The 57,671-nt window shown below is 59.1% G+C and carries 39 protein-coding genes and 1 pseudogene (2 of these 40 cut by a window edge); 17 read left to right on the top strand and 23 right to left on the bottom strand.

What is annotated here, in order from left to right:
- The 5 genes from PFEN_RS08005 to leuS all read right to left on the bottom strand — a co-directional run.
- Positions 1-596, bottom strand: partial view of a lytic murein transglycosylase gene (locus PFEN_RS08005; RefSeq protein WP_191486331.1) — the start only. It extends 715 nt beyond the left edge of the window; the window shows 596 of its 1,311 coding nt (coding positions 1-596); its start codon is at positions 594-596; its stop codon lies off the left edge, out of view.
- 72 nt (positions 597-668) lie between these two features.
- Positions 669-830, bottom strand: coding sequence for an alternative ribosome rescue factor ArfA (gene arfA / locus PFEN_RS08000; protein ID WP_100941520.1), 162 nt, complete (start codon positions 828-830; stop codon positions 669-671).
- A 229-nt stretch (positions 831-1,059) separates the two neighbouring features.
- A complete protein-coding gene (gene holA / locus PFEN_RS07995) occupies positions 1,060-2,097 on the bottom strand; it encodes a DNA polymerase III subunit delta (protein WP_191486330.1) in 1,038 nt (345 codons plus the stop codon).
- A 40-nt stretch (positions 2,098-2,137) separates the two neighbouring features.
- Entirely contained in the window at positions 2,138-2,743 is a 606-nt protein-coding gene (gene lptE, locus PFEN_RS07990; RefSeq protein WP_191486329.1) for an LPS assembly lipoprotein LptE, read from the bottom strand.
- Between the two features lie 88 nt (positions 2,744-2,831).
- Entirely contained in the window at positions 2,832-5,438 is a 2,607-nt protein-coding gene (gene leuS, locus PFEN_RS07985; RefSeq protein ID WP_191486328.1) for a leucine--tRNA ligase, read from the bottom strand.
- Between the two features lie 223 nt (positions 5,439-5,661).
- Here leuS and PFEN_RS07980 point away from each other — a divergent pair, with 223 nt between their 5' ends.
- Complete coding sequence (locus PFEN_RS07980; protein WP_191486327.1) at positions 5,662-5,979, top strand: hypothetical protein; 318 nt, start codon at positions 5,662-5,664, stop codon at positions 5,977-5,979.
- 121 nt (positions 5,980-6,100) lie between these two features.
- A complete protein-coding gene (locus tag PFEN_RS07975) occupies positions 6,101-6,862 on the top strand; it encodes a YdcF family protein (protein WP_191486326.1) in 762 nt (253 codons plus the stop codon).
- Between the two features lie 192 nt (positions 6,863-7,054).
- On the opposite strand, the gene lnt is transcribed toward PFEN_RS07975, so the two are convergent.
- The 5 genes from lnt to miaB form a co-directional block, all read right to left on the bottom strand.
- Positions 7,055-8,578: an apolipoprotein N-acyltransferase gene (lnt, locus tag PFEN_RS07970; protein ID WP_191486325.1), complete on the bottom strand. Its 1,524-nt coding sequence runs from the start codon at positions 8,576-8,578 to the stop codon at positions 7,055-7,057.
- A gap of 8 nt (positions 8,579-8,586) precedes the next feature.
- Entirely contained in the window at positions 8,587-9,426 is an 840-nt protein-coding gene (locus PFEN_RS07965) for an HlyC/CorC family transporter (RefSeq protein ID WP_191486324.1), read from the bottom strand.
- Positions 9,427-9,460: 34 nt separating this feature from the next.
- Positions 9,461-9,919: an rRNA maturation RNase YbeY gene (ybeY, locus tag PFEN_RS07960; RefSeq protein WP_191486323.1), complete on the bottom strand. Its 459-nt coding sequence runs from the start codon at positions 9,917-9,919 to the stop codon at positions 9,461-9,463.
- Complete coding sequence (locus tag PFEN_RS07955; RefSeq protein WP_191486322.1) at positions 9,912-10,910, bottom strand: PhoH family protein; 999 nt, start codon at positions 10,908-10,910, stop codon at positions 9,912-9,914. The genes ybeY and PFEN_RS07955 overlap by 8 nt, the downstream gene beginning before the upstream one ends.
- 258 nt (positions 10,911-11,168) lie before the next feature.
- On the bottom strand, positions 11,169-12,497 hold the full coding sequence (miaB, locus tag PFEN_RS07950; protein WP_191486321.1) for a tRNA (N6-isopentenyl adenosine(37)-C2)-methylthiotransferase MiaB: 1,329 nt from the start codon (positions 12,495-12,497) through the stop codon (positions 11,169-11,171).
- A gap of 133 nt (positions 12,498-12,630) precedes the next feature.
- On the opposite strand from miaB, the gene PFEN_RS07945 reads away from it, so the two are divergent.
- Positions 12,631-12,957, top strand: a complete 327-nt coding sequence (locus PFEN_RS07945) for a DUF1820 family protein (protein WP_103495828.1) — start codon at positions 12,631-12,633, stop codon at positions 12,955-12,957.
- Positions 12,958-13,053: 96 nt separating this feature from the next.
- Here the strand turns inward: PFEN_RS07945 and PFEN_RS07940 are convergent, their stop codons facing one another.
- The 4 genes from PFEN_RS07940 to PFEN_RS07925 all read right to left on the bottom strand — a co-directional run bounded on the left by PFEN_RS07940 (position 13,054) and on the right by PFEN_RS07925 (position 16,584).
- Positions 13,054-13,602, bottom strand: coding sequence for a tetratricopeptide repeat protein (locus PFEN_RS07940; protein ID WP_191486320.1), 549 nt, complete (start codon positions 13,600-13,602; stop codon positions 13,054-13,056).
- Positions 13,603-13,827: 225 nt separating this feature from the next.
- Positions 13,828-15,111 carry a glutamate-1-semialdehyde 2,1-aminomutase gene (hemL, locus tag PFEN_RS07935; protein WP_191486319.1) on the bottom strand — a complete coding sequence of 428 codons (1,284 nt, stop codon included), beginning with the start codon at positions 15,109-15,111 and terminating at the stop codon, positions 13,828-13,830.
- A gap of 17 nt (positions 15,112-15,128) precedes the next feature.
- Positions 15,129-15,752: a thiamine phosphate synthase gene (thiE, locus tag PFEN_RS07930; protein WP_191486318.1), complete on the bottom strand. Its 624-nt coding sequence runs from the start codon at positions 15,750-15,752 to the stop codon at positions 15,129-15,131.
- Positions 15,753-15,786: 34 nt separating this feature from the next.
- Positions 15,787-16,584 carry a hydroxymethylpyrimidine/phosphomethylpyrimidine kinase gene (locus PFEN_RS07925; protein WP_191486317.1) on the bottom strand — a complete coding sequence of 266 codons (798 nt, stop codon included), beginning with the start codon at positions 16,582-16,584 and terminating at the stop codon, positions 15,787-15,789.
- Between the two features lie 283 nt (positions 16,585-16,867).
- Between PFEN_RS07925 and PFEN_RS07920 the strand changes: the two genes are divergently transcribed.
- The 4 genes from PFEN_RS07920 to PFEN_RS07905 all read left to right on the top strand — a co-directional run bounded on the left by PFEN_RS07920 (position 16,868) and on the right by PFEN_RS07905 (position 23,586).
- Entirely contained in the window at positions 16,868-19,252 is a 2,385-nt protein-coding gene (locus tag PFEN_RS07920) for a hybrid sensor histidine kinase/response regulator (RefSeq protein ID WP_191486316.1), read from the top strand.
- Positions 19,253-19,342: 90 nt separating this feature from the next.
- Positions 19,343-20,992 (top strand): acyl-CoA dehydrogenase family protein, encoded by a 1,650-nt coding sequence (locus tag PFEN_RS07915; protein ID WP_191486315.1) that lies wholly within the window; start codon positions 19,343-19,345, stop codon positions 20,990-20,992.
- A gap of 251 nt (positions 20,993-21,243) precedes the next feature.
- Positions 21,244-22,716 carry an AMP nucleosidase gene (gene amn, locus PFEN_RS07910; protein ID WP_191486314.1) on the top strand — a complete coding sequence of 491 codons (1,473 nt, stop codon included), beginning with the start codon at positions 21,244-21,246 and terminating at the stop codon, positions 22,714-22,716.
- Positions 22,717-23,019: 303 nt separating this feature from the next.
- Positions 23,020-23,586, top strand: coding sequence for a pseudouridine synthase (locus PFEN_RS07905; protein WP_191486431.1), 567 nt, complete (start codon positions 23,020-23,022; stop codon positions 23,584-23,586).
- Between the two features lie 15 nt (positions 23,587-23,601).
- On the opposite strand, the gene PFEN_RS07900 is transcribed toward PFEN_RS07905, so the two are convergent.
- Positions 23,602-23,811, bottom strand: a complete 210-nt coding sequence (locus tag PFEN_RS07900; RefSeq protein ID WP_191486313.1) for a DUF2788 domain-containing protein — start codon at positions 23,809-23,811, stop codon at positions 23,602-23,604.
- A gap of 237 nt (positions 23,812-24,048) precedes the next feature.
- Positions 24,049-24,528 carry an Lrp/AsnC family transcriptional regulator gene (locus PFEN_RS07895; protein ID WP_191486312.1) on the bottom strand — a complete coding sequence of 160 codons (480 nt, stop codon included), beginning with the start codon at positions 24,526-24,528 and terminating at the stop codon, positions 24,049-24,051.
- A gap of 456 nt (positions 24,529-24,984) precedes the next feature.
- Here PFEN_RS07895 and PFEN_RS07890 point away from each other — a divergent pair, with 456 nt between their 5' ends.
- Positions 24,985-26,163: a DUF6515 family protein gene (locus PFEN_RS07890; RefSeq protein ID WP_191486311.1), complete on the top strand. Its 1,179-nt coding sequence runs from the start codon at positions 24,985-24,987 to the stop codon at positions 26,161-26,163.
- A 4-nt stretch (positions 26,164-26,167) separates the two neighbouring features.
- Here the strand turns inward: PFEN_RS07890 and PFEN_RS07885 are convergent, their stop codons facing one another.
- Positions 26,168-27,055: a cation diffusion facilitator family transporter gene (locus tag PFEN_RS07885; RefSeq protein WP_191486310.1), complete on the bottom strand. Its 888-nt coding sequence runs from the start codon at positions 27,053-27,055 to the stop codon at positions 26,168-26,170.
- Positions 27,056-27,088: 33 nt separating this feature from the next.
- Complete coding sequence (locus PFEN_RS07880) at positions 27,089-27,508, bottom strand: polyribonucleotide nucleotidyltransferase (RefSeq protein ID WP_191486309.1); 420 nt, start codon at positions 27,506-27,508, stop codon at positions 27,089-27,091.
- Between the two features lie 117 nt (positions 27,509-27,625).
- Between PFEN_RS07880 and PFEN_RS07875 the strand changes: the two are divergent.
- Positions 27,626-28,006: pseudogene (locus PFEN_RS07875) on the top strand (DEAD/DEAH box helicase); the annotation flags it as partial.
- Positions 28,007-28,134: 128 nt separating this feature from the next.
- Positions 28,135-30,657: an ATP-dependent helicase HrpB gene (gene hrpB / locus PFEN_RS07870; RefSeq protein ID WP_191486307.1), complete on the top strand. Its 2,523-nt coding sequence runs from the start codon at positions 28,135-28,137 to the stop codon at positions 30,655-30,657.
- 104 nt (positions 30,658-30,761) lie between these two features.
- On the opposite strand, the gene PFEN_RS07865 is transcribed toward hrpB, so the two are convergent.
- Positions 30,762-31,745 (bottom strand): IS5 family transposase, encoded by a 984-nt coding sequence (locus PFEN_RS07865; protein WP_191486430.1) that lies wholly within the window; start codon positions 31,743-31,745, stop codon positions 30,762-30,764.
- A 121-nt stretch (positions 31,746-31,866) separates the two neighbouring features.
- Between PFEN_RS07865 and PFEN_RS07860 the strand changes: the two genes are divergently transcribed.
- The 3 genes from PFEN_RS07860 to PFEN_RS07850 all read left to right on the top strand — a co-directional run bounded on the left by PFEN_RS07860 (position 31,867) and on the right by PFEN_RS07850 (position 35,280).
- A complete protein-coding gene (locus tag PFEN_RS07860; RefSeq protein WP_191486306.1) occupies positions 31,867-32,472 on the top strand; it encodes a hypothetical protein in 606 nt (201 codons plus the stop codon).
- Positions 32,473-32,766: 294 nt separating this feature from the next.
- Entirely contained in the window at positions 32,767-34,479 is a 1,713-nt protein-coding gene (locus PFEN_RS07855; protein WP_191486305.1) for a TolC family protein, read from the top strand.
- 432 nt (positions 34,480-34,911) lie between these two features.
- Positions 34,912-35,280, top strand: a complete 369-nt coding sequence (locus PFEN_RS07850) for a hypothetical protein (RefSeq protein WP_191486304.1) — start codon at positions 34,912-34,914, stop codon at positions 35,278-35,280.
- A 194-nt stretch (positions 35,281-35,474) separates the two neighbouring features.
- Here the strand turns inward: PFEN_RS07850 and PFEN_RS07845 are convergent, their stop codons facing one another.
- Positions 35,475-36,698 (bottom strand): glycosyltransferase family 4 protein, encoded by a 1,224-nt coding sequence (locus PFEN_RS07845; RefSeq protein WP_191486303.1) that lies wholly within the window; start codon positions 36,696-36,698, stop codon positions 35,475-35,477.
- A 1,424-nt stretch (positions 36,699-38,122) separates the two neighbouring features.
- Here PFEN_RS07845 and PFEN_RS30535 point away from each other — a divergent pair.
- The 3 genes from PFEN_RS30535 (at position 38,123) to PFEN_RS07705 (ending at position 53,546) form a co-directional block, all read left to right on the top strand.
- The gene (locus PFEN_RS30535) at positions 38,123-49,762 is read left to right on the top strand and encodes a calcium-binding protein (protein WP_224770915.1); all 11,640 of its coding nucleotides are present in this window, start codon (positions 38,123-38,125) and stop codon (positions 49,760-49,762) included.
- 85 nt (positions 49,763-49,847) lie between these two features.
- Positions 49,848-52,046 carry a type I secretion system permease/ATPase gene (locus PFEN_RS07710; protein ID WP_191486302.1) on the top strand — a complete coding sequence of 733 codons (2,199 nt, stop codon included), beginning with the start codon at positions 49,848-49,850 and terminating at the stop codon, positions 52,044-52,046.
- 15 nt (positions 52,047-52,061) lie between these two features.
- A complete protein-coding gene (locus PFEN_RS07705; protein WP_191486301.1) occupies positions 52,062-53,546 on the top strand; it encodes an HlyD family type I secretion periplasmic adaptor subunit in 1,485 nt (494 codons plus the stop codon).
- Between the two features lie 594 nt (positions 53,547-54,140).
- Here the strand turns inward: PFEN_RS07705 and PFEN_RS30530 are convergent.
- Positions 54,141-55,556 carry a tyrosine-type recombinase/integrase gene (locus PFEN_RS30530; RefSeq protein ID WP_224770914.1) on the bottom strand — a complete coding sequence of 472 codons (1,416 nt, stop codon included), beginning with the start codon at positions 55,554-55,556 and terminating at the stop codon, positions 54,141-54,143.
- 381 nt (positions 55,557-55,937) lie between these two features.
- Between PFEN_RS30530 and PFEN_RS07695 the strand changes: the two genes are divergently transcribed.
- On the top strand, positions 55,938-56,915 hold the full coding sequence (locus PFEN_RS07695) for an IS5 family transposase (RefSeq protein WP_191486049.1): 978 nt from the start codon (positions 55,938-55,940) through the stop codon (positions 56,913-56,915).
- 134 nt (positions 56,916-57,049) lie between these two features.
- Here the strand turns inward: PFEN_RS07695 and PFEN_RS07690 are convergent, their stop codons facing one another.
- On the bottom strand, positions 57,050-57,355 hold the full coding sequence (locus PFEN_RS07690; RefSeq protein ID WP_191486300.1) for a hypothetical protein: 306 nt from the start codon (positions 57,353-57,355) through the stop codon (positions 57,050-57,052).
- A protein-coding gene (locus tag PFEN_RS07685; RefSeq protein WP_191486299.1) for a site-specific integrase crosses the window boundary here: on the bottom strand, positions 57,352-57,671 show its 3' end. The gene runs 1,756 nt beyond the window's last position; only the last 320 of its 2,076 coding nucleotides appear in the window; its start codon lies beyond the right edge, outside the window; its stop codon occupies positions 57,352-57,354. Before PFEN_RS07685 ends, PFEN_RS07690 begins: the two co-directional genes overlap by 4 nt.

The following is a 57,671-nucleotide window of genomic DNA, read 5'->3' as shown; positions in this document are numbered from 1 at the left end:
ATCTGCAATGCCGCCAGCAACTGCGCCTGGGCGAACGCCGGGCGGCGGCCCTCGTAGGCCAGGGTCGCCAGCGAGCGGATCACCGATTTGTCGCCCTGGAACTGGCCGAAGTTGCTTTCCATGCCCCATACCGCCACCAGCGCCTCGCGGTCGACGCCATAACGTTGTTCGATGCTCGACAGCAGGGCGCTGTTCTGCGCCAGCAGGGCCTGGCCCTTGCGTACACGCACGGGAGACAGAGCACCGTCGAGGTATTCCCAGACCGGGCGGGTGAATTCCGGCTGGCTGCGGTCGGCCTTGATCACGCTCATGTCAGGGGTGATGCCGGCAAAGGCGCTATCGAATACGGCGGGCGTGATACCGGCTCCCAGAGCGCTGCCACGGAATGTGGCGATCCATTCGCCGAAGCTCTGCGCAGGCTGGATCGTCAGATCGTCGTTGACCTGTGGCAGGGAGGGGACAGGGGCTGCGGGAAGGGTTTGCAGCGGCTCGGCGTCGGCAGCGGTCGGTTTTTCCGCGCAGGCAACTAACAGGATAAAGCTGGTGGCGGCGAACAGTCGGCGTAACGGCCAACGAAGGGTAAGGCAAAAGGGCATGCGCGGGTCCGGATTATGCGAATCAGGTGCTGACCTTATCATGCTTGAGGGGGTGCAGTCGTGAGGGGGCTTTCAGGCCGCCAGAAAGTAAGAAGCCTCCCAGCTTTTAGACTGGAAGGCTTCGCGGCGGTAGCTGCCTTTGCCCTTCGCCGGTTGTTCCTGGCGGCTACGGAACAGTGGCTGGGCGATGATCGATTTGGCTTTGTTGGGACGATGCCGGGACGGCTTGCTCATGGGCGTGCACTCTTGGGGTGTGTTGGAGAAGTGCGAATCATCGGGCAGATCTTTGGCGCTGTCCAGTGGGGGCATTTGGCTATTGTACTGGGGCAAGCCTCAATGCTGCTGTAGGAGCGAGCTTGCTCGCGATGGACGTCAACGATAACGCGGGGTATCTGATACCGCGGTGTCTTGACCACCATCGCGAGCAAGCTCGCTCCTACAATTGCCTATGTCCGCTCAGGGGTTATTCCGCCGGCAGCGCCAGGCGTTGGCCGCACATCAGCAGGCTCAGCCGGCTCAGGCTGCTCCACGGCGAGCCCGCGGCCTGGCCCTTGATCTGGGCATCGACACGTTGTGCGTCCAGCAGCAGTTGGCTCCAGCGCTGCGCCGAGTGTCGTTGCAGGGCTTTGCTCATCAGCGGTTTGCGCTTGTCCCAGACTGGAGGCCTGGCCTGGCTGAAGGCCTTGTCCAGGGGGACGCCCTGGCTGTATTGCAACGACAGGTTGGCCAGCAGCCGCAGCTCCCGGGCCAGTGCCCAGAGAATCACCGGCGGCTCGACCCCTTCGCCCCGCAGTCCTTCGAGCATGCGCAGGGCATGGGCGGCTTCGCCATTGAGCACGGCGTCGACCAGGCCGAAGACATCGAAGCGGGCACTGTCGGCCACGGCGGCCTGCACCGTTTCCACGGTGATTTGCCCTCCCTCGGCCATCAATTTGAGTTTTTCGATTTCCTGGGCCGCCGCCAGCAGGTTGCCTTCGACCCGCGCGGCAATCAGTTCCACCGCGTCCTGTTGGGCCGAGAGGCCGGCCTGGGACAGGCGCTGGCGAATCCATTGTGGCAGCTGGGCCGCGTCCACTGGCCAGATCTGGATGAACTGGGTCGCCTGGCCTTCGACCAGGGCCTTGCCCCACTTGGTTTTCTGCGCGCTGCCGTCGAGCTTGGGCAGGCTGATCAGCAGCAGGGTGTCTTCGGCCGGACGCGAGCAGTACTCGATCAGTGCCGCGGCGCCCTTGTCCCCGGGTTTGCCCGAGGGCAGGCGCAGTTCCAGCAGGCGCTTTTCGGCGAACAGCGACATGCTGGCGCCGGCTTGCAGCAGCGTGCCCCAATCGAAGTTGGCATCGGCACTGAACACCTGGCGTTCGTCGAAGCCTTGCTGGCGGGCGGCGCCACGAATGGCGTCAGCCGCCTCCTGGCACAGCAGCGGATCGTCGCCGCTGATGACGTAGACCGGCGCAAGGCTGCCTTGCAGGTGTTTGGCGAGTTGGGCGGGGGCGAGTTTCATAGGCGGGCCAATGCGGGGCGCCGAGGGCGCCCCGCCAGGGTTACTGCTTCGGCAGTTGCAGCGGCGATTGCTGCGGCTGCGACGCTTCGTACTTGCGCGCGGCTTCCTCGGCATCGGCGTCGGCCTTGGCCTTGGCGTCGGCGGTCTGTTGCAGGGCATCCAGTTGCTCTGGCGTCAGCAATTGCAGGCGCAGGACCATCTGTTGAATCAGGTCGCGACGCATTTCCTTGCGCAGCTGACCTGCTTCGGCATCGCCGGCGGTGATGTTGTTGCCGTCGTGCACGTAGTACTTCTGCACCTGCAGCTTGCCGGTAAGCAGTTGCCGGTCGTGGTCGCCACGGACCTCGTAGTACAACGCGGTATTGAGTTCGTACTCGGCGTTGCGGCCAGAGCCCGAATAGGTCGCGTCGCGCTGGCTTTCCTGTTCGTCGGTCAGGATCAGCTTGTAAGGTGCGCCGTTGTAGACCTTGACACCGCTGTGCTCCAGCACCGAGGTCAATTGCTTGACGGTATCGCCATAGGCGTTACGGGCACTGACCGACAGTTCCTTGATGCTCAGTTGGTTGGTGCCGGTACCGCGCAGCTGGAAGCCGCAGGCGCTCAGCAGCACGGCGAGGCCCATTACCAGCAGATTGCGTTTGATCATCTTGTTGCTCCCCTTGAAACCCTGTGGATCGACGGTGCGACCTCGGAAGTCTTGCAAGGCGCCCGTGGTAACAGGCGCCCGATTCCATTTAGCTGGCGACGATATTGACCAGCTTGCCGGGCACGACGATCACTTTACGAATCGTCAGGCCATCGGTGAAGCGCAATACGTTTTCGTTGACCCGTGCCGCCGCTTCGATCTCTTCGCGACTGGCGCTGGCCGGCATGACGATATGACCACGCAGCTTGCCGTTGACCTGGATCACCAGTTGCAGGCTGTCCTGGACCAGTGCGCTGTGATCCAGCAGCGGCCAGCCGGCGTGGATAATGGCGCCGTCATGGCCCAGGCGCTGCCACAGCTCGTGGCTGATGTGCGGAGTGATCGGGGCCAGCAACAGGGCCACGGTTTCCAGGCCTTCCTGCAGCAGCGCGCGATCCTGTTCAGTGGCTTGCGCGGCTTTTTCCAGCACGTTCATCAGCGTCATCACCTGGGCGATGGCGGTATTGAATTTGTGATGCTGGCCGACATCCTGGCTGGCTTGCTTGATTGCCAGGTGGATCGAGCGACGAATGGCTTTCTGCTCATCGTTCAGCGTCGCCAGTTCCAGCTTGCCCGGCAACCCTTGGGTCACGTGGGCCTGGGCCAGGCGCCAGACGCGCTTGAGGAAGCGGTGCGAGCCTTCGACGCCGGAGTCGGACCATTCCAGGCTCATGTCGGGCGGCGCGGCGAACATCATGAACAGGCGGCAGGTGTCGGCGCCATACTGCTCGATCATCGACTGCGGATCGACACCGTTGTTCTTCGACTTGGACATCTTCTCGGTGCCGCCGATCTCCACCGGCAGGCCATCGCTGATCAGCTTGGCGCCGATGATCTTGGCCTTGCTGTCGCGCTCCAGCTCGACGTCCGCCGGGTTGAACCAGGTGTAGCCGCCGTTGGCTTCACGACGGTAGTAGGTTTCGGCGATCACCATGCCCTGGGTCAACAGGTTCTTGAACGGTTCGTTGGAACTGACCAGGCCTTCGTCGCGCATCAGCTTGTGGAAGAAGCGTGCATAGAGCAGGTGCAGGATCGCGTGTTCGATACCGCCGATGTATTGGTCCACCGGCAGCCAGTGATCGGCGGCTTTCGGGTCGACCATGCCACCCTCGTAACGTGGCGAGGCGTAGCGGGCGTAGTACCAGGACGACTCGACAAAGGTATCCATGGTGTCGGTTTCACGCTTGGCGGGCTTGCCACATTTCGGGCAGCTGCACTCGTAGAACTCAGGCATGCGCGCCAGCGGCGAACCGGCGCCGTCCGGCACCACGTCTTCCGGCAGCACGACAGGCAACTGGTCTTGCGGGACCGGAACGTCGCCACAGTGGTCACAGTGGATGATCGGGATCGGGCAACCCCAGTAGCGTTGGCGGCTGATGCCCCAGTCGCGCAGGCGGAACTGGGTACGCGAGGCACCGAGGTTTTTCTTGATCAGCGCGACTTCGATGGCGTCGAACGCGCCGGCGAAGTCCAGGCCGTCGAATGGGCCGGAGTTGATCAGGCTGCCGTGTTCGCTATAGGCGTCTTGCCACGGTGCCGGGGTGGTGTCGCCCGCGCTGGTCCGCACCACCGGTTTGACTGGCAGGTCGTATTTGTGGGCGAACTCGAAATCACGCTCGTCGTGGGCCGGCACCGCCATGACCGCGCCGTCACCGTAATGTATCAGCACATAGTTGGCGACCCACACCGGCAGTTGTTCGCCGGTCAGCGGGTGTTCGACGAACAAACCGGTCGACAGGCCTCTCTTCTCCTGGGTGGCGACGTCGGCTTCGGCGACGCTGCCGCCCTTGCATTCGGCGATGAATGCCTGCAGCTCGGGGTTGTTGCGCGCGGCGAGGGTCGCCAGCGGGTGCTCGGCGGCCACGGCGACGTAGGTCGCGCCCATCAGGGTATCGGGGCGGGTGGTGAAGACTTTCAGGCTGCCGGCTTCACCGATGGAGTCGACGTGATACGGAAACTGTACTTCCATGCCGCGGGACTTGCCGATCCAGTTGCGCTGCATGGTCTTGACCTGCTCGGGCCAGCCCGGCAGTTCGTCGAGACTTTCCAGCAGCTCATCGGCGTAGGCGGTGATCTTGAAATAGTACATCGGGATTTCGCGCTTTTCGATCAGCGCGCCGGAGCGCCAGCCGCGGCCGTCGATCACTTGCTCGTTGGCCAGTACGGTCTGGTCCACCGGGTCCCAGTTGACGGTGCCGTTCTTGCGGTAGATCACGCCTTTTTCGAACAGGCGGGTGAACAGCCATTGTTCCCAGCGGTAGTAGTCCGGCTTGCAGGTGGTCACTTCGCGGGACCAGTCCACCGCCAGGCCCAGGCTGCGCAGCTGGGTCTTCATGTAGGCGATGTTTTCGTAGGTCCACTTGGCCGGTGCGACGTTGTTCTTCATCGCGGCGTTTTCCGCCGGCATGCCGAAGGCGTCCCAACCCATGGGTTGCAGGACGTTCTTGCCTTGCATGCGCTGGTAGCGCGCGATCACGTCACCGATGGTGTAGTTGCGCACATGCCCCATGTGTAGCTTGCCGCTGGGGTAAGGGAACATCGACAGGCAGTAGTAGGTCTCCTTGCCTGGCTGTTCACTGACTTCAAAGGACTTTTGCGCGTCCCAGAACGATTGGGCGGCGTTTTCGATTTCACGGGGCTGATAGTGTTCGTGCATGGCTACTTGTACTGGAAAGGGTGGCCTAATCCTCTTCAATGCACCCGTAAGGCGGTGCTGGAAGTGGAGTTACAGGAAGCGCCGTAGCATACATGACGCCGCTCTATCGAGGGAAACCCTGATTGCACCGCCGCAGCCGTTGGTCGCGGCGGGAGGCTGGTTTGCCGGACACCGCTAAGCTTGGAAGAGGGGGAGTGATTCTTATCTTCAATGAGGTGAGCGGATGGTGGAGTCGCAGCGATATGTCATGAAACCCGAGTTGTACGAGCGTTTGATCACCCGTCTGGGGCATGCCCTGGACACAGCCAGCACGGCGGCTCGTTTGCGTGATGAGTGGCCTGCCGAGTTGGAGTTGCGTGGCTTGAGCCACGCCGAGTTCGAATTGATCAGGGCCTACCTGGATCTCAGTGGACGGGATATGCCTGTGCCGCCTTCGATTGTGGCGCACGAGGTGCCTCCCCATTCGGCCGAGATCATCTGGTTGAAAGATAAAATGCCCAATCCCGGTTCGGCGAAGTTCAAGTCGGTGGGGGTCAAGTAAGAGTCGCCCGGCGGCATGCTGTTGTCTGTCGCTAACCAGGCTTCGATTTGAAGCCATTGTTCCAGAGGTTGTTGATTGACCCCGATGCACTTAGGCTTCGGGCATCTTCTGGAGGTGCCCGATGCCTGTTCGTTACATCCTTAAACAATTGCTCCTGCCGCCCGGCCTGCTGTTGCTGTTGCTGCTGTTTGCCTGGTGGTTTCGGCGCACTCGGCCGCGTCTGGCGGGGTTGTGCTTTGCTCTTGGTCTGGGCGGGTTCTGGTTGATGAGCCTGCCGGTAATGGTGGAATGGGGCGCGCGGGCGCTGGAGCGCGTGCCACCGCTTGAACGCGGTGAATGGGCCGGGCTGGCGCAGCGGGCCGATGCGATTGTGGTGTTGGGCTCGGGGCGCGAGCGTGGTGATCCGGCGTGGGGCGACGATCAGCCGACGGGCATCGGCCTGGAGCGCCAGCGTTATGCGGCGCGTCTGGCCAAGGCTTCCGGGTTGCCGGTACTGACCAGTGGCGGTTTGCATTACGGCACGCCACCGAGTGAGGCGGCGTTGATGGCGGCGTCGATGCAGAGTGATTCCGGGGTGACGGTGCGCTGGCAGGAAGGGCGTAGCACCACCACTTGGGAAAATGCCCAATTCAGTTATGAGCTGCTCGCACCGCTGGGTATCAAACGGGTGGTCGTGGTGACCCATGCCGCCCATATGCCGCGCGCGCTGTGGAGCTTTGAGACGGCTGGTTTTACCGTGGTGCCGGCACCGGTGGGGTTTTACGGGCGGGACAATTCCAGCCCGCTGGGCGGTTGGCTGCCGGAGTTCAAGGCGATCTGGCGTAGTGGGCAGTTGATCAACGAGGCGGTGGGACAGGTGGGTTACCGGCTGTTCTACCGCTAGATCAGGACTGGACACCAATGTGTGTAGTTGGCGCTACTTTGTAGTGAGGGGGCTTGCCCCCGTTCGGCTGCGAAGCAGTCGTAAAACCGATCACCGTGTTCCAGCTGTTCCATCGCGATCACTGCTTTCAGGGCCGCTTCGCGACCCAGCGCGGGCAAGCCCGCTCGCCACAAGTGTGGACTACCTTTTAAGCTACACCGTCTTGGCGATCCGGCTGGCCAGCAAGGCCCAGCCGAACAGCAAGCCACACAGGATGATCAACGGCCACGAACGCCAGCGCAGGTAAGGCGTCAGGTTGTGCATTGGCACCACTTCGCCATACAGGATGCCCTGCTCGAATTGCGGGATCCGCGCGGTGATCTGGCCGAACGGATCGATCAAGCCGGTGACACCGTTGTTGGTGGCCCGAATCATCCAGCGTCCGGCCTCCAGTGCGCGCATCTGGGCCATTTGCAGGTGCTGCAAGGGGCCGATCGAGGTGCCGAACCAGGTGTCGTTGCTGATGGTCAGCAACAGCTCACTGCGCGCCGACAGGCTGGCGGCGAATTCCGGGTAGACCACTTCGTAGCAGATAAACGGGGCAATCTGGTAACCCTTGGCTTGCAGCAGTGCCTGGTCATCCGGGCCGCGGGCGAAGTCGGACATTGGCAGGTTAAAGAAGTCGATCAGCCCGCGCAGCAAGTCCTGCAGCGGCACATACTCGCCAAATGGCACCAGTTTCTGTTTCAGATAAGTGCCATCGCCTTCGCCGGTCACGGTGATGCCGTTGTAGTAGCGCTTCTCGTTGTGCACCACCTCGCGGATCGGTACCCCGGTGATCAGTGCCGAATGCCGGTCCGCGGCGAAGCGGCCCATCATCGCCAGGTAGCCCTCGGCCGACTCCTTCAGCACCGGCACGGCGGTTTCCGGCCAGATCAGCAGGTCCACGCGCTTGGAGCGAAAGCTCAGGTCGCGGTACAGCGCCAGCTGGGTATTGAGCTGCTCCGGGTCCCACTTCATGCTCTGTTCGATATTGCCCTGGATCGCCGCCACCGTCAGCGGTTCGCCCGCCGGGCTGGTCCAGGCGTGATGCTTGAGGGCGATCGCCATCACCCAGGGACCGACCAGCAGCACCGCGCCGAGGACGATAAAGGCCTGGCGCCCGCTCTTGAACAAACGGCGGGCGTTGTACAGCAGCGCGGCTGTCAGGGCCAGGGTGAAGGAGATCAGCCAGATCCCCCCCAGCGGTGCCAGGCCCGTCAGGGGGCCGTCGAGCTGGCTGTAGCCGGAATAGAGCCAGGGGAAACCGGTCAGGAACCAGCCACGAAAGGCTTCCTGGCCCACCCACAAGGCGGCGAAGGCCAGGGCGTCGGCCAGCGGCGCTTCATTGCGGCGTATCCAGCGCGCCCAGAGCCAGGCGGGCAGGGCAAAGAACCAGGCAATCGCCGAGATGAACAGCAGCATCAGGAAGCCGGCCAGCAGCATCGAAGCGCCGCCGTAGGTATGGATGCTGACGTAGATCCAGCTGGTGCCGGCGCCGAACAGGCCGAAACCGAAGCACCAGCCGCGCCCCAGGGCCTGGCGCGGAGTTAGTTCGCGCAGGCCGGCATAGAACACACCCAGCGCCAACAACGCCAATGGCCAGATATCGTAAGGCGCCAGGGCCAGGGTGGTCAGTGCGCCAGCCACCACGGCCAGCAGATTACCGGGCCAGCCGGGGCGGGTTAAGCGCAGCATGTCAGTCCTTAGCGGCTAATGGGGGTCAGGCGGATCAGGTGAATACGACGGCTGTCGGCATTCAGGATACGGAAACGATACGCGCCGATTTCGGTGATTTCATTACGCTTGGGCAGGTGCCCGAACGCACTCATCACCAGGCCGCCGACAGTGTCGAACTCGTCATCGGAGAATTCGCTGTCGAAGAACGCGTTGAAATTTTCGATCGGGGTCAGCGCCTTGATCAGGAAGTCGCCGCTGGGCAGGGGCTTGATGTAGCTGTCTTCCTCGACGTCATGCTCGTCCTCGATATCGCCGACGATCTGCTCCAGCACGTCCTCGATGGTCACCAGGCCCGCCACGCCGCCGTATTCGTCAATGACGATGGCCATGTGGTTATGGTTGGCGCGGAACTCGCGCAGCAGCACGTTGAGGCGCTTGGACTCGGGGACGAAGGTCGCCGGGCGCAGCAGGTCCTTGATGTTGAAGGTGTCGCCGTTTTCCTGCAGGACCAGCGGTAACAGGTCCTTGGCCAGCAACACGCCCATGACATCGTCATGGCTTTCGCCGATCACCGGGTAGCGCGAGTGCGCGGCGTTGATGACCGCCGGGAGGAATTCGCGGGGAGTCTGGGTCGCCTTGATGCTGATCATCTGCGAGCGCGGGACCATGATGTCGCGGACCTGCAGGTCGGCGACCTGGATGGCGCCTTCGACGATGGCCAGCGCTTCGCTGTCCAGCAATTTGTTCTGATGGGCTTCGCGCAGCAGCTCCAGCAGCTCCTGGCGGTTTTTCGGCTCATGGGCAAAAGCCTGGGTCAGTTTACCCAGCCAGGACTTCTGCCCGTTGCTCGATCGATCTTCGCTCATAGCGATTTACTCGTATCCCTTGGTGGTGGAGTGATCAGTGTTCGTCATCGATATAGGGGTCGGGATGACCCAATTCGGCAAGCAACGTTCGTTCCAGTGCTTCCATTTCCTCGGCTTCCTCGTCATCTATATGGTCGTAACCCAATAGATGCAGGCAGCCGTGAATGACCAGATGGGCCCAATGGGCCTCCAGCGTCTTGCCTTGTTCAGCCGCTTCGCGAGCGACCACCGGGATGCAGATCACCAGATCGCCCAGTAATGGGATGTCCAGCAGTTCGTCCGGCACGTCGGCGGGAAAGGACAGCACGTTGGTCGCGTAGTCCTTGTGCCGCCAGGTATGGTTGAGTTCGCGGCCTTCGGGCTCGTCCACCAGGCGGATGGTCAGCTCGGAATCGGCCGTGCGCTGGCGCAGGGCCAGTTCGCACCAGCGACGAAACTCGGCGTCACTGGGCGCGGGGGCCTCGCTGGCCCGCTGCAGATCGAGTTCAAGCATCGCGGCGGGCACCCGAGGTGTCTTCGTCGGCGTTTTCGAAGCGCTCGTAGGCTTCGACAATGCGTTGCACCAGTGGGTGGCGGACCACGTCCTTGGGCATGAAATGGGTGAAGCTGATGCCCGGCACGTCCTTGAGGACCTTGATCACGTGGGCCAGCCCGGATTTCGTGCCCTTGGGCAGGTCGACCTGGGTGATGTCGCCGGTGATCACCGCGGTGGAGCCGAAGCCGATGCGGGTCAGGAACATTTTCATCTGTTCGACGGTGGTGTTCTGGCTTTCGTCGAGGATGATGAAGCTGTTGTTCAGGGTCCGGCCGCGCATGTAGGCCAGCGGTGCGACCTCGATGACCTGGCGTTCGATCAGCTTGGCCACGTATTCGAAGCCGAGCATTTCATACAGGGCGTCGTAGAGTGGGCGCAGGTACGGGTCGATCTTCTGGGCCAGGTCGCCGGGCAGGAAGCCGAGCTTTTCACCGGCTTCGACCGCCGGGCGCACCAGCAGGATGCGGCGCACCTGCTCGCGCTCCAGCGCGTCCACGGCACAGGCCACGGCCAGGTAGGTCTTGCCGGTACCTGCCGGGCCGATCCCGAAGTTGATGTCGTTGCCGAGGATTTCCTTCACATAGCGCTGCTGATTCAGGCCGCGGGGGCGAATCATGCCTTTTTTGGTGCGCAGGGCCACGCTGGCTTCGGCCACCGGGTTGTTGTGCAGGTCTTCGATGCTCGATTCCTGCAGGAACAGGTGGACCATGTCCGGCGACAGCTCGGTACCCTTGGTTTCCCGGTACAGGCGGCGCAGCAGGTTTTCCGCGGAGGAGGTGAGCTTGGGTTCGCCGATCAGTTCGAACTGATTGCCGCGATTGCGGATCTCGATGGTCAGGCGCTGTTCGATCAAGCGCAAGTGCTCGTCGAACTGCCCGCACAGATTGGCGAAGCGGCGAGCCTCGAAAGGCTCGAGGATGAAACGATGAGGTTCGATGGGTGCGTTCAAGGTCGTTTTTAGCCGCCCGACGGCAATTGAGATGAAATCAAGGATAACGCTAGCAGCCCGGGGGCGAAAGCTCTTATGAGCGCTGAATGCCCCCTGTGGCGAGGGGGCTTGCCCCCGCTCGGCTGCGCAGCAGTCGTAAAGCCGGCTACCTCGGTCTACCTGATGCACCGGATTCGTCGGTTTTTGGGCCGCTTCGCAGCCCCGCGCGGCGATGCGGCGTCCCGACAGGCCCGCTCGCCACGGCAGCCCGCAAGGGCTTCATTGCAGTATCGAGCCACGCAGTGAATGGGGTTGCGCCGCGTCGATGTTCACGTCGATAAACTGGCCGATCAGTTGCGGATTGTCGCAGCGGAAGTTGACGATACGATTATTCTCGGTGCGGCCCTGCAATTCTCCAGGGTCTTTTTTCGAGTAATCGGTCACCAGGATGCGCTGGATCGTACCGACCATCTGTCGGCTGATCTCGAATCCTTGCTGGTTCAGGCGATGCTGCAGGGCGTTGAGGCGTTCTTTCTTCACTTCTTCCGGGGTCTCGTCCGGCAAATCCGCCGCTGGCGTGCCGGGACGCGGGCTGTAGACGAAGGAGTAGGAGAAGTCGAAACCGACGTCTTCGATCAGCTTCATGGTCTGCTCGAAGTCTTTCTCGGTTTCGCCGGGGAAGCCGACGATAAAGTCCGAACTGATGCAGATCCCCGGCACGGCGGCGCGCAACTTGCGCAGTTTGGACTTGTATTCCAGCGCCGTGTAGTTGCGTTTCATCGCCGCGAGGATCCGGTCCGAACCGGACTGCACCGGCAGGTGCAGGTGCTTGACCAGTTGCGGGACCTCGGCGTGGGCCTGGATCAGGCTGTCGGAGAACTCCAGCGGGTGCGAGGTGGTGTAGCGGATCCGCTCGATGCCGTCGACGGCGGCGACCACGCGGATCAGCTCCGCCAGGTCCGCCAGGCGGCCGTCATGGGTGGCGCCGCGATAGCCGTTGACGTTCTGCCCCAGCAGGGTCACTTCGCGCACGCCGTGTTCGGCCAGGTGGATGATCTCGGCGATCACGTCGTCGAACGGTCGGCTGACTTCTTCGCCACGGGTGTAGGGCACGACGCAGAAGGTGCAGTACTTGCTGCAGCCTTCCATCACCGAGACGTAGGCGCTCGGGCCATCGATACGCGGTTCGGGCAGGTGGTCGAACTTTTCGATTTCCGGGAACGACACGTCCACCTGTGGCAGCTTGGTCAGGCGCGCGGCATCGATCATTTCCGGCAGGCGGTGCAGGGTCTGCGGGCCGAAGACCACGTCGACATAGGGCGCGCGGTCGCGGATCGCCGCGCCTTCCTGGCTGGCGACACAGCCGCCGACGGCGATCACCATCTCCGGGTTTGCCAGTTTCAGTTCGCGCCAGCGGCCCAGTTGGGAGTAGACCCGGTCCTGGGCGCGCTCGCGGATCGAGCAGGTATTGAGCAGGATGACGTCCGCGTCTTCGGCGCGGGCGGTGACTTCCAGGGCCTGGTGTTCGCCCAGCAGGTCGACCATGCGCGAGCTGTCATACTCGTTCATCTGGCAACCGTGGGTTTCGATGTAAAGCTTCTTGGCCATGGACATTCATCAATGTGGTTCAAAGAACCGCGCATTATAGTGGTCATCGCGCTTGCTTCCTAGCGTTGTGCGTTCGGCGGCTATGCTATAGTTCGCGCCCTCTTTTTATCCCCCGATGTGTTGCCCGCCCACCATGACCAAACGTGAAGCCCCTATCTACAAGGTGATTTTCCTCAACCAGGGCCAGGTGTTCGAAATGTACGCCAAGCAGATCTATCAGAGCGATCTGTGGGGCTTCCTGGAAGTCGAAGAATTTGTCTTTGGCGAGCGTACGCAACTGGTGGTCGATCCCGGTGAGGAAAAGCTCAAGGCCCAGTTCGAAGGCGTGGTGCGCAGCTTCGTGCCGATGCATTCGATCGTGCGGATCGACGAGGTCGAGCGCCTGGGCACGCCGAAGATCAGCGAGGCGCGGGGCATGAGCAATGTGATGCCATTTCCGATGCCGATGCCCGACAAATAAAAAGCCCGGGAGTTTTGTGGTGCCCCTCAGGGCCTCTTCGCGGTGCTTGCCGGGACGCCGGACCGCCGCGAAGAGGCCGGTCCAGACGCTACAGATTCAGGGAAGAGGTGAAAACGGCGTTCGGCCGTCAACCGTCTGCAATTCCAGCAGGTATTTGCGGAAGATCTGTCCCAGCACCTGGGTCGCCATTTCCAACTGGTCACGAGGCATCTGCGCCGCGACCTCATCCGCCGTGTCCAGCGCCTCTTCGGCACCATTGACCGCCGCCATTTTCAGCACGATGTAGGCCTGGACGTTATTGGCCGGCACCCCTTCACCCTTGTAGAACATGGTGCCGAGCTGGAACTGCGCCTGGGCGTGGCCTTGCAGGGAGGCCTGTTCGAAATGGCTGAGGGCCTTGTTGAGGTCGTGTTGCGGGTTTTTTTCATCGTGATAGAACGCGCCCAACTCGTATTGCGCTTGCGCATCGCCGCCTTTTGCCGCTTCTTCGCAGGCGGCCAGGGCCTCGGCGAGGTCCTGTGGCTGAGTGTTGAGGGTGCAACGACCCATCGCCGGGATCAACAACGAATTACCGCCTGCATGTACCAGCAGCGGTTGAAGGAGCAACAGGCAGCCCAAGGCAAGGGCGCGGCCGGTGCGGTTCATGGGAATCGACGTACCTCTGAAGGGCGGGGGGACCCGGCCTGGGGATGACTATGGCGCGCATTATGAAATAAGCGGGGGCCACCTTACAAAGTCTTTACTCGTTTTTCTGCTGCACGGGCGCTATATCAGCGTGTTTTGCAAGTATCTGCACAGAGGGCGGTAGGAAACAGGGGAAGTTTAGGCGGGAAAACCGACGCCGGCTGCGACCGGCGTCGGCGACATCGTTTATTTCAGCGCGGCAAAAGCTTTTTCAGCGGCATCCAACGTCAGTTTCAGCTCGGTTTCGCCATGGGCGATGGAGGTGAAGCCGGCTTCGAAGGCACTCGGCGCCAGGTACACGCCGCCATCGAGCATCAGGTGGAAGAACCGCTTGAAGCGCTCGGCGTCGCTGGACATCACGTCGTCGAAGGTGACGATGTCGTCGGCACCGCTGAAGTACAGGCCGAACATGCCGCCGGCCTGGGTGGTCACGAACGGGATGCTCGCTGCGTCGGCGCGCTCCTGCAGACCCTGGAGCAGGCGAGCGGTGTAGTCGCTCAATTCGGCGTGGAAGCCCGGGCGACTGATCAGGCGCAGGGTGGTCAGGCCGGCGGCCATGGCCAGCGGGTTACCGGACAAGGTGCCGGCCTGGTAGACCGGACCCAGCGGGGCGATGCAGGACATGATTTCGCGCTTGCCGCCGAAGCAGCCCACCGGCATGCCGCCGCCAATGATCTTGCCGAAGGTGCTCAGGTCCGGGGTGACGCCGTAGTGAGCCTGGGCGCCGCCGAGGGCGACGCGGAAACCGGTCATCACTTCGTCGAAGATCAGCACCACGCCGTGCTGGTCGCACAGGGTCCGCAGGCCCTTGAGGAAACCGGGTGCCGGCGGTACGCAGTTCATGTTGCCGGCCACCGGCTCGACGATGATGCAGGCCACGTCCTGGCCGACTTCGCCGAGCATCTTCGCCACCGCGGCGATGTCGTTGAAGGGTAGGGTCAGGGTGTGTTTGGCAAAGGCCGCGGGGACGCCGGCCGAGCTCGGCACACCCTGGGTCAGGGCGCCGGAGCCGGCCTTGACCAGCAGGCTGTCGGAGTGGCCGTGATAGCAACCTTCGAACTTGATGATGCTGTCGCGACCGGTGAAACCACGGGCCAGGCGAATCGCGCTCATGGTCGCTTCGGTGCCGGAGCTGACCATGCGGACCATTTCCATGGACGGCACGATGGCACAGACCAGGTCGGCCATCTCGGTTTCCATGGCGGTCGGCGCGCCGTAGGACAAACCGTGCTCCAGCTGCCTGCGCACGGCATCGAGCACGTCCGGGTGGCTGTGGCCGAGGATCATCGGACCCCAGGAGCCGACGTAGTCGACATAGCGCTTGTCGTCTTCGTCGGTGACATAGGCGCCTTCGGCGTGCTTGAAGAACAGCGGCGTGCCGCCGACGCTCTTGAACGCGCGAACCGGCGAGTTGACGCCGCCGGGGATGTGTTTCTGGGCACTGGCAAACAGGGTTTCAGAACGAGACATGGGCAGGCTCTCAAGAGTCATGAAGTGAAGAGGGCGTTGAAGGCTTGGGCACGGCGGGTCACTTCCCGGGTGTTTTCGGCACCGAACAGACCGTGGATCACGGCCAGCAGGTCGGCGCCGTGGGCCACCAGTGGCGCGGCGTTGTCCAGGGTGATGCCACCGATCACCGCGATCGGCAGTTGCAGTCGCGGGCGCGCGCGTTCCAGCAGCGCCACATCGGCGGCCGGCGCGCCGGGCTTGGTGGTGGAATTGAAGAAGCGCCCGAAGGCGACATAGCTGGCGCCTTCCCGGGCCGCCTGTTCGGCGAGCTCAAGTTGCGCGTGGCAGGTGGCCCCGATGATGGCCCGGCTGCCCAGCAGCGAACGGGCCGGCGTCAGCGGACCGTCGCTCTGGCCCAGGTGCACGCCGACCCCCAGCCGTGCCGCCAGTTCGGCGTCGTCGTTGATGATCAGGCGGGTCTTGTAGCGTTCGCAGAGTACTCGCAGGGTCTCGGCTTCCCGCAGGCGGCGGGCCTCATCGGTGCTTTTGTCGCGGTACTGCAGCAACGTCACGCCGCCATCCAGTGCCGCCTCGACATAAGACAGGAACTTGCCGGCCAGCAACTGGCTATCGGTGATGGCGTACAGGCCGCGTAGTTTCATCGGGTCAGCCTCGGGGTATTGGGGGCGCTGAAAGTTACGAACAGAAATCCAGGGGCAGGCGTCGCGGCACGAACTGGCCTTTGCCCAGTTGTTCGGCGTCACGCAGGGTCCGCCAGGTGTAGTCCAGCGCGGTTTTTACGGCGCTGACCAGGCTTTCGCCCAGGGCCAGGCGTCCGGCGAGGGTGCTCGCCAGGGTGCAACCGGAACCATGATAGCTGCCCGGCAGGCGCTGGCATTTGAAAATCTGGCGGGTGCCGTCGCGGCTGTACAGGCGGTTGTGGATTTCGTCCTCATCGCCATGTCCACCGGTAATCAACAGGTGCTGGCAGAAGGGCAGGAGTTTTTCCGCGCATTCGTCGGCGCTGCCTTCAGGCAATTCGGCGAGGATGCGTGCCTCGGGGAGATTGGGAGTGGCGATGGTCGCCAGTGGCAGCAGGCGTTCGCGCATGGCATAGCCGACCTCGTCCTTGCCCAGGCGCCCGCCGCCACCGGCGCGCAGCACCGGGTCGCAGACCAGCGGCAGGTGCGGGTGCGCCTGGAGCAGTTCGACCACGGTGTTGACCATTTCCAGGGAACCGAGCATGCCCAGCTTGACGGCCGCCACGGTCGAGTCGTTGAGCACGGCATTGGCCTGGGCCAATACCCACTCACGGTCGAGTACGCGGAAGTCGCTGACGTTGACCGTGTCCTGCACGGTCAGCGCGGTGACCGCGGGAGCGGCGTGGCAGCCCTGGGCGAGCAGGGCTTCGATATCTGCCTGGAGGCCGGCACCGCCACTGGGATCGTGGCCGGAGAGACAGAGGACAACGGGACGGGAGCTGTAGGTATTCATGGAGCGCGAGCTTACCACCAAACGCTTTTTTCGGGATCGCCCGCCCGCTGTTGAATTTACCCCCTGAAGCTTTTTTCGAGGCGGCCGATAATGTTTATCAGATGGCACCGTTGTGTGCTGGGACGCCCGTTCTAGAGCCTTGGATAAAATATTTCAGTGGTGTGTTTTAGCCATCAGTGGCTATGCTAGAGTGGATCCAAACGAATAATGGGTCATGAGGTTTCACGTCATCTCAAAGGGAAGGGGGCTGCTGACGCGACTGGATTGACCATGCTGGGGCTGTATGCGCTATTTGCTGCTGATTTTGTTGAGCTGGCTGCCGCTGTCGGCGAGTGCAGTCGAGTTTGATGAGTCCACTCAGAGCCTGCCTCTGGGTCGGGTCATGCAGGTGTTCGAAGACGCGGGCGGCCAGGCCGATATCGCGCAGGTTGCCTCGGCCGCCATGGCCGCGCGGTTTCATTCCCATGACAAAGCCTCGCTCAATGCCGGCTACTCGCTGTCGGCGTTCTGGCTGAAGCTCGACCTGGCCTACAGGCCCAAGGATCCCAACGTCCGGCGCATCTGGTTGCTGGAGTTGGCCTATCCGCCGATGAAACACATCGAACTCTATGTACCGGACGCCAATGGCGGCTACCGCCTGGCCCAGCGTAGCGGTAACGAATTGCCATTCGCCAGTCGTCCGATCAAGCAGAACAACTATCTGTTCGAGCTGGATTTCGCCCCCAACGAAAGCAAGACCGTCTATCTGCGACTGCAAACCGAAGGTTCGATGCAGGCGCCGCTGACACTCTGGTCGATGCAGGCCTACCTTGAAGACCAGCCGCTGCGCCTGTATGTCCTGGGGCTGATCTATGGCGTGCTGCTGGGGATGCTGGTCTACAACCTGTTTATCTATCTCAGCGTGCGCGACACCAGTTACCTCTACTACATCTTCTACATCGCCTCGTTCGGCTGCTACCAACTGTCGGTCAACGGCGCCGCGACGGAGTATTTCTGGCCGAACAATCCCTGGTGGGCCAGTGCCTCGACGCCTTTCTTTATCGGCCTGGCAGGCTTCTTCGGTTGCCAGTTCACCCGCAGCTTCCTGCTGACGGCCGCCCACAGTCGCTGGCTGGACCGGTTGTTGCTGCTGTTGATGGTCTATAGCACAGTGGTTACCGCGCTGTCGTTGATGACCGGCTATGCCCTGGCCCTGCGCCTGGCGACCGTCCTGGCCCTGGCGTTCACCGTGACTATTTTTGTCGCCGGGATCAGTGCCTGGTATTGCGGGTTGCGGGTGGCGCGCTATTTCATCATTGCCTGGTCGGCGTTTCTGCTCGGTGGCTTGGTCAATACCCTGATGGTGCTGGGCTACCTGCCGAACGTGTTCCTGACCATGTACGCCAGCCAGATCGGCTCGGCCCTGGAAGTCGGGTTGTTGTCCCTGGCCCTGGCCGACCGGATCAATACCATGCGCGAGCAGCAGGCGCAGACCTTGCTCGAGTCCGGGCAGAAGCTGGAAGGGCTGAACCGCGAGCTGGCCAACAGTAACCGTCTCAAGGACGAGTTCCTGGCCACCGTCACCCATGAGCTGCGCACGCCGATGAATGGTGTGATCGGCTCCCTGGAGTTGATGCAGACCCTGGAACTGGAGTCGGAGCTTGCGCAATACCAGCAGACAGCGGCCGGTTCCGCCCGGGACATGATGCGCATGGTCAATGGCATCCTCAGCCTGACCGAGCTGCAGGCCGGCCGACTCAAGGTCTGCGCCCAGTCATTCGGTCTGCGCCGCTTGCTCGAGGGCTTGCAGGAACAGTTCGCCGGACGCGTCCAGGGCAAGGGGCTGCATTTCGCCATTGAAGTGGCTGACGACGTGCCGGACAGTCTGTATGGCGACTCGCAGAAGATCGCCCAGTGCCTGGAGTGCCTGGTGGACAACGCCATCAAGTTCACCCGTGAAGGCGGGTTGGTGTTGCGGGTGCAGGGCAAACCGGTCGCGGAGGAGCAATGGGCCCTGTCGTTTGCAGTGATCGACAGCGGTATCGGTTTTGTCGACCTGGATGAAGCCACGCTCTATCAGCGTTTCTTCCAGCTCGACGGTTCGATGACCCGTGAGTATGGCGGCCTGGGGATTGGCCTGGCGATTTGTCGGCAGTTGATCGACCTGCTGGGTGGCCGGCTCACTCATCAGTCGGAGCCTGGCATGGGCAGCCGCTTCCAGCTTGAGGTGGTGGTCAAGGCGCTGATCCCGCGGACGGTGCGCCCGGCTGCGCTGGCGGTGGCGCGGCATCCCAGTGAGTGCACCCTGTTGCTGGTAGACGACAATAGTGTCAGCCAGTTGGTGGTGCGCGGCATGTTGCTCAAGCTGGGCTATCGGGTGTTCACGGCGAGTGATGCCCGGGCCGCGCTCGACGTCCTGCATGGGCAGGTCGTGGATGGCCTGTTGCTCGATTGCCCGGCGCAACCGGCGGACGCGGTGTTGCTCTGTCGGCAGTTGCGGGCGCTGCCCGGCGGTGCCGAGTGGTTGATCCTGGCGCTGGTCAGTTCGACCGACGCCAGGGAGCGCGAGCGTTGCCTGGCGGCCGGGGTCACGGACACCTTGGCCAAGCCGGTGCGTTTCGACGAATTGAAGCACCTGCTGGCTCTGCGTCTGTTGACGCCGATAGAGGGTGAAAGCGCCGGTATTTAGGCGCTTATGTCGCTTTTTTTGCTGCGACACGCGTGATTCACTGGGTTCCCTGGCCTTTCTCTGCGAAGCCACTTCTCAAAGGAGCCCGACATGAACCTCCATCAATACGCTGAAACCCACGAGGTCACCAACCAGCCGCCGTCGCTGGACGGGACCAATCTCTATCGCATCGACCTACCGCTGCAGGAGTGGGCGCGGCGTTTCGGTGCCGGTTGGGCCGAGTCGCGTATCGAGGCCTATGGTGCACTGGCCGGCGGGCCGCTGATGGAGGCGGGGTTTCTCGCCAACCAGAACAAGCCGGTGTTTGTCAGCCATGACCGGTACGGCCATCGCCAGGACCTGGTGGAGTTTCACCCGGCTTATCACGAACTGATGCGCACGGCCGTCGAACATGGCCTGCCATCGTTGCCCTGGACCGATCCGCAGGACGGTGCCCACGTCGCTCGCGCCGCCATGACCTACTTGCACAGCCAGGCCGAAGCCGGCACCGGTTGCCCATTGACCATGACCTTCGCCTGTGTGCCGACCCTGCGCCTGCAGTCGGATATCGCTGATCAATGGCTGCCGAGCATCCTCAGTAGCCACTACGATCCGCGCAATATCGGCATCGCCCATAAAACCGGGGCGACCATCGGCATGGCCATGACCGAGAAGCAGGGCGGTACCGATGTGCGCGCCAACACCACCCGGGCTTATCCCGTCGGTGCTGGTGGCCCGGGGCAGCCTTATGAACTGGTGGGGCACAAATGGTTCTGCTCGGCGCCGATGTGCGACGCCTTCCTGACTCTGGCCCAGACCGACAAGGGCCTGACCTGTTTCCTGTTGCCGCGGCACCGCCCGGATGACAGCCGCAACCAGTTCTATATCCAGCGCCTGAAAAACAAGCTGGGCAACTGTTCCAACGCGTCGAGCGAAGTGGAGTTCCGTGGCGCCCTGGCCTGGATGATCGGCGAGGAGGGGCGTGGTGTGCCGACCATTATCGAGATGGTGGCGATGACCCGTTTCGATTGCATGGTCGGTTCCAGTGCCTTGATGCGCCAGGCACTGACCCAGGCCAGCCATCATTGTGCTCATCGGTTGGTCGGCGGTCGCCTGCTCAGCGAGCAACCGTTGATGCAGAACGTGCTCGCCGACCTGGCGCTGGAGAGCGAGGCGGCGCTGGCTCTGAGCCTGCGCATGGGGCGGGCGCTGGATCGCCTGGGGGACGAACATGAGGCGAAATTCGCCCGCTTGGTCACGGCCGTGGGTAAATACTGGATCTGCAAACGGGCCCCGGCGATGATCAACGAGGCGGCTGAATGCATGGGCGGTGCTGGCTATGTCGAGGACAGCATCCTGCCGCGGCTGTACCGCGAAGCACCGGTCAACTCGACCTGGGAAGGTTCGGGAAATGTGCAATGCCTGGATGTGTTGCGTTCGCTGTCCAAGGAGCCGGGCGTGCTGGAAGTGCTGTTCAGCGAGTTGGGCGACGGCCACGGCGACAAGCGCCTGGCCCGGCATATCGAGCAGTTGAAACGGGCGTTCAGCGACACCGACGATATCCAGTACCGCGCCCGCCAACTGACCGAGGATATCGCCTTGGCATTGCAGGCCAAGTTGCTGCTGGAGGCGGGCAATGCCGAGGTCAGCGACGGTTTTATCGCCAGTCGGCTGGAAACGGGAGGGCGGGTCTACGGCACCTTGCCTCGTGGGGTGAAGGTCGAGGCCATTGTCGCCCGCTCGACCCCGCAGGGTTTCTGAAAGGGGCACCCGGATATCTGAGCATCTGCACGGATAGGGTGGCGAGCGGGCTTGCCCGCGCTGGGTTGCGAAGCAACCCCAAAACCTCCAGCCACGCAGTGTCAGGTATATCGCGGTGGCGGCTTAGACGGCTTCGCCGTCGAGCGCGGGCAAGCCCTCTCGCCACAAGGTTGTGGCAGCGAGCGATAAGCCACTGTTCCCGTCCGCCGCGGTTGCAGGCAAGATGAAGGCCTGCAACATCAGAAGACAGGATGCTCTCCGTGACCGAAGCTTTTATTGTCGTGCAATCCCCCGAACAAGCCGTGGACCGTCTGGCCGAACTCCACGAGCGCGCCACCCGATCCCTGAGCCAGGCGCTCAAGCGCTACCTCAAGGACCGCGTCGAGCCCGACGCCGAGCAACGTGCCCTGTTCCGCTACCCCGAATTGCGCCTGACCTACACCTATCAGGGTGAAGTCCCCGCCACCACCCGGGCCTACGCCAAGGTCCAGTTGCCGGGCACCTACAGCGTCACCGTCACGCACCCGGCGGCGTTCCGCAAATACCTGCTGGAGCAACTGGTGCCGCTGATGCGCGACTTCACCGTCACGGTGGAAGTGGGCGTCAGTGAACAGAACATTCCCTACCCCTACGTGGTCGAGCAGGGCGATGAACTGGCCGGCTCCGGCGTCACCGCCTCGGCCCTGGCGCGGGTCTTCCCCAGCACCGACCTGTCGGCCGCCACCGATGACATCGCCGACGGCCTGCACGATTGGGAAAACACCTCGCCCTTGCCCCTGGCCCTGTTCGACGCCGCCCGGGTGGATTTCTCCCTGCGCCGCCTGGTGCACTACACCGGCAGCGACTGGCGCCATGTGCAGCCGTGGATCCTGCTGACCAACTACCATCGCTATGTCGACCAGTTCATCCTTCATGGCCTGCAACAACTGCGTGACGACCCGCGTTTCGTGCGCATGGTGCTGCCGGGCAACGTGATCATCGACCAGAGCATGGACTACGGCGAGGCCCAGGCCGTGGCGGCCGGGGTGGTCTGGCACCGTTACCAGATGCCGGCCTACCACCTGCAGGCCGCCGATGGCCATGGCGTGACCCTGGTGAATATCGGCGTCGGCCCGTCCAACGCGAAGAACATCACCGATCACCTGGCGGTGCTGCGTCCGCATTGCTGGCTGATGATCGGCCACTGCGGCGGCCTGCGCCAATCCCAGACCATCGGCGATTATGTGCTGGCCCACGCCTATATGCGCCGCGACGGGATTCTCGACCGCGTGGTGCCGCCGAATATCCCGATCCCGGCCCTGGCCGAAGTACAGATGGCCTTGCAGCAGGCGGCGGCGAATGTCACCGGCGAACGGGGCGACGACCTGAAGAAGCGTCTGCGCACCGGCACCGTGTTGACCTACGATGATCGCAACTGGGAACTGCGTTGGGCCCAGGAGCGGCCGTTGATCAACCTGTCTCGCGCCGTGGCCGTGGACATGGAAAGCGGCACCATCGCCGCCCAGGGGTATCGCCTGCGGGTGCCTTACGGCACGTTGCTCTGCGTCTCGGACAAGCCGTTGCACAGTGAAATCAAGCTGCCGGGTTCGGCGAACGCGTTTTATGAGCGGGCGGTCAGCCAGCACTTGAAGATCGGCATTGCGGCGGTGGACCTGCTGCGTACCGAACTGCATTCGCTGCACTCGCGCAAGCTGCGCAGCTTTGACGAGCCGCCGTTCCGTTAAGGGCGTTGATTTTTAGCGGTCTTTAGGGCCTCTTCGCGGGCAAGCTCCGCTCCCACGGGTTTTGCGTCGATCACAGGTCTTGTGTACGACACGAAACCCGTGGGAGCGGAGCTTGCCCGCGAAGCTTTTGACGGCCTTGAGAGTGCCATCGCCCGCGAGTCAATGGACGCGCTTCTGGAAATAACCGCTGACACGCCCTAGCATGGCGGCTCCCGATCCTCAGATGTCCTCTTTGCCATGTCTCGTCCACCCCGTCCCGTCGCGCGTCGTTCGGCCGCGAAAACTCCCGTTGCGCCGCGTCGGGTGGCCAAGGCCGCGCCGGCCGAGCCTAAGCTGATCCTGTTCAACAAACCCTTCGATGTGCTGACGCAGTTCAGCGATGGCGAGGGGCGCGCGACGCTCAAGGATTTTATCGATGTGGCGGGCGTCTATCCCGCCGGGCGGCTGGACCGTGACAGCGAAGGCCTGTTGTTGCTGACCAACGATGGCCAGCTCCAGGCGCGCATCGCCGACCCTAAACACAAATTGGCGAAAACCTATTGGGTGCAGGTCGAAGGTGTGCCGAGCGCCGAGCAGATCGAACAGTTGCAAAAGGGTGTGCAATTGAACGACGGCATGACCTTGCCCGCCCAGGCGCGGCAGATCGATGAGCCCGTGCTTTGGCCGCGCAACCCACCGGTGCGCTTTCGTCAGAGCATTCCCACTGCCTGGTTGGAACTGATCATTCGCGAGGGGCGTAACCGCCAGGTCCGGCGCATGACGGCGGCGGTGGGCTTGCCGACCTTGCGCCTGGTGCGCGTGCGCATTGGCGACTGGACCCTGGACGGACTGGATCAAGGCCAGTGGCGGGAAGTACCGGCTCGCCTGTAGTCGAGCCTGTGTCGCTTAGAGCGATCCCGACTCGATCAGCCCGATCACCACGCTCTTGACCACGAACGCGAAGATGCCGAGGCCCAGCACGAAGAACAGGATAAAGGTGCCGAAGCGACCGGCCTTGGACTTTTTCGCCAGGTCCCAGACGATAAAACCCATGAAAATAATCAGGATGCTGACCAGGCCGGTCATCATCCACTCTTCGAAAACGGCAGGATCCATCGAAACCTCTTCAGCGCGGGCGGGGTGAAAAAAACGCCCGATTATACGCCATGGACGGACGTGCATCTGATCTCGGGCAATAAAGCGATCCCGCTATCGACCGAGAACTTGTAGGAGCCGAGCTTGCTCGCGAAGAGGCCCCTGAGTCTTGCACCGCCCATGCGAACGCCTTCGCTGGCAAGCCAAGCTCCTACCGGTAATCGCGGTGATCGGGTGATTCGGTCAAGCAATCGGCGATCAACTGCGCAAATGGGTCAACGGCAATTCCGTGCTGTTGAGCACCTGGTTCAGCACAAAACTGGAGCGCACGCTGGTCACCCCTTCAATGCGCGTCAGGTGTCCCAGCAGCAGTTTCTGGTAGTGGTCCATGTCCGGCACCACCACCTTCAACTGATAGTCGGCATCCATCCCCGTCACCAGGCTACACTCCAACACCTGCGGCAAGCTGCGGATCGCCGTCTCGAAATTTTCGAAACGTTCCGGTGTGTGCCGGTCCATGCCGATCAGTACGTAGGCGGTCAAGCTCAAACCGAGCTTCTTGCGGTCGAGCAGGGCGACCTGACGGGCAATATAACCATCGTCCTCCAACTGCTTGACTCGCCGCGAACAGGGCGACGGCGACAGGCCGATACGTTCGGCCAGTTCCTGGTTGGAGATGCGGGCGTCGCGCTGCAATTCCGCCAGAATGCTCAGGTCGTATCGGTCGAGTTTGCTCATCGTCAGGGCCTTTCTGATAACTATTGCGGCAAATTATCTATCTGAAGTTAAAAATTGCGCAAGTCATGTTTATTCAAGCAATGTTAGCAATCTTGTGTCGTCGCCCCGGGCCTATGCTTATCACCAGAATCACTGCCCGGACAAGTGTCCTGTCTCGCAAGCACGTTCACATTCGAGACAGACACCCCAGTCCAATGCGTCCCGTCGAATCAGGCGGGTCGCGGTCGATAATCCCACAGGGTTGTCCGGCCACCGGGCTACACACTGTCCAGAAGACGGTGTGAGGTGAGCCGGCGTCAAAAGCGTCGAGCACGGACGAAGTTCTCAAGGGGAGGCCGACGGGTCTCCCTTTTTTAATGGGCGTAAAAATAAGTTGCGTGACTGGTAGAGTGTCATAGAACCGGAATCCGCTTTCCCAGTCTTATGGTTAAGCCCTGAACCGCAGTGAGGAATTGAATGAAATCGCGCATCTGGCGTCTGGCAGGTGTTGGCTTGCTCTGTATGAGTGTCGGTGCGCAGGCGCTGGCTGAAAACCAGGGTGAAGAGAATCAGCAACATGGGGGTGAACATCGCCCCGAAGGGCGTCCGGGAGGCAATGAGGCGCATCCGCAAAATAATCAGCCTCGGCCCCCGGCCCCGGCCCCGGCCCCACGGCCAGCGGCGCCTGAAGTCCGGCCGCAGGCCCCGGCACCGCGGCCAGCGGCACCCGAAATCCGGCCGCAGGCCCCCGCCCCGCGTCCACCCGCGCCTGAAATTCGTCCCCAGGTACGTCCGGAAAACAACCCGCATTTCGAGCGGCACGATCAGAACCCTGCTGGACAATGGCAAGGCCGCCCGCCACAGAACGACCCCAATCAGAGTCGTCCGGCACCGCAGCCCCAGAACAACCTGCCGATCCAGGCCCACCCCGATAGCGTGCGCCAGACCCAGGAACCGCTGCGCGGCAACTATTCCGATATTCCCCGGCGCAACGGCTACAACCCGAACGGGCAAGCTGGGAACAACAACTGGCGTCCCGACAACAACAATCGTCCCGGCGGTAACTTCGAGCACCGCGACGATCGTCGCTGGCCGGGGCGTCCGGAAGGCCATGGCAACGGTTGGGGCCCCGGCCCGCAATATCGCCCTGGCTACGTAGTCGACCGCTTTCCCGACCGCAACTGGCGTGTGCCTTATCGTGGCCAGGACTATTTCTTCTCCGGCGGTTACTGGTATCGCCCGCAGGGACCGCGTTACATAGTCGTTGCCCCGCCACGGGGGATTCGCATCAGCTACCTGCCCGATTATGCGCGGGAAGTCTGGATTGGCGGTTCGCTGTTCTTCCTCGCGGCTGGCGCCTATTACCTCTATCAGGAAGATACCCAGGACTACGTGGTGGTCGATCCACCGGCCGCCGCGCCGCAGGTGGCGCCGGAGCCGCAAGGCAATGGCTACGACGTGGTGGCGTATCCGGCCAACGGCCAGAGCCCACAGCAGGTCCAGCAAGATGGCGAGGATTGCTATCGCTGGGCCGTGCAGCAAAGTGGCTTCGACCCGGCCAACGTGACCTACGCGCCGGCACCGGCGGTGGTCCAGGCTTACCGTCAGGCCCAGGGCAATTGCCTGAGCAGTCGCGGTTACCAGGTCAACTACTGAGCCGTCAGCGCGGCTCCAGCACTTCCCGCGGGTCGGCGTGCACCAGCACCTCGGCCTGCGGGTAGGCGGTATGGATGGCATCGGCGGCCTGGTCGCTCAGGCCGTGGGCCACCGACAAGGTCAGTTCCCCCGGCAGTTCCAGATGCAACTGCACGAACCAGCGGTTGCCGGAAATCCGCGTGCGCAGGTCATGGGCGCCCAGCACGCCGGGCACGCCGCAGGCCAGCTCCAGCATGTGCTGGCTGATGTTCGGCGACAGTTCCTCATCCATCAGCACCGCGAAGCTTTCCCGGCCGATCTGCAGCGCACTCCACAGGATATAGACCGAAATCCCCAGGCCGAACCAGGCATCCACCTGCGGCCAGCCGAGCCCGGCGAGCACCAGCGCCAGCAGGATGCTGCCGTTGAGCAGCATGTCCGAGCGATAGTGCAGGGAGTCGGCGCGCACGGCGGTGGAGCCGGTCTGGCGCACCACGTTGTGCTGCAACAGTAACAAGGCGGCAGTCAGCACCAGGGACAGTACGATCACCCCGATGCTGATCCAGGGTGCGCCGAGCGGCACCGGGCTTTTCAGCCGCTCGAACGCCTGGATGCCGATCAGCATCGCACTCACGGCAATGAACAGCGCCTGGGCCATGCCCGCCAGGGATTCGGCCTTGCCGTGTCCGTAGCGATGGTCGTTATCGGCCGGGCGCAAGGCGTAGTGCACCGCCAGCAGGTTGAGAAAGGAGGCCACGCCGTCGAGCAACGAGTCGGTCAACCCGGCGAGCATGCTCACCGAGTCGCTCAGCCACCAGGCGATGGCCTTGGTTACGATCAGGGTGCAGGCCACCGCCATCGAGGCCCGGGTAGCCAGGCGCAACAGGCGGGCGTGTTCAGGACTGCTGGTCATGACCGCGGTGTTCCTTTTCCAGTGTCCCCGGGCTCAGGCCGCGGGGTGCAGGTTGTACATCGCCAGCTGTTGCAGATTGCCTTTTTGCTGGATCAGGCGCGGGTCGTTCAGCGGCAGGGTCTGGCCCAACTCGCTCTTGAGAATCGCCTGCAACTTGAGGTTGTCGACCTGGCCATCGGCGCTGATGGCTTGGTGGAGTTTTTCCGGGGCGATCTGCGCGGTCTTGCCCTGGGGCAGGTAGATGGCACCGGTGGCGAAGTCGACGCCGAATGCGATCAGACCCGGGATGACGAAGAACAGGATGCCGATGGCATCGAGACCGGCGACCAGCGGGTCGATCCGACCTTCGATCTGGCCACGGCGGTCCGGGAAGAAAATCGAGCCGCAAGCGCTCAGTTGGGTCAGCAGGGTAGCGGTCAGCAAGGTGCCGATGATGCGGGAAGCAATACGCATGGGTATCTCCTGAAGGAAACGTGAAGCCAGTGAAGGCCGCGTCTGGATCAGTTGTTAAGACCGCGATTAAGACCGGGCAGTTCGCCGTTATACTCGGCTCTCTGTTTTGGAGCCACCATGAATTCGTTGCCGATTGATGAAGTATTGCCGGCTTTGCGCCAGGCGTTGGCTGAACGCCACGAAGCGGTGCTGGAAGCACCGCCCGGTGCCGGCAAAACCACTCGGGTGCCGCTGGCGCTGCTGAACGAGCCATGGCTGGCCGGGCAAACCATCCTGATGCTCGAACCCCGTCGTCTCGCGGCCCGGGCGGCGGCCGAACGGCTGGCCAGCGAACTGGGGGAAAAGGTCGGGGAAACCGTTGGCTATCGCATCCGCCTGGAAAGCCGGGTCGGCCCGAAGACGCGCATCGAAGTGGTCACCGAAGGCATTCTCTCCCGACGCCTGAATGACGATCCGGCCCTCGAGGGCGTTGGCCTGGTGATTTTCGACGAATTCCACGTTTTGCCGATTGCACAAAAAACATCATTTTCTTGTCAAAAACTCCCATCCTTCCCTTCACAGCCTTTGGGCTGAATCACCTCTCCACAGAGCCCGTCGTATACTGCCTCCCTGATTTGGGAGCCTCGATGATTTCTCTACCTATTGACCTCGTATTGCCAGACCTGCGAGAGGCCCTGGCTAACCGCAACGAAGTGATCCTTGAAGCGCCACCTGGTGCGGGTAAGACCACTCGGGTGCCCCTGGCGCTGCTGAATGAGCCTTGGCTTGGTGACCAGAAGATCCTGATGCTCGAACCTCGCCGACTGGCTGCTCGGGCGGCTGCTGAGCGTTTGGCGAGTGAGCTGGGTGAGAAGGTTGGTGAAACCGTTGGCTACCGCATTCGCCTTGAAAGCAAGGTAGGCCCGCGAACCCAGATCGAAGTGGTCACCGAAGGTATCCTGGCTCGCCGGCTGCAAGATGATCCTGCGCTGGATGGTGTGGGTGTGGTCATCTTCGATGAGTACCACCTTCGAAACCTTGACTCTGACCTTGCACTGGCTCTGTGCCTGAGTGGCCGCGAACTGCTGTGTGATGAGTCCCCGCTGAAGCTGCTCCTGATGTCCGCAACACTGGAAGGCGCTCGTCTTTCAAAGGTGCTGAATAATGCGCCTGTGGTCACCAGCGAAGGGCGGATGTATCCGGTCTCGACTGTTTGGGGTAGCCAATATCAGCCAGGCGAGCGTATAGATGCGCGGGTCACAGACACCTGCCTGGCAGCCATCAACGAGCAGCCAGGAAGCATCTTAGTTTTCCTTCCTGGCCAGGCAGAGATTCGGTGGGTTGCTGAGTCTCTAAAGGAGCAACTGTGCAACCGTCCTGATGTGATCGTATGCCCGTTATACGGTGACCTTGATCTCAACGCTCAGCGTGCTGCGATTGACCCGGCACCTAGCGGCTCCCGAAAGATCGTATTGGCCACGAACATCGCTGAGACCAGTCTGACCATCGAAGGCGTCAGGGTGGTGGTGGACAGTGGCCTTGAGCGAGTGCCGAAGTTCGATCCTCGCAGTGGTATGACCCGACTCGACACGCAGCGTATCTCGAAGGCCAGCGCTACCCAGCGTGCAGGACGGGCAGGGCGATTGGAGCCAGGCGTTTGCTATCGCCTGTGGTCGGAGTCGCAGCATGAGCAAATGGCCGGCTACAGCACCCCAGAGATCTTGCAGGCAGATCTCGCAGCCCTGGCACTCCAGTTGGCCCGGTGGGGAATGAAGCCAGAGGAAATGATCTGGCTCGACCAACCTCCAGTAGCTCCCTTCGCCCAAGCCAGAGACCTGCTGAAGCGCCTGGGTGCACTCGATGATTCTGGTCAGCTCACATTACACGGATCGGCTATGAGTGAGCTCCCTGCGCATCCACGGATCGCTCACATGCTCATCAAATGCAACGCGATGGGCCTGGATGACCTGGGGTGTAACATCGCGGCGCTGCTGGGCGAGAAGGACATCCTACGTGGAGCAGGTGCCGACCTTCACACCAGGCTGAGTGCCTTGTCAGGCGAGCAACATTCACGTCGAAGCGGTGGCTCCTTCCAGCGGGTGAAGCAGTCTGCTCGGCAGTACCGATCTCTCCTGCGAGGGAAGGCCTCCAGCCCCGTTAGCGAGCTCGATCACCCGAGATGGGTGGGATGCCTACTAGCGTTCGCATACCCTGACCGGATCGGCCTCCAGAGGCGTGCAAGTACATCTGAGTATCGCCTCTCCAACGGGCGGGCTGCAGTGTTCTCAGAACCTGATGCTCTCACCAAGCACGAGTGGCTGGTGGTGGCCGACCTGGGTAGCCGGCAAGGCCAGCGTGAGGAGCGGATCTACTTGGCGAGTGACCTCGATCCGAACCTGTTCGATGACGAGTTGGCTGACCTTGTAAGGTCTGTCGATGAAGTCGACTGGGACGAGAGGGAAGGGGTGCTCAAGGCTGAGCGGCAGCTGAAGGTTGGGCAGCTGATACTGTCCACAGCTCCTCTGCCAAGTCTGGATGAGCAGGCACGCTCACTCGCTTTGGTCAACCTCGTGAGGCGCAAGGGTATCGAACTCCTACCTTGGAACCCTGAGCTGCGGCAGTGGCAAGCGCGGGTCGATCTGCTGCGTCAGCTGGATATCCAGGGTGGCCAGGCAGAGAGCATGTGGCCCGATCTCAGCGATGCCAACCTCCTCGATACGCTCGAAGAGTGGCTCACGCCGTACCTGGGCAAAGTCGCCAGGCTCAGCCATTTCAGCCAGCTGGATCTGTCGTCGATAGTAAGAAACCTCCTGCCTTGGCCGCTTCCACAGGAGCTGGAGGCCCATGCGCCTCAGGCGATCCAGGTGCCGTCCGGCTCGAACATCCGTATTGACTACTCGCAACATCCCCCCATTCTCGCTGTGCGGCTGCAGGAGCTGTTTGGCCTGGCAGAAACCCCACGCATAGCTCAAGGTAAGCAGCCGCTGATTCTGCACCTCCTGTCGCCGGCCCGCAGGCCTGTGCAAGTCACCCAGGATCTCGCGAACTTCTGGCGCAGCACCTATGCGGAGGTGAAGAAGGATCTCAAGGGTAGATACCCAAAACACTATTGGCCCGAAGATCCATTGGTTGCTGAAGCTACGGCCAGAGCCAAGCCTAGAAAGCAATGATCAGTTAGTTGCCGCCCCCAGGAATGGCATTCACTGGGGGCTATATATACGCTTCACCCAATGCCCATTCTCCGGGGAAGTGCCAGCTCTTCTGGCGCTTCCCCTCAGGACGCACCTTGGGTGTCAATCGACATCGCTTGTCGACGGGCCAGCACCAGATTCGCCAAACCAAACAGCGAAAATAATTGCACCTCGTTCTTGGCCAAGCCCCGGTAACGCGCCTTGCGATGCTTGAACAGATTCTTGATCACATGAAACGGATGCTCGACCTTGGCCCGAAGACTGGCCTTGGCCTTTTCCAGCAGGTTCATACACTCTCCGATCTCATCGTCCGGCAAGGCTTTGCGCTGACCTCGCTTCATCGCCACCTTCCAGTCCACGTTCAGGCCGCTTTGTTCTTTACGTCGCTCGACGCCCTGATAACCCGTGTCGCCGAACGCTATCGTTTCCTCGCCGTGCAGCAAGGCATGCGCCTGAGTCGCGTCGGCCACATTCGCCGCCGTCGCCAGCACGGTGTGCACCAGACCCGAGTCGGCATCGACACCGATATGCGCCTTCATGCCGAAGTACCACTGATTGCCTTTTTTCGTCTGGTGCATCTGCGGATCTCGGGCTTTTTCCCGGTTTTTGGTTGACGGCGCCGCCGCGATCAGCGTGGCATCGACAATCGTTCCTTCACGCATCAACAGGCCCTTGGCGGCCAGATGCCCGTTGATGGTGTCGAAAATTTTGCGGGTCAGCGCGTGGGTTTCGAGCAGGCGACGAAACTTCAGCAAGGTGGTGGCATCCGGAGCAGCCTCGCGTCCCAGATCAATGCCAACGAAGCGGCGGATCGACTGGCTGTCGTAGATCGCGTCTTCGATCCCTTCATCGGACAGGCCGAAACATTGCTGGGCCACATACATGCGCAACATCCGCTCCAGGCCCACAGGTGGACGGCCCGGCCCCTTGCCCTTGGGGTAGAAGGGTTCCAGCTCTGTGATCAGCGCCTGCCACGGGGTCACGGCGTCGATTTCGGCCAGAAAACGGTCGCGCCGTGTCAGCTTCTTCTTGGCGGTGTATTCCAGGTCGGAAAAGCTCGATTGCATGACAGGCAGGCTCATGGGGGTATCGGGGGACGTGATTATCTCAAGTCAGGCGCTGTGGTGGAACTGCTTGGGGAGCGGGCTGGAATAAATCAGCGTTTCCTTAGGGGTTCAAGAGGTACTCTTGGAGACGTCCTATATAGGGGTTTCTAGCTTTCTCAAGCCTGTACCCATCACTCAGCGCACCCTGAAAAAGCTTGAACGCAGATCCAACCTAGATGTGCTTGCCTGCTTAATATGGTTGCTACGTGACGCATCAGAAAGAAGCAAAATAGCCCTGGCCAAAAAAATTGCGCGTTCCCTTTATAATGTTTTACTGCTTCTCTGTATTGAGCTGCATGAGAGAAGGGTTGCCGTTCCACTGTTACGAATTTTAATACGAGATATTTTTCCTCTGGGTCTTGAGCAATACCATCGCATGTGGATGATTGATAAAGATTTTATTCATGCATCTGCCTTCCTTAACCTGTTAGCTTACCGAGGCAGTCAAAAGACAGCCTCCCTAGACTGGCCCCGGCGTGTAAAGATAATGTGTCGCCTGTTGGATGGCAAGATGGGGCTTGATGTCATGTATGCGATGGCTCCGCAGTTTTCACTTACCCTAGAAGACCAATCAATTCCAGTGATAGTTATCAAGGAACACGAGCGCAATATCCGTTTACGTGAGTGGGGATGGGATTGTATTTTGAGTGGCCAGCGAGAAGAGTTTCCGCCAGACGAGCTTTGGTAGACTATGGCGATGAGTGTCCTGGCAGGCGATACGTATTCGTTGCTTGTTCATGCGCTGAAGCTGTAATAAGCTTTGCTGGTGGAGCGCGTATGCCGGTGAAGCCCTTCAGGTGAGTGCCCATGCCGCCAGGCAATTCGTGCCTGGTCTTGCCGAAAGCCTCAGGGTGGCGAGATAAGATCGATTGCTGATCGAAGAGGCCCGGCCTTTTTTTTTCTGTGCACATGAATCGACAATGACTGAAAACGAGGCCGCAAATGCGGCCTCTTTTTTATGGCATCACTCGTGCGATTGTCCATGACCAGAATTTTCGGTTCTTGCATCTTTCTCACCGTCGCATGCGTTCATCAGGCTCAGGAAAGCTGTACTCATCATGGCAGCATTGGTGACATAGTTGAGGTGCCAGAAGCTGCCGGTGCGTCGCCGATAGGCGTTACGAGTTTGATCCTCGCTCGGGAGCTGAAGCTGCGTGGCGTCCGATTTCTACCGCCATTTAAGGTCATTTCAAATAACACGGGCAACACGTCAAAGGATGAGTGGAGCGGCATGGTGAGTTTGAGAAGGGGTGTTCTGCGTAATGCCGTTGCGTGTAGTGCATTTTTTGTTAGCATTGGTCAATGTTTGGCTTTCGAATCAGGACCGATTGATCCATTGCGACAGTTGGGTGTCGTACCCACAACGCCTGCCAACCGGATGTTTGATCCGTCGGTCGCAACGGATGCTTGTGCGGAGGGCGCAAAGACAGAGCTGACCTTGCCCGATATCGTCGCCAGTGCCTTGTGCCGCAATCCGAAAACCCGAGAGGCGTGGGCTACTGTAAAGGCGCAAGCTGCGCAAGTCGGTGTCTCCAAGGCCGCCTATCTGCCGACGTTAGCCAGCACCACGGAAGTGGCGAAAGACCATACTTCCAGCTATGGCACTTCAGGTAATCCGTTCCATGTCCAGTCCAACAGCAACTACCAAAATGCTGCCCTGAAACTGACATGGGTGCTCTACGATTTTGGTGCCAGATCGGCGAACGTCGATTATGCGCAAAGCCTGCTGGCTTCTGCTCTGGCCGGGCAGGACAGTGCATTGCAGACGGTCTTTGCCAACACGGTCAAAGACTACTACGCTGCGTTCGTCGCGCAAAAAAACAGGCAGGCGACGCAAGACATCCAGGCGGATGCAAAGCGTGTCCTGGACGCGGCGGCAATGCGGGTGCAGCGTGGCGTGGCTTCGCTCAGTGATCAGTTGCAGGCACAAACGTCGTATTCGCAGGCCACCTTCAACCGCAACAAAGCGGAAGGTGATTGGCTATCCGCGCTGGGCCTGATGGCTATCGACATGGGGCGGCGCCCGAACGCTCCCCTACATTTGGTCGACGCAGATAAGGTCATGTTGCCCGAGGCGTCCTTTGTGCAGTCCGTCGATCAGTTACTGCAAACGGCTGAAGAGCGTCATCCTTCGTTGATTGCGGCCCGGGCAGAGCTGGCGGCGGCCCAGGCCCACGAAGAAGTCATTCGAGCACAAGGGCGGCCAACGATCAGTTTTGTTGGCAAATACAGCTACAGCAATCAACCGCAAAGTTCCGGTGCTGGTCAGCAGTATTTTGGTGAGACCAACCGGGACCGTTCGATTGGGATAGAGCTCAGCATCCCGATTTTCGAGGGCTTTACCCGTACCTATCAGGTTCGTGGCGCCCAGGCACAAGTCGAAGGCAAGGAAGCCAGCTTGAGCGATACCGAGCTGCAAGTGGCGTCCAGTGTCTGGAGCAATTATCAGACGTTGAAGGTCGACACCGAAAATGTACGCACCGGTCAGGAAATTCTCGACAGCGCCAATCAGGCGTTCGATGCGGCACAAGCGCGCTATGCAAAAGGGGTAGCAGGCATACTGGAATTGATTACGACCCAGACGGCCTTAGCCAATGCACGGCAACAGCAGATTGCCGCGTTGGCCGGGTGGCAGAATGCACGGATTCAACTGGCGTCGAGCCTGGGGAGCCTGGACCTGCAGAGCTTAAATTAAGCTTCCTTGAGATACAGAGAAAGGCCTGCAGAAACTCAGGCCTTTCTTGTTGATGCCGATACGAACACCGAATGTAAGCAATGGGGTGGACGCTCCCACTGATAATCGTATCGTTGTGCCAGGGTGTGCAGTGTTGCTATCCACTTGTGCAAAGGGGCAATCAGCCATGGAAATCGAAACCGTTGGTATCGGCTTGGCCCAAAACGTATTCCAAGGTAAGTGTCCGGGTAAAACACTTGTCACACTCAATAGCTTATGGCAACGACGTCAGATACGGACTTTGCTCGGGGTGGCAGTTCGCAGCTTGCGGACGTGATGATTTCGATGACCGCCCTCCTTGGAAAAGACAGTTCGAAACCAGTATCGAGTGACCAGGTAGCTGGTTGTCAAAATGCAAGATACTCTATGTGATCACCACATTAAGGGCTGTACATGGAAATCACGATTCATCGGAAGAAAGGTCTTCTTGACAACTCCTACGGCCGGTGCATCCCGCTGGAAATTTTCTTTGATGGTGCGGTTGTAGGACGCTTGGCAACTGGTGAAACCTTAGCCCTGAGCCTTCCGGACGTTTCCGGGACATTGCAAGTCGGTCTTCTTGATCCCAGAAATTCGCCTTACATTGGAAACAAGTCTCATGAAGTCTTGTCGACCAGTAATACGCTGCGTATTTCCCCTAGGCAAGCCGTTCAGGCTTTTTCAGTAAGGACTCGAGGATGGGTTTTTTTTGATGTGCTTGATTTGGTGTATTTGGCATCACTTAGCCGCTGGGTGCTCGCGCTCGAGATAGACCTGACTTAGAGCCTGTAAGTTTGAAACGCTGGAGGGCTCATGTATATAGGGCGAGTAACGCCCGGGAAACGGCGAAAGACGTAAAAATCGCGTTGGAGTCGGCGCAGAAGGCCTGAGATCAGGTCACTTGAAGGATGCGCCAAATCTAAGTGCTTGGAAAAAGCATCGAGCCTGGTATGTTCGGGCCATTGGAGTTGAATTTTTCAACGGTCTGCGAGCATTCGCAATAACTGCAAATGCGCGGGCAGACATATCGTCTGTAGGTCGTAGTGATTCACAATGGTTTGACGTGCATTGTGCCGCAGCGAGGCGAACGCTCGTGGCTCCTTTAGCACATCGATCACGCGATCCGCGATCTGCTCAGGCGAAAAGAAGTCAACCAGTAAGCCGTTCTCTCCATGGCGTACTACCTCCTCGACGGGCTGGGTTTTCGAACCGACGATCACACAACCTGCCGACATCGCTTCCAGCATCGACCATGACAATACAAACGGATAGGTCAGATACACGTGTACGCAGGACACTTGCAAAATTTTAAGAAAGACCGAATACGGTACTTTGCCGAGAAAATGCACTCGATTAAGATCAAGGCTGTCGCCTAACTCGCTCAATAGCGCCTGCTTATACGTGCGTCCTCCCGGCAAGCGCGCGCCATAACTGATCTCATCACCGCCAACAATTAACACGCGTGCATTCGGGCGCTGACTCAGGATCGTGGGTAAGCTGCGCATCAACTGCGGAAAGCCGCGATACGGTTCCAAATTGCGTCCGACATACGTAACGATCTCGTCTCCACACGCGATATCGATGTCGGTATTCGGAATCCTTAAGTGTGCGGTGGCATCGGGCGTCACGGCACGCGTATCGACGCCGTCGTGCATGACATGTAGCAGTGACTGATAGCGCTTTGGGTACAGCGACTTCTGCCACTCGGTCGGACACTGCCCTAGATCGACGGCATCGAGCCCCATCAAGTTACCGAGATTTTTAGTGCGCAGACGTGGCCCGCTGTCGAACGGCGGCGATACCGCGGGGTCGAAATCCACGTCAGCACCGCGTAAGTGATAAAAAAATTCAAAATAGCCGAGCAAGGGTGCTTGCGGATAAACCTCCTTCAAGTACCAGATTTCGCCCCAGCCATTGTGCCCCAGCATTACGTCCGGTACGAAGCCGGATTGCTTCAAATCAAGCGCGACGCGCACAACCGCCTGCGCATTCAATATGCCGGCCTCGGCATCCACTAAATAGTGATGCAGGTTCGGTGTGACCCTGCGACTCGGTTGATACCTGATGGTTTTGAGCCGGGGCAAGGTCGCGGCTTTGCGCTGTGTGATAAACACGACTTCATGGCTGGGGTCAGCGCTCAGAAAGCGTGCAAGATGCAGGTATTGACCGGGGAAATTCTGATGGACGAACAGGATTTTCATGGCGGAGGCAGCTGATCCTTCAGAGCATAAAATCATTTTTAAGTGTTAAAAGAATTTCTAAAATATACGACTGAGATGCTTGTCAATCAAAAAAATGTATCGTAGTGTGCTGGTTTGAAGGCAATATGCTAGCACGCCTCTGGCGTATTTGGCCTAAGGCGCTGAACAAAATGATTACCGACGACGTTAAGGTGGCATTCTAAGCTCGGCGAGGTGTCGTTGTTGGTGTCGAGATTGAATGCATTGAAAAATAGCTTTTGTTGTTGATCTTAAGGTGTAATGCATGAGTTAGGAGTCATAACGCTGGGGGGTATTTTGTGTGTGGCAGCGACTCGTCTCGTAATTTTAAAGAGGTTGTGCGAGGGCTAATAAGTTGCATTTAGGTTGATGGGTATGCGGTTTGATAATTCATGCGAGTGTTTATCGCTGCGAGGGACGCGCTATGGGTTTGTTGGAAATTGGTATTATGATGGCAGTGATGAGTGCAGGCTCCGCGCTTGGGCCGGCGATACTAATTCTGACAAAAGAAGAGAAAGCTCCATATAAGGAGTGGGGGCTTCGCACGAGGCCTCCAGCCTTATCTAATCTTAGTAGTGGACAATTTCCGCTTGTATGCATGACGAGCTACTTATTGCGACTGCTTTTTTTGTGTCGCGTGCGTTGTTATTTCTATTTGTTTTGAGTAATTAGGGGGCATGACAGTGGAAGGTGTTACCTCATTCATGCAAGTGTTTGCAGGGGTGATTATATGAGAATCGATTTTGCTCCTGTCGCTTTAGCTTTCCTCGGCGTGGCGAATATGTGGCAAAATATAGGTGGCTTATATATTTTAAGGCGATATTAATTCTATGTGAGGCTGCTTTTGCGATTTGTGTATTAGTAGGGGCGTTTGCTATAGGTTGGTTGTCGGAGTTGTAAGTGCTTGCTTTGAAGAGTTCATGATGGCCAGGGGGGCGAATGATTATTCTGGATGTGATTTTTGGTATTATTTTGTATAGGATAGGCCTCTGGTTTTTGAAGCTTATTACTAGAGGGCGATTTAAAGGTGAGGGACGTTATTCTGACTTTGTCGCATCGTTCTTTGGCTTTATATTTCTTGTTCTCGTAGCGATTGTCTTGTCTGTTCTTATAGGGATATTATGTCAATTCAGGACTGGGTGTTAAAACAAGTAGCAAAAACGTCTACTACGACCGCAGTAAATGCTGTGGTAGGGGCGAAGGTAGCCAGCGTCATAGGCGCGATAGTACATAGCGAACAATTGGGTGGGTATGTTGATCCCGATGCGATACAGGGTTTCACATATAATTATTCCGATGGTGGGTGGTATAGCGCTACTGTTCCATTTGATTTGACCTATAGAGCTCCGCCGGAGACAGAGGTTGAGCTAAATAGAATGCGGGCAATATATGCCAGAGGAAACTATTTGGAAGGTTTAAGTGCGTCGGCCCCCCAGTCGGAAACTGATCCTGGTATAATAAATATCGCTCTTGCTTTGCTGCATGATTTGGTTTTTGATCATAAAATTCTTGATAAAATTTATGATGGGAATAACATCCTAGATCGTCTAGGAGTTGACCCAAATACAAATGCTTTTTTTCAGCGTGCAGTGCAATTCGTCCCGCGCCGCGATCCACTGGCGCTCGATCTCAATGGCAACGGCATCGAAACCCTGCCTGCCAATGGCCAGGTATTATTCGACGCAGATGGCAGCGGAACTAAAACCGGTACGGGCTGGATAGCGCCTACGGATGGTTTTCTGGTTATCGATAAAAATGGCAATGGCCAAATCGATAACGGTACCGAGTTATTTGGTGATGCGTATGTAAAAAGCGACGGCACCAAAGCGCTCAACGGTTTCGATGCACTCGCCGACCTCGATAGCAACCACGATGGTAAAATTGATTCGAGCGATGCGCAGTGGTCACAGCTGAAAATTTGGAAGGACACCAATAGCAATGGCATCACCGATCCGGGAGAGTTGATCTCGCTGGATGCAATCACCGGCCCGAATGGCGTGGTCGGCATCAAATCAATCAATCTGAGCAACCAAGCGGTCTCACTTAATCTCGGCAACGGCAATATCGAAACCGCAAAAGGCAGTTTTACCTGGAACGACAATACCAGCGCCGATGTGTTGTCTGCAGCGGCCAATTTAAATCTTGCCTCTAATCCGTTCTATCGCCAATTCCCGGCGCTGCCGATTCCCGCCGCTGAGCAGGATTTGCCGAACATACAAGGTTCGGGTGCTGTGCGCGATTTGCGTGAGGCAGCGACCCAGTCTACAGGCTTGGAAGCGATATTGCGTCAGTACGACCAAGCCACCACGCGTGATCAACAACTGGCCTTGCTCGATACCCTGTTGGGTGGATGGGCTAACTCCAACACGCTGATGCAGGATTGGGTGAATCGACTCGACAGTACGCAGTTCACTTATTCTTGGGGTGGAAATACTCTTCAGCGTAATGTCGATTTTGTCGTGAACTACCAAGGTAGCCAGTACGATGGCAGCGAATTGACCGTGGGTCGCTTCAGTGACAATACCAAACTGGAAGCACTGGCAAAAACTCGTATTCTGGAGATCTTTAACCACCAACAATTCTTTAATTTTTCATTGAGTTCACAAGATGCCAACAGCGACGGCAACACCGACGCCGTTACGACAACGCTACAGATCGGCAGCCTCACCTACAGTCTTCAAAATGCGTTCAGCGGCGCGGGAGCGGCGGATCCGCTGGTGATAAACAGCGATAATTTAGTGTTGCAGCAACCGCAGATCGATGCCATCAACCAATCGTATGATACGCTGCGCCAATCGGTGTACCAAGGGTTGCTGCTGCAAACGCGCTTGAAGCCGTACATGGATAGCATCCAGTTAAATTTTGATGCGCAAACGGGTTTTTTCCTTGATTTTTCGGGGTTGAATACCAAGCTCGAAACAGCAAAAAAAACCGACGCAAAAAATGCGTATTACGATCTGATTGAATTGGATCAGGCTGCCGGTAAACAGTTATTTCAACAGGGTTGGGATGGGCTCGGCACCTTGCGTACATGGGTGCAATCTGCCGCGGGTAATGCGGACTTACAAGCCGTACTGACCGAAATGAATGTGAGCCTGGTGACCGGCTACGTCAGCGGAACAGCGAACGCCGATATATTGTTAGGGCAGAACGCAAACGATACGTTAATCGGCGGTAGTGGCGACGACATTCTCAGTGGCGGCGCGGGTAACGACTCCCTCGACGGCGGCGCGGGCAACGACGTACTGGATGGCGGCACCGGCAACGACACGCTGAATGGCGGGACCGGCAATAACACCTACCTGTTCGGCCGTGGCGATGGCCAGGACCAGGTGGGGTACACCTACGACGCCACGGTCGGCAAGCTCAATACCTTGCAGTTCAAGGCGGGGGTCGCGCCAAGCGACGTGATGCTGAAGCAGGTGTACGACCCGAACTTCGGACCTAACACGGGCCTGGAGTTGAGCATCGCCGGGACCACCGACAAGATCACGATCAGTGGTTTCTTCTATAGCGACAGCACAGCGAATCCCTACAACCCGGTCCAGCAGGTGCAATTTGCTGACGGCACCACCTGGAATATGGCCGCTATCACCACCGCACTGCTGGCCGGCACGGCTGGCGACGACAACCTCCGCGGCACGTCGGCCGACGATACGTTGACCGGTGGGCTGGGTAACGACACCCTCAACGGCGCAGGCGGCAACGATCTGGTCGATGGTGGCGATGGCAACGATGTGTTGTACGGTGGTGACGGCAACGACACTCTGCTGGGGGGGGCGGGTAACGACTTCCTTGACGCAGGCGCGGGCAACGACGTGCTGGATGGCGGGACCGGCAACGACACGCTGAATGGCGGGACCGGCAACAACACCTACCTGTTCGGCCGTGGCGATGGCCAGGACCAGGTCGCGTACACCTATGACACCACGATCGGCAAGCTCAATACATTGCAGTTCAAAGCGGGTGTCGCGCCAAGCGACGTGATGCTGAAGCAGGTGTACGACCCGAGCTTCGGACCTAACGTGGGCCTGGAGTTGAGTATCGCCGGGACCACTGACAAGATCACGATCAGTGGTTTCTTCTATAGCGACAGCACGGCCAATCCCTACAACCCGGTGCAGCAGGTGCAATTTGCTGACGGCACCACCTGGGATATGGCCGCTATCACCACCGCACTGCTGGCCGGTACAGCCGGCGATGACAACGTCCGCGGCACATCAGCTAACGACACGTTGACCGGCGGGTTGGGCAACGACACCCTCAACGGTGCAGACGGCAACGATCTGGTCGATGGCGGCGACGGCAACGATACGTTGTACGGTGGTGACGGCAACGACACCCTGCTGGGGGGAGCGGGTAACGACTTCCTCGACGGTGGCGCGGGCAATGACGTGCTGGATGGCGGTGCCGGCAACGACACACTGATTGGTGGGACCGGCAACAACACCTACCTGTTCGGTCGTGGCGACGGCCAGGATCTGGTGACGGTCAACTACGACGCCACGGTCGGTAACCTCAATACCTTGCAGTTCAAGGCGGGGGTGGCCCCAAGCGATGTGGTGCTTCGGCAAGTCTATGACAGCCAGATGGGAGGCGGTAACGGCGCCCTGGAGTTGAGCATCGCCGGCACCACTGACAAGATTACGATCAGTGGCTTCTTCTATAACGACAGCACGGCCAATCCCTACAACCCGGTCCAGCAGGTGCAATTTGCTGATGGCACGACCTGGAGTATGGCAGCTATCACCACCACGCTGCTGGCCGGCACGGCCGGCGACGACAACATCCGCGGCACATCAGCTAACGACACGTTGACCGGTGGGTTGGGTAACGACACCCTCAACGGGGCGGGCGGTAACGATCTGGTCGATGGCGGCGACGGCAACGATACGTTGTACGGTGGTGACGGCAACGACACCCTGCTGGGGGGAGCGGGTAACGACTTCCTCGACGGTGGCGCGGGCAATGACGTGCTGGATGGCGGTGCCGGCAACGACACATTGATTGGCGGGACTGGCAACAACACCTACCTGTTCGGTCGTGGTGACGGCCAGGATCTGGTGACGGTCAACTACGACGCCACGGTCGGTAACCTCAATACGTTGCAGTTCAAGGCGGGGGTGGCCCCAAGCGATGTGGTGCTTCGGCAAGTCTATGACAGCCAGATGGGAGGCGGTAACGGCGCTCTGGAGTTGAGCATCGCCGGCACCACTGACAAGATCACGATCAGTGGTTTCTTCTATAACGACAGCCCGGCCAATCCCTACAACCCGGTCCAGCAAGTGCAATTTGCCGACGGCACCACCTGGGATCTGGCCGCTATCACCGCCACGCTGCTGGCCGGTACGGCTGGCGACGACAACATCCGCGGCACGTCGACCGACGACACGTTGAGCGGCGGGCTAGGCAACGACACTCTCAACGGGGCGGCCGGCAACGATACCCTACTGGGTGGCGCGGGGAACGACTCCCTCGACGGTGGCGCGGGCAACGACGTACTGGATGGCGGCACCGGCAACGACACACTGACTGGCGGGACCGGCAACAACACCTTCCTGTTCGGTCGTGGCGACGGCCAGGATGTGGTGACGATCAGCTACGACACCACGGTCAACAAGCTCAATACGTTGCAGTTCAAGGCGGGTGTCGCGCCAAGCGATGTGGTGCTTCGGCAAGTCTATGACAGCCAAATGGGAGGCGGTAACGGCGCCCTGGAGTTGAGCATCGCCGGCACCACTGACAAGATCACGATCAGTGGTTTCTTCTATAACGACAGCCCGGCCAATCCCTACAACCCGGTCCAGCAAGTGCAATTTGCCGATGGCACCACGTGGGATCTGGCCGCTATCACCGCCACGCTGCTGGCCGGTACGGCTGGTGACGACAACCTACGCGGCACGTCGACCGACGATACGTTGTCCGGCGGGCTGGGCAACGACACTCTCAACGGGGCGGCCGGCAACGACACCCTGTTGGGTGGAGCAGGTAACGACTCCCTCGACGGCGGCGCAGGCAACGACGTGCTGGATGGCGGCACCGGCAACGACACGCTGACTGGCGGGACCGGCAACAACACCTACCTGTTCGGCCGTGGCGACGGCCAGGATGTGGTGACGATCAGTTACGACTCCACGGTCGACAAGCTCAATACCTTGCAGTTCAAGGCGGGGGTCGCGCCAAGCGACGTGGTGCTAAAGCAGGTGTACGACCCGAGCGTCGGACCTAATGCGGGCTTGGAGTTGAGCATCGCCGGGACCTCCGACAAGATCACGATTAGCGGTTTCTTCTATAACGACAGCCCGGCCAGTCCCTACAACCCGATACAACAGGTGCAATTTGCTGACGGCACGACCTGGGATATGGCCGCCATCACTGCCTCGCTGTTTGCAGGCACGGCTGGCGACGACAACATTCGCGGTACATCGGCCGACGACACGTTGACCGGTGGGCTGGGCAACGACACCCTCAACGGGGCGGCCGGCAACGATCTGGTCGATGGCGGCGACGGCAACGATGTGTTGTACGGTGGTGACGGTAACGACACCCTGCTGGGTGGAGCGGGCAACGACTCTCTCGACGGTGGCGCGGGCAACGACGTGCTGGATGGCGGCACCGGCAACGACACACTGACTGGCGGGACCGGCAACAACACCTACCTGTTCGGTCGCGGCGACGGCCAGGATGTGGTGATGATCAGCTACGACACTACGGTCGACAAGCTCAATACATTGCAATTCAAGGCGGGTGTTGCGCCAAGCGATGTGGTGCTGAAGCAGGTGAACGACCCGAACGTCGGTTCTAACGTGGGCCTGGAGTTGAGCATCGCCGGCACCACCGACAAGATCACGATTAGCGGTTTCTTCTATAACGACAGCACGGCCACTCCCTACAACCCGGTGCAGCAGGTGCAATTTGCTGACGGCACCACCTGGGATCTGGCCACCATCACCGCCACGCTGTTTGCGGGCACGGCTGGCGACGACAACCTCCGCGGCACGTCGGCCGACGATACGCTGACCGGAGGGCTGGGCAACGACACTCTCAACGGGGCTGCCGGCAACGATACCCTGCTGGGTGGCGCGGGGAACGACTCCCTCGACGGTGGCGCGGGCAATGACGTGCTGGATGGCGGCACCGGCAACGACACGCTGACTGGCGGGACCGGCAACAACACCTTCCTGTTCGGCCGTGGCGATGGCCAGGATGTGGTGACGATCAGCTACGACACTACGGTCGGCAAGCTCAATACATTACAGTTCAAGACAGGTGTGGCCCCAAGCGATGTGGTGCTTCGGCAAGTCTATGACAGCCAGATGGGCGGCAGTAACGGCGCGCTGGAGCTGAGCATCGCCGGCACCACCGACAAGATCACGATCAGTGGTTTCTTCTATAACGACAGTACGGCCAATCCCTACAACCCGGTGCAGCAGGTGCAATTTGCTGACGGCACCACCTGGGATATGGCCGCCATCACCGCCACGCTGTTTGCGGGCACGGCTGGCGACGACAACCTCCGCGGCACGTCGGCCGACGATACGCTGACCGGAGGGCTGGGCAACGACACTCTCAACGGGGCTGCCGGCAACGATACCCTGCTGGGTGGCGCGGGGAACGACTCCCTCGACGGTGGCGCGGGCAATGACGTGCTGGATGGCGGCACCGGCAACGACACGCTGACTGGCGGGACCGGCAACAACACCTTCCTGTTCGGCCGTGGCGATGGCCAGGATGTGGTGACGATCAGCTACGACACTACGGTCGGCAAGCTCAATACATTACAGTTCAAGACAGGTGTGGCCCCAAGCGATGTGGTGCTTCGGCAAGTCTATGACAGCCAGATGGGCGGCAGTAACGGCGCGCTGGAGCTGAGCATCGCCGGCACCACCGACAAGATCACGATCAGTGGTTTCTTCTATAACGACAGTACGGCCAATCCCTACAACCCGGTGCAGCAGGTGCAATTTGCTGACGGCACCACCTGGGATATGGCCGCCATCACCGCCACGCTGTTTGCGGGCACGGCCGGCGACGACAACATCCGTGGCACGTCGGCCGACGATATGTTGAGCGGCGGGTTGGGCAACGACACCCTCAGCGGGGCTGCCGGCAACGACACCCTGCTGGGCGGTGCGGGTAACGACTTGCTCGACGGTGGCGCGGGCAATGACGTGCTGGATGGCGGAACCGGCAATGACACACTGATTGGTGGGACCGGCAACAACACCTACCTGTTCGGTCGTGGCGACGGCCAGGATGTGGTAACGATCAGCTATGACGCCACTGTCGACAAGCTCAATACATTGCAGTTCAAGGCGGGGGTCGCCCCAAGCGATGTAGTGGTTCGGCAAGTCTATGACAACCAGATGGGAGGCAGTAACGGCGCGTTGGAGTTGAGCATCGCCGGCACCACTGACAAGATCACGATCAGTGGTTTCTTCTACAACGACAACCCGGCCAATCCCTACAACCCGGTCCAGCAAGTGCAATTTGCCGACGGCACCACCTGGGATCTGGCCGCTATCACCGCCACGCTCTTTGCGGGCACGGCTGGCGACGACAACCTCCGCGGCACATCGGCCGACGATATGTTGAGCGGCGGGCTGGGTAACGACACCCTCAGCGGGGCCGCTGGCAATGACACCCTGCTGGGGGGAGCGGGTAACGACTCCCTTGATGGTGGCGCGGGCAACGATGTGCTTGATGGCGGTGCCGGCAACGACACACTGAATGGCGGGACTGGCAACAACACCTACCTGTTCGGTCGCGGTGATGGCCAGGACCAGGTGCTGTACACCTACGACTCCACGGTTGGCAAGCTCAATACATTGCAGTTCAAAGCGGGGGTCGCGCCAAGCGACGTGGTGCTGAAGCAGGTGTACGATCCGAACTTCGGATCTAACGCGGGCCTGGAGTTGAGCATCGCCGGGACCACCGACAAGATCACGATCAGCGGTTTCTTCTATAACGACAGCACGGCCAATCCCTACAACCCGGTGCAGCAGGTGCAATTTGCTGACGGCACCACGTGGAATATGGCCGCTATCACCACCGCACTGCTGGCCGGCATGGCCGACAAAGCTGGCGACCAAAACATCCGCGGCACGTCAGCCGACGATATGTTGACCGGCGGGCTGGGCAACGACACCCTCAGCGGGGCGGCCGGCAACGACACCCTGCTGGGGGGAGCGGGTAACGACTCCCTTGATGGTGGTGCGGGTAACGACGTGCTTGATGGCGGCACTGGCAACGACACGCTGAATGGCGGGACTGGCAACAACACCTACCTGTTCGGTCGCGGTGATGGCCAGGACCAGGTGGTGTACACCTACGACGCCACGGTCGACAAGCTCAATACATTGCAATTCAAGGCAGGTGTCGCGCCAAGCGATGTGATGCTGAAGCAGGTATACGACACGAACTTCGGTTCTAACGCGGGCTTGGAGTTGAGTATCGCCGGCACCACCGACAAGATCACGATCAGCGGTTTCTTCTATAACGACAGTACGGCCAATCCCTACAACCCGGTCCAGCAGGTGCAATTTGCTGACGGCACCACCTGGGATATGGCCGCTATCACCGCCGCGCTGTTTGCGGGCACGGCTGGCGACGACAACCTTCGCGGCACGTCGGCCGACGATATATTGAGCGGCGGGCTGGGTAACGACACCCTCAGCGGGGCGGCCGGCAACGACACCCTGCTGGGGGGAGCGGGTAACGACTCCCTTGATGGTGGCGCGGGTAACGACGTGCTGGATGGCGGCACCGGCAATGACACGCTGAATGGCGGGACCGGCAACAACACCTACCTGTTCGGTCGCGGTGATGGCCAGGACCAGGTGGTATACACCTACGACGCCACGGTCGGCAAACTCAATACGGTGCAGTTCAAAGCGGGTGTCGCGCCAAGCGACGTGATGCTGAAGCAGGTGTACGACCCGAACTTCGGACCTAACACGGGCCTGGAGTTGAGCATCGCCGGCACCACCGACAAGATCACGATCAGCGGTTTTTTCTATAGCGACAGCACGGCTAATCCCTACAACCCGGTACAGCAAGTGCAATTTGCTGACGGCACCACGTGGAATATGGCCGCTATCACCACCGCACTGCTGGCCGGCACGGCTGGCGACGACAACCTCCGCGGCACGTCGGCCGACGATACGTTAACCGGTGGACTGGGCAACGACACCCTCAACGGGGCGGCGGGCAACGATCTGGTCGATGGTGGCGATGGCAACGATGTGTTGTACGGTGGTGACGGTAACGACACCCTGCTGGGGGGAGCGGGTAACGACTTCCTTGACGCAGGCGCGGGCAACGACGTGCTGGATGGCGGTGCTGGCAACGACACACTGAATGGCGGGACTGGCAACAACACCTACCTGTTCGGTCGCGGTGATGGCCAGGACCAGGTGACGTACACCTACGACGCCACGGTCGGCAAGCTCAATACGTTGCAGTTCAAGGCGGGTGTTGCGCCAAGCGATGTGGTGCTGAAGCAGGTGTACGACCCGAACTTTGGACCTAACGTGGGCCTGGAGTTGAGCATCGTCGGCACCACTGACAAGATCACGATCAGCGGTTTCTTCTATACCGATAGCACGGCCAATCCCTACAACCCGGTCCAGCAGGTGCAATTTGCTGACGGCACGACCTGGGATATGGCCGCTATTACCGCCACGCTGCTGGCCGGCACGGCCGGCGATGACAACCTCCGTGGCACGTCGGCCGACGATACGTTAACTGGCGGGTTGGGCAACGACACCCTCAACGGGGCGGGCGGCAACGATCTGGTCGATGGCGGCGATGGTAACGATGTGTTGTACGGTGGTGACGGCAACGACACGCTTCTGGGCGGTGCGGGTAACGACACCCTGGACGGTGGTGCGGGCGATGACGTGCTGGATGGCGGCGCCGGCAACGACACATTGATTGGCGGGACTGGCAACAACACCTTCTTGTTCGGTCGTGGCGACGGCCAGGATCTGGTGATGCTCAGTTACGACACCACGGTCAGCAAGTTCAATACCTTGCAGTTCAAGGCGGGTGTAGCCCCAAGCGATGTAGTGGTTCGGCAAGTCTATGACAGCCAGATGGGAGTCAGTAACGGCGCGCTGGAGTTAAGTATCGCCGGCACTACTGACAAAATCACGATCAGTGGTTTCTTCTATACCGATAGCACGGCCAATCCCTACAATCCGGTCCAGCAGGTGCAATTTGCTGACGGCACGATTTGGAATATGGCAGCTATCACCACCACGCTGCTGGCCGGCACGGCCGGCGACGACAACATCCGCGGCACATCAGCTAACGACACGTTGACCGGCGGGTTGGGCAACGACACCCTCAACGGGGCGGGCGGCAACGATCTGGTCGATGGCGGCGACGGTAACGATGTGTTGTACGGTGGTGACGGCAACGACACCCTACTGGGGGGAACGGGTAACGACACCCTCGACGGTGGCGCGGGAGATGACGTGCTGGATGGCGGCGCCGGTAACGACACATTGATTGGCGGGACTGGCAACAACACCTTCTTGTTCGGTCGTGGCGACGGCCAGGATCTGGTGACGATCAGCTACGACACCACGGTCAACAAGCTCAATACCTTGCAGTTCAAGGCGGGTGTGGCCCCCAGCGATGTAGTGCTTCGGCAGGTCTATGACAGCCAGACGGGCGTCAGTAACGGCGCGCTGGAGCTGAGCATCGCCGGCACCACTGACAAGATCACGATCAGTGGTTTCTTCTATACCGACAGCACGGCCAATCCCTACAACCCGGTGCAGCAGGTGCAATTTGCTGACGGCACCACCTGGAATATGGCCACCATCACCGCCACGCTGCTGGCTGGCACGGCTGGCGACGACAACATCCGCGGCACGTCGGCCGACGATACGTTGACCGGCGGGCTGGGCAACGACACCCTCAACGGGGCAGCCGGCAACGATCTGGTCGATGGCGGCGATGGCAACGATGTGTTGTACGGTGGTGACGGCAACGACACCCTACTGGGGGGAGCGGGTAACGACACCCTCGACGGTGGCGCGGGCAATGACGTGCTGGATGGTGGCGCCGGCAACGACACCCTGACTGGCGGGACTGGCAACAACACCTTTCTGTTCGGTCGTGGCGACGGCCAGGATCTGGTGACGATCAGCTACGACACCACGGTCAACAAGCTCAATACCTTGCAGTTCAAGGTGGGTGTGGCCCCAAGCGATGTAGTGCTTCGGCAAGTCTATGACAGTCAGACGGGCGTCAGTAATGGCGCGCTGGAGCTGAGCATCGCCGGCACCACTGACAAGATCACGATCAGCGGTTTCTTCTACCAGGGTAATTCGGCGAATCCTTACAACCCGGTACAGCAGGTGCAATTTGCCGATGGCACCGTATGGAATTTGTCTAATGTCGTCAATATCGCTCTTGCCAGCGACGGTAGCTTGATATCTACCGATGCGGACGACGGCAAAGGTAACCGCATCACACGTTACTACACCCTTGGCGTCGTGACTGGGGATCACTGGACTGCCAGCGATGGTTCTTATGGCAGCGATACGTTTAACGCTGATGGTCACTTGCTAGTTCAGGTTTTCGATGCCAATGGTACCCATACACTGGATCGACCCAATGGGCTGGCGACCTTCACCACCGGCAGCGGTGGCGATACGTATGCGGTTGCGCGCGGCGCCGGAGCAGATCGAATCAACGACCAGGTCGTCGCGGGTAGTACGGATCGTCTTCAATACGCGGCGGATATCAAGGCAGATCAGCTCTGGTTCCAACACAACGGCAATGATCTGGTGATCAACATTATGGGTACCTCGGATACCGAAACGATCGCGAACTGGTATGTCGCACCGACGAATCAAGTGGGGCAAATTCAGGCAGGCGATGGCAAGGTATTACTCGCGAGTCAAGTCGATAACCTGGTCAGTGCGATGGCGGCTTTCGCGCCACCGAGTGCGGGGCAGACCAGCCTATCGGCCCTGAGCGCGAACGAACAAGCAGCTTTGGCCCCTGTGCTCGCCGCTAACTGGCATTGAACTCAATAATCTAACTAGCCTGGCTAAAAACACCACCGCCTCATTAATCTGAAGCGGTGGTGTTTGAATAACAACGGAGTACTTCATGGAAGGCGACAACCCCAGCGCCGCGGATGACAGGGACGGCGGGAATGGCACGCCTTTACCGCCCACTGAGTCTGAGACACCACCACCCAAGTCGATCGATACCGGTTTGGCCTGTTTGGTGATGCTGGCCCGTTATCACAATGTTGCAGCAGAGCCCGAGCAACTGGCCCACGAGTTCCAGCCTGATGAGCATCCGTTCGGCAAGTCCGATATTTTGCTGGCTGCGAAAAAGCTGCAGCTCAAGGCGAAACCGGTGCGCACCGACAGTTCGCGTTTATTGCGTACGCCGCTGCCAGCGATCGCCATCGATGTCGATGGGCAGTTTTTTATTATCGCGCGCGCGGAAACCGATAAAGTCCTGATTCACGATCCGCGTGTGCAGCGTCCGCAACAACTCTCTATTGAGGAGTTAAATGCACGCTGGAGCGGCGAACTGATGTTATTCACGTCACGTGCATTGATGGCAGGTGAGCTGTCGAAATTCGATTTCACCTGGTTTATTCCCTCCGTCGTCAAATACCGTAAATTGCTCGGTGAGATTTTACTCGTCTCCTTCGGGCTGCAATTGTTCGGCTTGGTCACACCGCTCTTTTTTCAGGTAGTGATGGACAAGGTGCTGGTCCATCGTGGCTTTTCTACACTTGATGTTATTGCAGTGGGCCTGCTTGTGGTGTCGCTGTTCGAATCCGCCTTGAGTGGACTGCGTACGTATGTATTTGCGCATACTACCAGCCGTATCGATGTGGAATTGGGCGCGCGTTTATTTCGGCATTTGCTGGAGTTGCCGTTAGCGTATTTTCAGTCACGACGGGTTGGCGATTCGGTCGCACGTGTACGCGAGTTGGAAAACATTCGCAGCTTTCTCACAGGTAATACACTGACGCTAATCCTTGATGTGTTTTTCTCGGTCGTGTTTATCGCCGTGATGCTGTTCTATAGCGGTTGGCTAACATTGATTGTATTGATCTCAATGCCGCTGTACGTGTTGGTTTCTGTTGGCATCACGCCGTTATTGCGTGCGCGCCTAAATGAAAAATTTAATCGCGGTGCCGAGAATCAATCGTTTCTGGTCGAAACCATTTCTGCCATCGATACCGTTAAATCGATGGCAGTAGAGCCGCAAATGATCCGGCGCTGGGACAATCAGATGGCCGCGTACATTGCCGCGGGTTTCAGAACGGCGAGCCTCGGCACCATTGCACGTGAAGCTGTGGGTGTCATTGGCAAATTGGTAACGGTGGCCACGCTGTGGCTGGGTGCGCGGTTGGTCATCGGCGGCGATCTCACCGTTGGCCAATTGATCGCATTTAATATGCTGGCCGGGCGTGTGGCGCAGCCGATTATGCGTCTGGCACAATTGTGGACGGACTTTCAGCAAATCGGTATTTCGGTGCAGCGCCTCGGAGATATTCTCAATACGCGCTCCGAACTCGCGAACAGCAATCGCAGCGCGCTGCCCGTACTGAAAGGCCTTATCGAATTCGACAAGGTAAGTTTTCGGTACCGGCCCGATGGCTCGGAAATTCTGCGCGATGTTTCCCTAGTGATTCATCCCGGCGAATCGATCGGTATTGTTGGGCGTTCGGGGTCTGGCAAAAGCACGTTAACGCGTCTGTTGCAGCGGCTGTATGTGCCCGAACGCGGACGTGTGTTGGTCGACGGCATGGACCTCGCGCTCGCCGATCCTTCATCGCTGCGCCGACAAATCGGCGTCGTACTGCAGGAAAACATTTTGTTCAATCGCAGCATACGCGAAAACATTGCGTTGGCTGATCCGGGTGCCCCACTCGATGCTGTCATTCATGCTGCAAAGCTAGCCGGTGCGCACGAGTTTATTTTAGAACTGCCCGAAGGCTACGACACCATGGTCGGCGAGCACGGCGCAAGCTTATCCGGCGGCCAACGTCAGCGCGTAGCCATCGCTCGCGCCTTAATCACCAACCCGCGCATTTTGATTTTTGACGAAGCGACCAGTGCGCTCGATTATGAATCCGAGCGGATTATTCAAAATAATATGCAAGCCATTTGCCAAGGCCGCACCGTGATCATCATCGCGCATCGGCTATCGGCCGTTCGCCACACCCACCGTATTGTCGTACTCGATCGTGGCCAGATCGTCGAGCAAGGCACGCATGCTGAATTGGCAACACACCAAGCCGGGCACTACGCGCGCTTACTGCGAATGCAGCAAGGTTAAGGAGCTTTAAACCAAATGAATCTGCGCTGGGATGCTATAAGCGAATTACTCAAACGCTATACCACTCATTTTGGTTACGCTTGGGCGCGCCGAGCAGAAATGGATCCGCCACCACGTCTGTCGCACGAACTGCAATTTCTGCCGTCGGCTTTGTCGCTACAGGAAACGCCGGTACATCCGGCACCACGCGTTGCTATGCAATTAATTATTGTCTTCGCGGTGATCGCGTTGATTTGGTCGATTGTCGGCAAGGTCGATATCGTCGCCACAGCCAGCGGAAAAATTATTCCAAACGCGCATACCAAAATCATTCAACCGCTGGAAACAGCGACTGTTAAAGCTATTTATGTCAACGACGGACAGACAGTCAAGGCCGGTGATGTGTTAATCGAGCTGGATGCCACCACGGCACAAGCCGACACTGATCGCACTCATATTGATTGGCAACAAACTCAACTTGATGCAGCACGAGCACGGGCTGTGCTGGAGGCGCTAGCGCACAACAATACTGTTCCTGCTATGAACGACCCACTCAATGGAGCCGAGCCAGAGAAGTACAAAGCCGCGCAGCGTATGGCTGCCGGGCAATACGCGGAATACCGTACCAAATTGCAACAGCTCAGCGCGGAGCTAACCCAACACGAATCCGAGCGTGCCTCGATACTCGAAAATGAACACAAACTGGAAGCGACGCTACCGATTGCCGCTCAGCGCGAAAGCGATTTCAAAGACTTGCTCGATAAAAGCTATGTGGCTCGGCACGACTATTTAGATAAAGAACAGGCTCGTATCGAGATGGAACGAGATCTTGCTTCAGCCAAAGCCAAACTCAAGGAGCTTGATGCCGTGATCCTGACCACCCAACGCCAAAAAGAAGCATTGACAGCTGAAACGCAGCGTACACAGCTCGATCAACTGCACGATGCCGAACAAAAAATGGGGGAGTACAAACAGGATTACATTAAAGCCAATAATCATCGTGAAGCCATGACGCTGACCGCACCGGTCGATGGCACCGTGCAACAACTCGCCATTCATACGATTGGTGGCGTGGTGACCCCAGCGCAGCAATTGATGGAGGTCGTGCCGTTAGACAACGCACTGGACGTCGAAGCGTTTGTGCAAAACAAGGACATCGGTTTTGTGAGCGAAGGACAAGACGCACAGATCAAAATCGAAACGTTTCCGTTCACCAAATATGGGACGATTCACGGCACCGTACTGCGGGTTTCCAATGACGCGGTGCAGGAAGACCCCAAGCAAACGCAAGCCAACGACAGTAAAACCAATAGTGCAGACAACCGCGATAAACCTTCTGGTCTCGTGTACTCCGCGCGCGTGCAGATGGCAAAAAACACAATGGATGTCGATGGCAAAACCATCAACCTGACCCCAGGCATGGCGGTGACAGTGGAAATCAAAACCGGCAGGCGCCGCTTGATCGACTATTTCTTGAGTCCACTGATGCAATACAAGGATGAGAGCTTAAGGGAAAGGTAAACCACTCAATGTGGTGAGTAGGTACTCCGGTGGTGGCTGTATCTAAACTCAGACGAGCTGAAATCTGACTTTTTTCAACAGAACCAGCCGTGATCTGCCGATGCGCACGGTACGTTCGCTTGTCATATCGAATGCAAATGGTGATCAAGTTGAATACAGGATCCTGGTCAAATGCAATGCAAGCGACTGCTCAAGTGGGGTGTAATTTCGCATCTCGGAAAAGGGGCCGACGATTTTGTCTTTCATCAGTAACCCTCCGGGCAGCACACCTTCCTGACACCGCCGCTCGAGACAATGGTGTCCGCCAAAGTGGTGGACACCAAGTCCAGCACTTTTAAGAGGGTTTCTTATGCCATCGACGCGCCGCTCCTACTCCAAGTCCTTCAAAGCCCAGATCGTCCAGGTGTAGTGGTCTAATGAAACCGGACACCCATTTATCGGTCACGACTGCAAGCGGAGCGCGCCGGCCCACCACGGGCCAGAGGCTTGAGGATGGAAGCCCGGCAGGGCCAAAACCGGGCGCAGCCAGGGCTTGGTTCACGAGAGCCGTCCCCGGAGGGGCAAGCCCCACAAGTCCGGCGCCCAAGGTGAGATTCAATTGGAGCTCACTCGCCTGCCGGCAATCTCAAAGTCCTCATCCCTTAGGCGTTGCAGCTCCAGCAACTCGGCTTCATATTCCTCAACGCTGAGATCGGTCTTCAGTCGATTCAACAGCTCCCGCTGCTTACGGTCAAACAGCTGCATGGCTGAAGCTAAGTGCACTGACGATACTGTCGCAGCGTAGTTAGCGACCCTCTTGAATGCCAGGTGAATGTAGCGCTCAACAGCCTCAGCAGACTTGTGTCCAGTCCACATCATTACTTCGGTAATGAAGGTTTTGCTGCTCAGCAAGGACTGCCTGAATTGATCAGGATTTTCCATTTCATGCTGTTTAATTAGTTGGACAAATTTATTCGTAATGAAGGCGTGCCGGAACATATGTGGAGATGTTTTTTCTTTAATGCCTGCTGCCTTTTTCAGGAGAAAAATTTCTGAGCTGATTGTGTCCGGAGATATCCCCTTTGCAGAATTTTGTGATATGAATAGAAAGCCATCGTCTACCTTCCCCTTGACGACCTTCCTGCGCATGATGTCGATGTGTTTTTTGATATCACTGAGAACCATTTTGTGAACGGGAATGAGACGCTGGCTAGACACCCCTTGCTTCCAAGTCTCTAGCCTAAGCATTGGCTCATCCATCTCCAGCGCATCAAGGATGTCTTTAACTAATATTCTCGAGATTTCCCCCCTGCGCGCACCAGTGTGCTCCAACAGGAGAAGTATAATCTTTCTTCTGGAATCAATAAATCGCGATTTAGAATGGCTGTCTACCGCGTCCCTCAGGCGCTTTATGTTCTTGTCAGAAATCGGGAATATTGACCGAATTCGTCCCCCAAGGCTTAGCGAATGATGATGCGCATACTCTTTTTTCAATGTGCGGCCATTACGATATTTAACCGTAAAGGCGTGCATGGTGATTCTGATTGTCCCGCCAACAGCGACAAAACTTGGCTTCTCGTGAAGCCTACCAACAAACTCCAGGAAGGCTAGGCAAACACGACCTATGCCCAGAATTGTAGGCTCAGTTCTTTTCTTCTCGGTTGGGTAAAGTCGAGACTTTTCGTCTCTAAGTGAGTCGATAAACTCTGTAAACTTGGAGTCAGTCAGGTGAATAAAGTCGATGTTGGCATGATAGCAATAACGAACCAGGTGGCTTATCTTGGAGGCGTACTCGCCGAGGGTTCCGCCTTTAGATCCGCGTGTAGACAGGTTGCGGTTGCCGTTACGACCAGGCCGCTCCATCATCGACAGAATGTACTGATTCACCGGCACACAGGGCGCACCGTTCGGCCAGGTCACGAATGGGACACTGTTGAATGCCCTTGTCTCAATCGTGCCCAGCGCCATGTGGGAATACAGCGTCATCTCATCCAAGATTGAGAACAGCTGGTTTTGGCTTTGCTTCGTCATCTTCTGTATTCATCCAGGTTTACAACAGAAGGGCCATCAGGGGCAGGAAGCTTGTCGTAAGGCGGGGCGTTCAGCGATACCATCGCTGTCAGCGCCTTGATGGCCTCCTGAGCCCTTAGTGACCTGACACTAGCGTTTGGAGCATCCCTGACACTTTTGATGTGATCGCGAGCATTGCCCAGAGCATGAAGCAGTGTCAGGTTTGTTTTTTGGTGCAAGGCTAGTTTCTGCTCCAGTTCTGCGACTCGTAGCGACAGACCCACCTTGGTTCGCTTATTGGAGCGCGCCTCGCGTCGTTCTGAGGCCTCTAGGGAAACTCTGAAAAACACTTCCAAATTTGGTGAAATACCCGTCTCGTCCACACTGAACGGTTGAGCCCCGATGAAACAGATGTCCTTTGCCGATGCTGAGTATGCCGGTAAACGCAAACAGACCCGGCGTGAGCGCTTCCTGATTGAGATGGATCAGGTCGTACCCTGGAAGGGCCTGATTGCCTTGATCGAACCGCATTATCCAAAAGGTGAAGGCGGCCGTCCGGCGTACCCGCTGATGGCGATGTTGCGGGTTCATCTAATGCAGAACTGGTTCGGCTACAGCGACCCGGCGATGGAAGAAGCGCTCTACGAAACGACGATCTTGCGCCAGTTTTCAGGACTTCACCTGGACCGGATTCCCGATGAAACGACGATTCTCAACTTCCGTCGGCTGCTGGAAAAACATGAGTTGGCCAGTGGGATCTTGCAGGTCATCAACGGTTATCTGGGTGATCGTGGCCTGATGCTGCGCCAAGGCACGGTGGTCGATGCCACGATTATTCACGCGCCGAGTTCGACCAAGAACAAAGAGGGCAAGCGCGACCCTGAGATGCATCAGGCGAAGAAAGGAAACCAGTATTTCTTTGGGATGAAAGCGCACATTGGCGTCGATGCCGACTCCGGCCTGGTCCATAGCCTGGTGGGCACGGCGGCGAATGTGGCGGATGTCACGCAGGTCGATCAGTTGCTGCAGGGTGAGGAAACGTACGTCTGTGGCGATTCGGGTTACACCGGTGTGCAGAAGCGTCCTGAGCACCAGGGACGCCAGATGTATTGGTCGATTGCCGCCCGGCCCAGCACGTTTAAGAAACACGGCAAGAAGAGCCTGATCACACAAGTGTATCGAAGAATAGAACGTGCGAAGGCTCAGATACGGGCCAAGGTCGAGCATCCGTTTCGAGTCATCAAACGCCAGTTCGGCCATACGAAAGTACGTTATCGCGGGTTGGCGAAAAACACAGCACAACTGACCACACTGTTTGCCTTATCGAATCTGTGGATGGTGCGAAAACGGTTGATGAATGCGGGAGAGGTGCGTCTGTAATGCGGACCGTACGCCTTGAAACAGTACGATCAGAGGTAAGAACCGTGAGTTAAAGACAGGAAGGGTCTGCTGCTCGACCGACTCAGAATTTTTTGAGCCTCAGCCAATGAGGGCATCAGAAATCGGTGGGTATTTCAGACCTTCCCTAGCGCTTCAAGGGCCGCGACACGAAGTTTATTCAACCCGTTGAAACCCGTAGGCAGGTTACTTTCTGCATAAGACTTCAGCGTGTTCAGGCTGACAGGGGTAGTTGTTTTCGTCTCTTCGCCCACTGTGAAACTGAAGCTCAGAGCTGCCGTTGAACTCTGACTTTTCAGGGCTGCCACCAGTTCTTTGTTGCCTTTAAAGCTGTCGGGAACCCTACGGATTTTTTCCAGGCACTCAACCAGTGTGAAAAGCGCCGATGTGTTGCGCTCTACACGAGCATCAGTCTTCTTCATGCTGCCACCTGCTTGACACGAGCTACTACCTTGAAGCGCTGGCCTTCATCGTCCTCAATGAATTCCGGCTCAATCTCCAAGGAGCCTTCTTCCATCAGATCTGACAGGTAATCTTCGAGCTCCTCGGTGTCGACAATGGTGAAATCCTCAGTACCGTAGCGAGCTTTCAACAGGGCCGCTAAGCTTTCAAAGCTGGCTACATCGCCGCAGTGGAGTGCTTCGGCCACAAACTGCGCTTTTGCCCCACGCAGGGTGGCGCCGTCCATAGACTCGGTGAGGTAATGCCAGACATGCTTCACGTCGGTATGTCCTAGCA

It is taken from the genome of Pseudomonas sp. FEN (genome assembly GCF_904067045.1).
Classification (GTDB): domain Bacteria; phylum Pseudomonadota; class Gammaproteobacteria; order Pseudomonadales; family Pseudomonadaceae; genus Aquipseudomonas.
The sequence above is the reverse complement of the archived record's forward strand: the minus strand, read 5'-3'. Positions and strand labels throughout refer to the sequence as shown.

Coding starts and splice junctions, on each gene's coding strand:
- PFEN_RS07865 (WP_191486430.1), bottom strand. CDS start 31,745: ATGCAATCGAGCTTTTCCGACCTGGAATACACCGCCAAGAAGAAGCTG.
- PFEN_RS07975 (WP_191486326.1), top strand. CDS start 6,101: ATGCCTGTTCGTTACATCCTTAAACAATTGCTCCTGCCGCCCGGCCTG.
- PFEN_RS07915 (WP_191486315.1), top strand. CDS start 19,343: ATGAACCTCCATCAATACGCTGAAACCCACGAGGTCACCAACCAGCCG.
- PFEN_RS07980 (WP_191486327.1), top strand. CDS start 5,662: ATGGTGGAGTCGCAGCGATATGTCATGAAACCCGAGTTGTACGAGCGT.
- PFEN_RS07900 (WP_191486313.1), bottom strand. CDS start 23,811: ATGGATCCTGCCGTTTTCGAAGAGTGGATGATGACCGGCCTGGTCAGC.
- PFEN_RS07945 (WP_103495828.1), top strand. CDS start 12,631: ATGACCAAACGTGAAGCCCCTATCTACAAGGTGATTTTCCTCAACCAG.
- holA (WP_191486330.1), bottom strand. CDS start 2,097: ATGAAACTCGCCCCCGCCCAACTCGCCAAACACCTGCAAGGCAGCCTT.
- hrpB (WP_191486307.1), top strand. CDS start 28,135: ATGATTTCTCTACCTATTGACCTCGTATTGCCAGACCTGCGAGAGGCC.
- PFEN_RS07890 (WP_191486311.1), top strand. CDS start 24,985: ATGAAATCGCGCATCTGGCGTCTGGCAGGTGTTGGCTTGCTCTGTATG.
- miaB (WP_191486321.1), bottom strand. CDS start 12,497: ATGGCCAAGAAGCTTTACATCGAAACCCACGGTTGCCAGATGAACGAG.
- PFEN_RS07965 (WP_191486324.1), bottom strand. CDS start 9,426: ATGAGCGAAGATCGATCGAGCAACGGGCAGAAGTCCTGGCTGGGTAAA.
- lptE (WP_191486329.1), bottom strand. CDS start 2,743: ATGATCAAACGCAATCTGCTGGTAATGGGCCTCGCCGTGCTGCTGAGC.
- PFEN_RS07880 (WP_191486309.1), bottom strand. CDS start 27,508: ATGCGTATTGCTTCCCGCATCATCGGCACCTTGCTGACCGCTACCCTG.
- PFEN_RS07690 (WP_191486300.1), bottom strand. CDS start 57,355: ATGAAGAAGACTGATGCTCGTGTAGAGCGCAACACATCGGCGCTTTTC.
- ybeY (WP_191486323.1), bottom strand. CDS start 9,919: ATGCTTGAACTCGATCTGCAGCGGGCCAGCGAGGCCCCCGCGCCCAGT.
- PFEN_RS07705 (WP_191486301.1), top strand. CDS start 52,062: ATGAATCTGCGCTGGGATGCTATAAGCGAATTACTCAAACGCTATACC.
- PFEN_RS07845 (WP_191486303.1), bottom strand. CDS start 36,698: ATGAAAATCCTGTTCGTCCATCAGAATTTCCCCGGTCAATACCTGCAT.
- PFEN_RS07895 (WP_191486312.1), bottom strand. CDS start 24,528: ATGAGCAAACTCGACCGATACGACCTGAGCATTCTGGCGGAATTGCAG.
- PFEN_RS07695 (WP_191486049.1), top strand. CDS start 55,938: ATGAAACAGATGTCCTTTGCCGATGCTGAGTATGCCGGTAAACGCAAA.
- lnt (WP_191486325.1), bottom strand. CDS start 8,578: ATGCTGCGCTTAACCCGCCCCGGCTGGCCCGGTAATCTGCTGGCCGTG.
- PFEN_RS30530 (WP_224770914.1), bottom strand. CDS start 55,556: ATGACGAAGCAAAGCCAAAACCAGCTGTTCTCAATCTTGGATGAGATG.
- PFEN_RS07855 (WP_191486305.1), top strand. CDS start 32,767: ATGACCAGAATTTTCGGTTCTTGCATCTTTCTCACCGTCGCATGCGTT.
- PFEN_RS07920 (WP_191486316.1), top strand. CDS start 16,868: ATGCGCTATTTGCTGCTGATTTTGTTGAGCTGGCTGCCGCTGTCGGCG.
- amn (WP_191486314.1), top strand. CDS start 21,244: ATGCTCTCCGTGACCGAAGCTTTTATTGTCGTGCAATCCCCCGAACAA.
- PFEN_RS07885 (WP_191486310.1), bottom strand. CDS start 27,055: ATGACCAGCAGTCCTGAACACGCCCGCCTGTTGCGCCTGGCTACCCGG.
- PFEN_RS07850 (WP_191486304.1), top strand. CDS start 34,912: ATGGAAATCACGATTCATCGGAAGAAAGGTCTTCTTGACAACTCCTAC.
- hemL (WP_191486319.1), bottom strand. CDS start 15,111: ATGTCTCGTTCTGAAACCCTGTTTGCCAGTGCCCAGAAACACATCCCC.
- PFEN_RS07925 (WP_191486317.1), bottom strand. CDS start 16,584: ATGAATACCTACAGCTCCCGTCCCGTTGTCCTCTGTCTCTCCGGCCAC.
- leuS (WP_191486328.1), bottom strand. CDS start 5,438: ATGCACGAACACTATCAGCCCCGTGAAATCGAAAACGCCGCCCAATCG.
- arfA (WP_100941520.1), bottom strand. CDS start 830: ATGAGCAAGCCGTCCCGGCATCGTCCCAACAAAGCCAAATCGATCATC.
- thiE (WP_191486318.1), bottom strand. CDS start 15,752: ATGAAACTACGCGGCCTGTACGCCATCACCGATAGCCAGTTGCTGGCC.
- PFEN_RS07940 (WP_191486320.1), bottom strand. CDS start 13,602: ATGAACCGCACCGGCCGCGCCCTTGCCTTGGGCTGCCTGTTGCTCCTT.
- PFEN_RS07710 (WP_191486302.1), top strand. CDS start 49,848: ATGGAAGGCGACAACCCCAGCGCCGCGGATGACAGGGACGGCGGGAAT.